This is a genomic window from Micromonospora sp. NPDC023814 (assembly GCF_040639595.1).
In the GTDB taxonomy this organism is placed as follows: Bacteria; Actinomycetota; Actinomycetes; order Mycobacteriales; family Micromonosporaceae; genus Micromonospora.
The window spans coordinates 1-41687 of sequence record NZ_JBFAAF010000065.1 but is presented as its reverse complement, the minus strand read 5'-3'; the positions used below and the strand labels follow the sequence as shown (position 1 = coordinate 41687).

42 protein-coding genes, 1 tRNA gene and 1 pseudogene are annotated in these 41687 nt (G+C 74.5%); 17 read left to right on the top strand and 27 right to left on the bottom strand.

Going from position 1 to position 41687, the window contains the following annotated elements:
- Positions 1 to 146 precede the first annotated feature (146 nt).
- The gene (locus AB0G14_RS27380; RefSeq protein WP_357702163.1) at positions 147 to 410 is read right to left on the bottom strand and encodes a hypothetical protein; all 264 of its coding nucleotides are present in this window, start codon (positions 408 to 410) and stop codon (positions 147 to 149) included.
- On the opposite strand from AB0G14_RS27380, the gene AB0G14_RS27375 reads away from it, so the two are divergent.
- Positions 399 to 599, top strand: a complete 201-nt coding sequence (locus tag AB0G14_RS27375; RefSeq protein ID WP_357702161.1) for a hypothetical protein — start codon at positions 399 to 401, stop codon at positions 597 to 599. The genes AB0G14_RS27380 and AB0G14_RS27375 overlap by 12 nt on opposite strands.
- A 73-nt stretch (positions 600 to 672) precedes the next feature.
- On the opposite strand, the gene AB0G14_RS27370 is transcribed toward AB0G14_RS27375, so the two are convergent.
- A tRNA-Thr gene (locus tag AB0G14_RS27370) sits at positions 673 to 749 on the bottom strand.
- A gap of 333 nt (positions 750 to 1082) precedes the next feature.
- Here AB0G14_RS27370 and ugpC point away from each other — a divergent pair.
- Entirely contained in the window at positions 1083 to 2174 is a 1092-nt protein-coding gene (gene ugpC / locus AB0G14_RS27365) for a sn-glycerol-3-phosphate ABC transporter ATP-binding protein UgpC (protein WP_357702159.1), read from the top strand.
- 75 nt (positions 2175 to 2249) lie between these two features.
- On the opposite strand, the gene rlmB is transcribed toward ugpC, so the two are convergent.
- Together rlmB and cysS are read right to left on the bottom strand one after the other, a co-directional pair.
- A complete protein-coding gene (gene rlmB / locus AB0G14_RS27360; protein ID WP_357702157.1) occupies positions 2250 to 3383 on the bottom strand; it encodes a 23S rRNA (guanosine(2251)-2'-O)-methyltransferase RlmB in 1134 nt (377 codons plus the stop codon).
- The gene (gene cysS, locus AB0G14_RS27355; RefSeq protein WP_357702155.1) at positions 3383 to 4798 is read right to left on the bottom strand and encodes a cysteine--tRNA ligase; all 1416 of its coding nucleotides are present in this window, start codon (positions 4796 to 4798) and stop codon (positions 3383 to 3385) included. The genes rlmB and cysS overlap by 1 nt, the downstream gene beginning before the upstream one ends.
- 63 nt (positions 4799 to 4861) lie before the next feature.
- Between cysS and AB0G14_RS27350 the strand changes: the two genes are divergently transcribed.
- Positions 4862 to 5527, top strand: a complete 666-nt coding sequence (locus AB0G14_RS27350; protein WP_357702153.1) for a helix-turn-helix domain-containing protein — start codon at positions 4862 to 4864, stop codon at positions 5525 to 5527.
- 120 nt (positions 5528 to 5647) lie between these two features.
- On the top strand, positions 5648 to 6562 hold the full coding sequence (locus AB0G14_RS27345) for a hypothetical protein (protein WP_357702151.1): 915 nt from the start codon (positions 5648 to 5650) through the stop codon (positions 6560 to 6562).
- Positions 6563 to 6597: 35 nt separating this feature from the next.
- Here AB0G14_RS27345 and AB0G14_RS27340 read toward each other — a convergent pair whose 3' ends face one another.
- Positions 6598 to 7563 (bottom strand): EamA family transporter, encoded by a 966-nt coding sequence (locus tag AB0G14_RS27340; RefSeq protein WP_357702149.1) that lies wholly within the window; start codon positions 7561 to 7563, stop codon positions 6598 to 6600.
- 76 nt (positions 7564 to 7639) lie between these two features.
- Between AB0G14_RS27340 and AB0G14_RS27335 the strand changes: the two genes are divergently transcribed.
- Positions 7640 to 8185, top strand: coding sequence for a CGNR zinc finger domain-containing protein (locus AB0G14_RS27335; protein ID WP_357702147.1), 546 nt, complete (start codon positions 7640 to 7642; stop codon positions 8183 to 8185).
- Positions 8186 to 8244: 59 nt separating this feature from the next.
- On the opposite strand, the gene AB0G14_RS27330 is transcribed toward AB0G14_RS27335, so the two are convergent.
- Positions 8245 to 9654 carry a class II fumarate hydratase gene (locus AB0G14_RS27330; protein ID WP_357702145.1) on the bottom strand — a complete coding sequence of 470 codons (1410 nt, stop codon included), beginning with the start codon at positions 9652 to 9654 and terminating at the stop codon, positions 8245 to 8247.
- Positions 9655 to 9873: 219 nt separating this feature from the next.
- On the opposite strand from AB0G14_RS27330, the gene AB0G14_RS27325 reads away from it, so the two are divergent.
- Complete coding sequence (locus tag AB0G14_RS27325) at positions 9874 to 11715, top strand: hypothetical protein (RefSeq protein ID WP_357702143.1); 1842 nt, start codon at positions 9874 to 9876, stop codon at positions 11713 to 11715.
- A 62-nt stretch (positions 11716 to 11777) separates the two neighbouring features.
- On the opposite strand, the gene AB0G14_RS27320 is transcribed toward AB0G14_RS27325, so the two are convergent.
- The 3 genes from AB0G14_RS27320 to AB0G14_RS27310 all read right to left on the bottom strand — a co-directional run bounded on the left by AB0G14_RS27320 (position 11778) and on the right by AB0G14_RS27310 (position 15563).
- On the bottom strand, positions 11778 to 13445 hold the full coding sequence (locus AB0G14_RS27320; protein WP_357702141.1) for a fumarate hydratase: 1668 nt from the start codon (positions 13443 to 13445) through the stop codon (positions 11778 to 11780).
- A 67-nt stretch (positions 13446 to 13512) separates the two neighbouring features.
- Positions 13513 to 14946: a PQQ-binding-like beta-propeller repeat protein gene (locus tag AB0G14_RS27315; RefSeq protein WP_357702139.1), complete on the bottom strand. Its 1434-nt coding sequence runs from the start codon at positions 14944 to 14946 to the stop codon at positions 13513 to 13515.
- 128 nt (positions 14947 to 15074) lie between these two features.
- Positions 15075 to 15563, bottom strand: a complete 489-nt coding sequence (locus AB0G14_RS27310) for an Lrp/AsnC family transcriptional regulator (protein ID WP_357702137.1) — start codon at positions 15561 to 15563, stop codon at positions 15075 to 15077.
- A 158-nt stretch (positions 15564 to 15721) separates the two neighbouring features.
- Here AB0G14_RS27310 and hppD point away from each other — a divergent pair, with 158 nt between their 5' ends.
- Genes hppD through hisC form a run of 4 tightly spaced genes read left to right on the top strand, consistent with a single transcriptional unit; the run spans position 15722 to position 19716 of the window.
- Entirely contained in the window at positions 15722 to 16927 is a 1206-nt protein-coding gene (gene hppD, locus AB0G14_RS27305; protein ID WP_357702135.1) for a 4-hydroxyphenylpyruvate dioxygenase, read from the top strand.
- An 11-nt stretch (positions 16928 to 16938) separates the two neighbouring features.
- Positions 16939 to 17673, top strand: a complete 735-nt coding sequence (locus AB0G14_RS27300) for an RDD family protein (protein ID WP_357702133.1) — start codon at positions 16939 to 16941, stop codon at positions 17671 to 17673.
- 22 nt (positions 17674 to 17695) lie between these two features.
- A complete protein-coding gene (locus AB0G14_RS27295) occupies positions 17696 to 18616 on the top strand; it encodes an RDD family protein (RefSeq protein WP_357702131.1) in 921 nt (306 codons plus the stop codon).
- On the top strand, positions 18613 to 19716 hold the full coding sequence (hisC, locus tag AB0G14_RS27290; protein ID WP_357702129.1) for a histidinol-phosphate transaminase: 1104 nt from the start codon (positions 18613 to 18615) through the stop codon (positions 19714 to 19716). Before AB0G14_RS27295 ends, hisC begins: the two co-directional genes overlap by 4 nt.
- A gap of 151 nt (positions 19717 to 19867) precedes the next feature.
- Here hisC and AB0G14_RS27285 read toward each other — a convergent pair whose 3' ends face one another.
- The 6 genes from AB0G14_RS27285 to AB0G14_RS27260 form a co-directional block, all read right to left on the bottom strand.
- Entirely contained in the window at positions 19868 to 20035 is a 168-nt protein-coding gene (locus tag AB0G14_RS27285) for a hypothetical protein (protein ID WP_357702127.1), read from the bottom strand.
- Between the two features lie 58 nt (positions 20036 to 20093).
- A complete protein-coding gene (locus AB0G14_RS27280) occupies positions 20094 to 21344 on the bottom strand; it encodes a PQQ-binding-like beta-propeller repeat protein (RefSeq protein WP_357702125.1) in 1251 nt (416 codons plus the stop codon).
- A gap of 193 nt (positions 21345 to 21537) precedes the next feature.
- The gene (locus AB0G14_RS27275; protein ID WP_357702123.1) at positions 21538 to 22011 is read right to left on the bottom strand and encodes an SRPBCC family protein; all 474 of its coding nucleotides are present in this window, start codon (positions 22009 to 22011) and stop codon (positions 21538 to 21540) included.
- Positions 22012 to 22113: 102 nt separating this feature from the next.
- Entirely contained in the window at positions 22114 to 22323 is a 210-nt protein-coding gene (locus AB0G14_RS27270; RefSeq protein WP_091101629.1) for a DUF397 domain-containing protein, read from the bottom strand.
- Positions 22324 to 22560: 237 nt separating this feature from the next.
- On the bottom strand, positions 22561 to 23760 hold the full coding sequence (gene fahA, locus AB0G14_RS27265) for a fumarylacetoacetase (RefSeq protein WP_357702120.1): 1200 nt from the start codon (positions 23758 to 23760) through the stop codon (positions 22561 to 22563).
- Between the two features lie 76 nt (positions 23761 to 23836).
- Entirely contained in the window at positions 23837 to 24718 is an 882-nt protein-coding gene (locus tag AB0G14_RS27260) for a hypothetical protein (RefSeq protein WP_357702118.1), read from the bottom strand.
- Between the two features lie 95 nt (positions 24719 to 24813).
- Here AB0G14_RS27260 and AB0G14_RS27255 point away from each other — a divergent pair, with 95 nt between their 5' ends.
- Entirely contained in the window at positions 24814 to 26010 is a 1197-nt protein-coding gene (locus AB0G14_RS27255) for a cupin domain-containing protein (RefSeq protein WP_357702116.1), read from the top strand.
- 59 nt (positions 26011 to 26069) lie between these two features.
- Here AB0G14_RS27255 and AB0G14_RS27250 read toward each other — a convergent pair whose 3' ends face one another.
- The 4 genes from AB0G14_RS27250 to AB0G14_RS27235 are packed head-to-tail and all read right to left on the bottom strand — an operon-like array spanning position 26070 to position 28842.
- Positions 26070 to 27095 (bottom strand): tetratricopeptide repeat protein, encoded by a 1026-nt coding sequence (locus tag AB0G14_RS27250; protein WP_357702114.1) that lies wholly within the window; start codon positions 27093 to 27095, stop codon positions 26070 to 26072.
- A gap of 10 nt (positions 27096 to 27105) precedes the next feature.
- Positions 27106 to 27588, bottom strand: coding sequence for a 2-C-methyl-D-erythritol 2,4-cyclodiphosphate synthase (ispF, locus tag AB0G14_RS27245; protein WP_357702112.1), 483 nt, complete (start codon positions 27586 to 27588; stop codon positions 27106 to 27108).
- Between the two features lie 16 nt (positions 27589 to 27604).
- Positions 27605 to 28300 (bottom strand): 2-C-methyl-D-erythritol 4-phosphate cytidylyltransferase, encoded by a 696-nt coding sequence (gene ispD, locus AB0G14_RS27240; protein WP_357702110.1) that lies wholly within the window; start codon positions 28298 to 28300, stop codon positions 27605 to 27607.
- A 56-nt stretch (positions 28301 to 28356) separates the two neighbouring features.
- Positions 28357 to 28842 (bottom strand): CarD family transcriptional regulator, encoded by a 486-nt coding sequence (locus AB0G14_RS27235; RefSeq protein WP_007073334.1) that lies wholly within the window; start codon positions 28840 to 28842, stop codon positions 28357 to 28359.
- 326 nt (positions 28843 to 29168) lie between these two features.
- Here AB0G14_RS27235 and AB0G14_RS27230 point away from each other — a divergent pair, with 326 nt between their 5' ends.
- The gene (locus tag AB0G14_RS27230) at positions 29169 to 29864 is read left to right on the top strand and encodes a hypothetical protein (RefSeq protein ID WP_357702108.1); all 696 of its coding nucleotides are present in this window, start codon (positions 29169 to 29171) and stop codon (positions 29862 to 29864) included.
- A 63-nt stretch (positions 29865 to 29927) separates the two neighbouring features.
- Here the strand turns inward: AB0G14_RS27230 and AB0G14_RS27225 are convergent, their stop codons facing one another.
- The 4 genes from AB0G14_RS27225 to AB0G14_RS27210 form a co-directional block, all read right to left on the bottom strand.
- A complete protein-coding gene (locus tag AB0G14_RS27225) occupies positions 29928 to 30653 on the bottom strand; it encodes a hypothetical protein (protein ID WP_357702106.1) in 726 nt (241 codons plus the stop codon).
- Between the two features lie 38 nt (positions 30654 to 30691).
- Positions 30692 to 31741 (bottom strand): type III polyketide synthase, encoded by a 1050-nt coding sequence (locus tag AB0G14_RS27220; protein WP_357702104.1) that lies wholly within the window; start codon positions 31739 to 31741, stop codon positions 30692 to 30694.
- Between the two features lie 102 nt (positions 31742 to 31843).
- Complete coding sequence (locus tag AB0G14_RS27215) at positions 31844 to 33010, bottom strand: acyl-CoA dehydrogenase family protein (RefSeq protein ID WP_357702102.1); 1167 nt, start codon at positions 33008 to 33010, stop codon at positions 31844 to 31846.
- A 43-nt stretch (positions 33011 to 33053) separates the two neighbouring features.
- A complete protein-coding gene (locus tag AB0G14_RS27210; RefSeq protein WP_357702100.1) occupies positions 33054 to 33884 on the bottom strand; it encodes a methyltransferase domain-containing protein in 831 nt (276 codons plus the stop codon).
- A gap of 45 nt (positions 33885 to 33929) precedes the next feature.
- Between AB0G14_RS27210 and AB0G14_RS27205 the strand changes: the two genes are divergently transcribed.
- From AB0G14_RS27205 to disA, 4 genes are all read left to right on the top strand, one after another.
- Positions 33930 to 34769 carry a UbiA family prenyltransferase gene (locus tag AB0G14_RS27205; RefSeq protein ID WP_357702098.1) on the top strand — a complete coding sequence of 280 codons (840 nt, stop codon included), beginning with the start codon at positions 33930 to 33932 and terminating at the stop codon, positions 34767 to 34769.
- A gap of 139 nt (positions 34770 to 34908) precedes the next feature.
- Positions 34909 to 35664 (top strand): hypothetical protein, encoded by a 756-nt coding sequence (locus tag AB0G14_RS27200; protein ID WP_357702096.1) that lies wholly within the window; start codon positions 34909 to 34911, stop codon positions 35662 to 35664.
- Between the two features lie 90 nt (positions 35665 to 35754).
- Positions 35755 to 37203: a DNA repair protein RadA gene (gene radA, locus AB0G14_RS27195; RefSeq protein ID WP_357702095.1), complete on the top strand. Its 1449-nt coding sequence runs from the start codon at positions 35755 to 35757 to the stop codon at positions 37201 to 37203.
- 143 nt (positions 37204 to 37346) lie between these two features.
- Positions 37347 to 38528, top strand: a complete 1182-nt coding sequence (disA, locus tag AB0G14_RS27190) for a DNA integrity scanning diadenylate cyclase DisA (protein WP_357702092.1) — start codon at positions 37347 to 37349, stop codon at positions 38526 to 38528.
- A 19-nt stretch (positions 38529 to 38547) separates the two neighbouring features.
- On the opposite strand, the gene AB0G14_RS27185 is transcribed toward disA, so the two are convergent.
- The 3 genes from AB0G14_RS27185 to AB0G14_RS27175 form a co-directional block, all read right to left on the bottom strand.
- Complete coding sequence (locus tag AB0G14_RS27185) at positions 38548 to 39273, bottom strand: hypothetical protein (protein WP_357702090.1); 726 nt, start codon at positions 39271 to 39273, stop codon at positions 38548 to 38550.
- Positions 39274 to 39410: 137 nt separating this feature from the next.
- On the bottom strand, positions 39411 to 39995 hold the full coding sequence (locus AB0G14_RS27180) for a peptide deformylase (RefSeq protein ID WP_357702088.1): 585 nt from the start codon (positions 39993 to 39995) through the stop codon (positions 39411 to 39413).
- Positions 39992 to 40504: an ACT domain-containing protein gene (locus AB0G14_RS27175; RefSeq protein ID WP_357702086.1), complete on the bottom strand. Its 513-nt coding sequence runs from the start codon at positions 40502 to 40504 to the stop codon at positions 39992 to 39994. Before AB0G14_RS27175 ends, AB0G14_RS27180 begins: the two co-directional genes overlap by 4 nt.
- Positions 40505 to 40634: 130 nt before the next feature.
- Between AB0G14_RS27175 and AB0G14_RS27170 the strand changes: the two genes are divergently transcribed.
- A complete protein-coding gene (locus tag AB0G14_RS27170; protein WP_357702083.1) occupies positions 40635 to 41546 on the top strand; it encodes an A/G-specific adenine glycosylase in 912 nt (303 codons plus the stop codon).
- Positions 41547 to 41600: 54 nt separating this feature from the next.
- On the opposite strand, the pseudogene AB0G14_RS27165 reads toward AB0G14_RS27170, so the two are convergent.
- A pseudogene (locus AB0G14_RS27165) lies at positions 41601 to 41687 on the bottom strand (phytochelatin synthase); the annotation flags it as partial.

Below are 41687 nucleotides of genomic sequence, written 5' to 3'. Positions count from 1 at the left end.
CCGATCTACCAGGAGCTCGCCACGTATCGATCCATCACACGCCGCGCTTCATCGCCTTGTGACCATCCGCCCTGCCGAGTTCCCGGACGCTCACTGAGGCTTGGTGCCGCGGTGACTCGCGCCCTTCAGCTCGACGCCCATCGCTGTCACAGGCCGAAGTTCGTGGCATCGGCCAGGTAGGCCTCGACGTCCGCCTCTGCTGGACTCGTGAGAACGTGACGTACCCACGCGTGACGTTCATGGCCAGTGACGGCAAGCTCCCAGACGCAGCCCACGGCGGGAGTCGTGATTGCCACCAGATGCTCGGGCCGATCCAGCGGCGATCGAAAATAGCGCTGGTACAGGTCGTACCCATGCACCCACCAGTTCACGAGCACGAAGCAGGCCGGGCGCGCGTCGTGGACCACCACGAATCCAACACCATGGGTCCCGTCCGCGTTCGCGACGGGCAAGGTTGCTGCCGCAACCTTGCGGGCAGCATCGACAAGCTGATGGGGCCAACCTCAGCCGCTCAGAAGATCACCCTCAGGGTCTACGCCCAGGCCAACCTCGACGCGACGCGTCAGGCGCTCGGCAGGCTCGACGGGCGGCTGTCGTGACCCCGGCTGCTGTCAGCGTTGCTGTCAACCGGTTGGCTCGCGACAGTGCCCGGCGAGGTATGCCTGATGGAATTGGAGCCCCCGGCCGGGATCGAACCGGCGACATCTCGCTTACAAGGCGAGTGCTCTGGCCAGCTGAGCTACAGGGGCGCGTGGTGTCGACGTCAGCATAGCGACTGACGTCCGGATTTCCCGCTCGGCAGGCCCTGCGAGCACCGGAAACGTCCACGCGTCGGCCCAGCACTCGAAAGAACGGGGGCGATTGATGTCCGACCGTGCCCGAGTGCCCGGAATGCGTATGCCATCCGTCCCATCGGATGCTCTCCGCCTTGGCAGCTCGGGGAAAGCCGTTTACCGTGCAGTGACACGGATGACACCTCGATCATCGGCGCGTCGCCCGTGGGCCGGTGCACACACGTGCCGGCCGCTCCTTCCACTCGGATCGTCCGGCACGTTCCTGCCGGTGAAAGGAAGCACCTGACCATGGCTACGGTCACCTACGCCAAGGCGTCCCGGATCTACCCGGGCACCGAGCGCCCCGCCGTCAACCAGCTCGACCTGGAGATCGGCGACGGCGAGTTCCTCGTCCTGGTCGGCCCCTCCGGTTGCGGCAAGTCCACCAGCCTGCGCATGCTCGCCGGCCTGGAGGACGTCGACCAGGGCTCGATCCACATCGACGACCGGGACGTCACCCACCTGCCGCCGAAGGCCCGCGACATCGCGATGGTCTTCCAGAACTACGCCCTCTACCCGCACATGACGGTGTACGAGAACATGGCGTTCGCGCTGAAGCTGCGCAAGACCTCCAAGGCCGAGATCGACCGGCGGGTCAAGGAGGCGGCGGGGCTGCTCCAGCTCGAGGATTTCCTGGGCCGCAAGCCGAAGGCCCTCTCCGGCGGTCAGCGCCAGCGGGTGGCCATGGGCCGGGCGATCGTCCGCGAGCCGCAGGTCTTCCTCATGGACGAGCCGCTGTCGAACCTCGACGCGAAGCTGCGTGTGCAGACCCGTACCCAGATCGCGTCGCTGCAGGCCAAGCTGGGTGTCACCACCGTCTACGTCACCCACGACCAGATCGAGGCCATGACCATGGGCCACCGGGTGGCGGTCATGCTCGACGGCGAACTCCAGCAGGTGGACACCCCGCGGGCGCTGTACGACACCCCGGCCAACGTCTTCGTCGCCGGCTTCATGGGCTCCCCCGCCATGAACATCAAGACCGTGCCGCTGAGCGAGCGGGGCGCCTCGTTCGCCGACCTGACCATCCCGCTCACCCGTGAGCAGGTCGAGGCGGCCCGCGCCGACGGCGGCGAGGGCAAGGTGACCGTCGGCTTCCGGCCGGAGGACTGCGACCTGGTCAGCCCGACCGAGGGCGGCATGCCGGTCGTCGTCGAGCTGGTCGAGGACCTCGGCTCGGACGCCAACGTCTACGGCCACGCCGCGCTGGAGGGCAACAACGAGCGCTTCGTGGTCCGTACCGACCGGCGCACCATGCCGAACATGGGGGACACCGTGTTCGTCAAGCCGCGCGAGGGCCGCAGCCACGTGTTCAACGCGGCCACCGGCAACCGCATCTGACGTACGGCGCTGAGCTGACGTAGGCGAAAGGGGCGGCCCGCCATCGGCGGACCGCCCCTTTCCGTGTCTGCGGGCTCAGCCCTCGGCGGCCCGGCGGCGGGCCACCTCGGCGAGGGTGACCGCGGCGGCGACGCTGGCGTTGAGCGACTCGACGTCGGACACCATCGGGATGCTCACCGTGAGGTCGCAGGTCTCGCCGACCAGCCGGGACAGCCCCCGGCCCTCGGAGCCGACCACGACCACCAGTGGGCCGACCGCGGCCTCCAGGTCGTAGAGGTCGGTCTCGCCGTCGGCGTCCAGGCCGACCACCACGAAGCCGGCGTCCTGGCAGGCCTTCAGCGACCGGGTCAGGTTGGTCACCTGGGCGACGGGCACCCGCGCGGCCGCGCCGGCGCTGGTCCGCCAGGCGGTCGCGGTGATCCCGGCCGCCCGCCGCTCCGGTACGAAGACACCCTGCGCGCCGAAGGCGGCGGCGGACCGGATCACCGCGCCGAGGTTGCGCGGATCGGTCACGCCGTCCAGCGCCACCAGCAGCGGGGCGGCCTGCTCCAGCGCCGCCGCGACGAGGTCCTCGAAGGGCTCGTACGCGAACGGCGGCACCTGGAGCCCGATGCCCTGGTGCAGCACCCCGCCGGTCATCCGGTCCAGCTCGGCGCGGCTGATCTCCAGGATGGCGATGCCCCGGTCGGCGGCCGTCCGGACGATCTCGTTGACCCGGTCGTCCATGTCGATGCCCTGCGCGGTGTAGAGCGCCGTCGCCGGCACCTGGGCGCGCAGCGACTCCAGCACCGGGTTCCGCCCGACCAGCAGCTCCGGGGTGTCCTTGGACGGGGTGGACTTGCGGCCCGGGGCCACCCGGGGGCCACCGCGGCCGGCGGGGCGACCGCCCCGGCCGGCGGTGCCGCGCCCGCCGCCGCCCGGCGTGCCACGACCGCCACCCTTGCCCCAGGTGGTGTCCTTGCTGCCGGGCTGGCCGACCTTGGGGGCGCGCCCCTCCTCGGCCGCCGCCCGGCGCTCCTTGTCCTGCTTCCAGGCGGTGCGCTGGGGCAGCTTCTCGGTGCCCGAGTAGGCCTTGTGCCAGGGCCGCTCGTCGGCGGGCAGGGTCCTGCCCCGCCCGGCGAGGGCGTCCTTGTTCTTGCCGCCAGAGCCCTTCGGGGCTCCCGCCTTCGGCGTCAGTCGCCGGCCACGGCGCTGCGAGTTGCCGGCCATCAGTCCTGCTCTCCAATAGTCCAACGGGGGCCCTGGGGGGTGTCCTCGACCACCACGCCGGCCTGCTTGAGCTGGTCGCGTACCGCATCGGCGGCGGCCCAGTCCTTGCGACCGCGGGCCTGCGCGCGCTGCTCCAGGGCCAGCGCGATCAGGGAGTCCACCACGCCGCGCAGGTCGTCCGCGCGACCGCCACCGGTCCACGCCGGGTCGAGGGGGTCGACCCCGAGGATATCCAGCATGGCGCGGGCAGCGGCCAGCGCCGTGCGGACGGTCACATCGTCGCCGCCGGTCAGCGCGGTGTTGCCGTCGCGGACCACCTCGTGCAGGACGGCGAGCGCGGCGGAGGTGTTCAGGTCGTCGTCCATCGCCGCCGCGAAGGCACCCGGCAGCTCGCCGAGCTGGCCGGCGCCGACGCGCTCGGCGGCCCGTTGCACGAAGCCCTCGATCCGGCGGTACGCGACGGCCGCCTCGCGCAGCGCGTCCTCGGAGTAGTCGATGCGGGAGCGGTAGTGCGCGGCGGCGTAGTAGTAGCGCAGCTCCACCGGGCGCACCCCGAGCGAGTCGACGTACGCCAGGTCGAGGGCGTTGCCGAGCGACTTGCCCATCTTGGCGCCGGCGATGCTGAGCAGCCCGTGGTGCACCCAGTAGCGGGCGAACGGCAGCCCGGCCGCCTGCGACTGGGCGATCTCGTTCTCGTGGTGCGGGAAGGTGAGGTCCAGCCCGCCGCCGTGGATGTCGAACTCGGCGCCGAGGTAGCGCCAGCACATCGCCGAGCACTCGATGTGCCAGCCCGGCCGGCCCCGCCCCCACGGCGACGGCCAGTAGGCGTCCGCCGGCTCGTCGGGCTTGGCGCCCTTCCAGAGCGCGAAGTCGCGCGGGTCCCGCTTGCCCCGTTCGGGCGCGTCCCCTGCCGACTGCATGTCGGCGGGTGACTGGTTCGACAGCGACCCGTAGGCCGGCCAGGAGCAGACGTCGAAGTAGACGTCGCCGGAGCCGTCGGTGGCCGGGTAGGCGTGCCCGTCGGCGATCAGCTTGGCGATCAGCTCGTGCATCTCCGGGATGTGCCCGGTGGCCCGCGGCTCGTAGGTCGGGGGCAGCACGTTGAGCGCCCGGTAGGACTCGGTGAGGATCAGCTCGTTGGCGTACGCGATCGACCAGAACGGACGCCCCCGCTCCCCCGCCTTGACCAGGATCTTGTCGTCGATGTCGGTCAGGTTGCGGATGAAGGTGACCTCGTAGCCGGCGGCGAGCAGCCAGCGGCGCAGCACGTCGTAGTTGACACCGGAGCGAAGGTGGCCGATGTGCGGCGGGGCCTGGAGGGTGAGACCACACAGGTAGACCCCCACCTTGCCGGCTTCCCGCGGGACGAAGTCCCGCACCGATCGGGTGGCGGTGTCATACAGGCGTAGCGTCACCGTACAAGGGTAGCCGTCCACGCTTTCCCGGGTTGTCCGGAGCCGGGTCGTACGCTGCTGGGCGTGGACACGACGGCGCGGGGCGGGGAGACGGCGCGGGGCGGGGAGACGGCGCAGACGCTGGACCGGGGGCTGCGGCTGCTGCACCTGGTCGCCGACGCGCCGGGCGGGCTGACCGTCACCGAGGCGGCGAACCGGCTGGGCATCGGCCGGGCGGCGGTCTACCGGCTGGTGGGCGCGCTGACCGCGCACGGGATGCTGCGCCGCGACGGCGAGGGCCGGCTGCGTCTCGGCGTCGGGGTGCTGCACCTGGCCCGGCGGGCCCAGCCGCTGCTGGCCGAGGGGGCACTGCCCGCGCTGCGCCGCCTCGCGGAGCAGGCCGGCGCGACCGCCCACCTGACCGTGGTCGAGGGCGGGGAGGGGGTCGCGCTCGCCGTGGTGGAGCCGACCTGGACGGCGTTCCACGTCGCGTACCGGACGGGGGCGCGGCACCCGCTGGAGCGCGGGGCGGCCGGGCGGGCCATCCTCGCCGGCCGGGCGGGCGCCGCCGGCCCGGTGAGCACCGCCGGGGAGCTCCAGTCCGGGGCGTACGGGGTGGCCGCCCCGGTGCTCGGCGTGCCGGGGCTGGAGGCGAGCGTCGGGGTGGTGGCGCTGGCACCGCTGGACGCGGAGGTGGTCGGCGCCCAGGTCCTCGCCGCCGCCACCGCCATCGCCACCGCCCTGTCCTGACCGGCCCTTACCACATCCGCCGGCCACGCGGGCGCTTGTCCACAGGGGACGTTGCGGGGCGCGGCGGCGGCCGTCCACAGGGGTGCCCGAGCGGGGCGGACGGCGCGCAGGCTGACACGTATGCCACCCGCACCCCATCGGCCCAGGGCCCTGGCCTGGCAGGTCTTCCGCGGCTCGGACGCGGTCCGCCAGGGGCTGCTCACCGAGCACCAGTTGCGCAGTTCGGCCTGGCTGCGCCTGCGGCACGACGTCTACGCCGACGCCCGCCTGCCCCGGGACCACGCCCTGGCCTGCCGGGCCGCCATGCTGCGGCTCCCGCCGGACGCGGTCGTCGCCGGCCCCTCGGCAGCCTGCCTGCACGGCGTCGGGCACGCGGCGTCCTTCACCGACGACGTGCACGTGCTCGTCCCGAGGACGACGCGGCTCGGCCCGCAGCGCGGCCTGCGCGTGCACTCCGTGGGCCCGGCCGCGTCGCCGCCGCCCGCACCGGAGGTGGCCCTCAGGACCGCCGGCCCACCCCGGAGGACGGATCCCACCGCGGCGGCGTGGGAGACGGCGGTCTGGTTGGAGCCGTTCCGCGCGGTCGGCATCGTCGACGCGCTGCTCGCCGAGGGGCTCACCAGCCGCGCCGCGCTCGCCGACCTCGCCCGCCACCACGCCGACCGGCCCGGCGGTCGGCGGGCGCGCTGGGTGTTCGGCCTGGCGGATCCGGGCGCCCGGTCGCCGGCCGAGTCGGAGCTGCGGGTGCGGCTGGTGCTCGCCGGGCTGCCGCGCCCCGTCGCCCGGCACCCGGTCCGGCTCGCGTCCGGGCTCGGCTGGCACCTCGACCTGGCGTGGCCGGCGCTCCGCGTCGCGGTCGCGTTCGACGAGTCGCGGCAGGCCGGGGCCGATCGTGGGCACCTGGACCGGCTCGCCCGGCTCGTCGGCGCGGGCTGGCTCGTGGTGCACCTGACGGGTCGGCGGCTGCGCCACGACTTCCCGGGCGTCCTGCGCGAGGTGCGCGCCGCGCTCGCCGCCCGGGGCTGGCGGCCCTGACCGGGCGGGTCATCCCGGAGATCGCGAGCCCGCACTCACGAGAGGGCGGCCTCCGTGGGGCGCGGCTCCGGGCGCTCCTCGGGCCGGGGCGCACGCAGCTCGTCGACGCGCACCAGCGCGACGCCAGCGACGATCAGGGCGCCGCCGAAGAGCTGCACGACGGTCGGCAGCTCGCCCAGCACCAGCCAGGCGATGAGGACGGCGAACATCACCTCGGTCAGCCCGACGAACGACGACAGGCGAGCCCCGAGGATGCGGGTCCCGGCGATCCCGGCGAGGTACGCGACCACGGCGGCGACCAGCGACAGGCCGACGATCGGGAGCAGCCAGCTGGTGCGCTGCCCCGCGAAGGTGACCTCGCCGAAGGTGGCCCGCAGCGGCAGCACCCCGACCGCCCCGAGCAGCACCAGGACGCCCGCGCCGACGGCCATGCCGCCGCTGGCCAGGGCCACCGAGGGCAGGCCCGCGTCGACCCGCCCCGCGAGCACGAAGTAGCCGGCGAGGCCGACCGCCGCGCCCAGGCCCCACAGCACACCCACCGGGTCGAGCCCGGTGGCGCCGGCCAGGTCGAGGACGAAGAACAGGCCGGCGAGGGCCGCGACCGCGCCGGCCACGGTCAGCCGGCGCGGGCGCTGCCCGTGGACCAGCCACATCCAGCCGACGACCAGGATGATGCCGAGGTACTCCAGAAGCAGCGCGACGCCGACCGGCAGGTAGCGGACCGCGTTGAAGAAGCAGGCCTGCGCGGCCGCGACCCCGAGCACCCCGAACACGCCGATCGCGGCGAGGTTGCGCCGCAGCACGTCCCACTTGCCGCGCAGGGACAGCGCCGCCGGGACCGCCACCACCAGCGCGGCGATGCCGACCCGGGCGACCACGGCGGCCTCGGCGGACCAGCCCGCGTCGATCAGGGAGCGGGCGAACGTGCCCGAGGTGGCGAAGGTGACGGCGGAGAGCAGGGCGAGGCCGAGACCGAGCCCGGCGGCGGGTGGTTGGCGCATCGGTCCGCTCCTAGCTGTCATGAGTCAAATATCGCTATGCTCATGACGCTAGGCCGGCACCCCGACAGGAGTCAAGTTGCCATTCGCCCATGACACGGACTGCTCCCTGACCGCCGCCGCCGCACTCGTCAACACCGACCGCCCCGACGGCGAGGGGCTGCCCGACATCGCCGCCCTGGACGCCTTCTACGTCGCGCACGGCTACACCGGGCGGCACGAGCACACCGAGGCCGAACTGCGGTCGGTACGCGACCTGCGCCCCCGGCTGCGCCGCATCTGGCACGCCGACACCGACGAGGTCGTCGCCATCCTCAACGGGCTGCTCCGCGAGAACCACGCGTTGCCGCAGCTCATCACGCACGACGACGAGCCGTACCACTTCCACGCCGTGCCGCGCGACGCGCCGCTGGCGACCCGGATCGCCGTGGAGGCGGCGATGGCGATGGCGGACCTGGTGCGCTACGGCGAGCTGAGCCGGCTGCGGATCTGCGACCACCCCGACTGCGCGAACGTGCTCGTCGACCTGTCGAAGAACCGGTCCCGCCGGTTCTGCGACGCGGGCTGCGGCAACCGCGCCGCCGTCGCCGCCTACCGGGCCCGCAAGGGCCGACCCCGGCCCTGACGCCTACTGACGCGGTCCCCGGGACCGACCGGGGCGGAACCGACCGGTGACGGCGGGGCTCAGGGGTGGGTCATCCGGAGCAGGTCGAGCGCCTCGTCGAGCTGGGTCTCGCTCAGCTTGCCCGAGTCGACGTGCCCCCGGGAGATGACCACCTCGCGGATGGAGACCTGCTTGGCCAGCGCCTCCTTGGCGATCGAGGCGGCCTCGTCGTACCCGAGGTGGCGGTTGAGCGGGGTGACGATCGAGGGCGAGCCCGCCGCGTACGCCAGACAGACCTCGGCGTCCGCGACCAGGCCGACCACCAGGCGATCGGCGAAGAGCCGGCTCGACGCGGCGAGCAACCGGACCGACTCCAGCAGGTTGCGGCCCATCACCGGGAGCATGACGTTCAGCTCGAAGTCGCCCTGCGAACCGGCGAAACCGACGGCGGCGTCGTTGCCGATCACCTGGGCGCAGACCTGCCGCATCGCCTCGGCGACCACCGGGTTGACCTTGCCCGGCATGATCGACGAGCCGGGCTGGAGATCGGGGATGCGCAGCTCGCGCAGGCCGGCCCGGGGACCCGAGCCCATCCAGCGGATGTCGTTGGCGATCTTGTAGAGGCCGACGGCGAGCGTGCGCAACTGCCCCGAGGTCTCCACCAGGGCGTCCCGGGCGCCCTGCGCCTCGAAGTGGTTGCGCGCCTCGGTCAGCGGCAGCCCGGTCGCGCCGCGCAGCCGCTCGATGACCTTCGCGGCGAAGCCGAGCGGGGTGTTGATGCCGGTGCCCACCGCCGTCCCGCCGAGCGGCAGCTCGGCCAGCCGGGGCAGCGCCCCCTCCAGCCGCTCGATGCCGTAGCGCACCTGGGCGGCGTACCCGCCGAACTCCTGGCCGAGGGTCACCGGGGTGGCGTCCATCAGGTGGGTACGCCCGGCCTTGACCACGGTCTCGAACTCCGCCGCCTTGCCCTCCAGCGCCTCCGCGAGGTGGGCCAGCGCGGGCAGCAGGTCCCGCGCGACGGCCTCGGTGGCGGCCAGGTGGATCGACGACGGGAACACGTCGTTGCTGGACTGCGAGGCGTTCACGTCGTCGTTCGGGTGCACGTCCCGGCCCAGCTCCCGGCTGGCCAGGGTGGCGATGACCTCGTTGGTGTTCATGTTCGACGACGTGCCGGAGCCGGTCTGGAACACGTCGATCGGGAACTGGTCGTCGTAGCCGCCGTCGGCCACGTGCGCGGCGGCGGCGGCGATCGCCGCGGCCACGTTCGCGTCGATCACGCCCAGCTCGCCGTTGACCTCGGCCGCCGCCCCCTTGATCTGGGCCAACGCCCGGATCTGGGCCGGTTCGATGCCCCGGCCCGAGATCGGGAAGTTCTGCACCGCGCGCTGCGTCTGCGCCCGCCACAGCGCCTCGGCGGGCACCTCCACCTCGCCCATCGAGTCGCGTTCGATCCGGTAGCCCGTCGCCTCTGGAGTCGTCACGCGTACCATCCTGCCGCGTCGGCGAGAGACTCGCAGATGATCGCCCGGTCCAGCTCGGCGAGTGGTGGCAGGCCCCAGCGCCGCCGACGGCGCGGCCGGGCGGCACAGTGCCAGCCCGCAGGTCCCTCGGTCGGCCGGGCCGGCCGTCTGCGCCGAAAAGTCGGGCGCGGGGCACCTACTCACGAACTTAAACTCATGGAACTTTTCATCTCTCATGGAGGGTTCGTCTTGCCCATCAACGGGGGCTCCACCGGCGTGCCCGTCACCCGCCGCCGGCGCGTTCCGCGCCGACTCCTGGCCACCGGCCTCGCCGCCCTGCTCACCGCCGCCAGCGCCCTGGTCGTGACCGCCGCGCCGGCAACCGCCGGGGGGAGCCGGTTCATCCTGCCGACCAGCGGCGGTTGGACCGACGCCCGTCAGCCGTCGACCGCTTTTCCGGAGACCGACGGCACCCTGCCGGTCGGCACCTGGGAGTCCGGCGACGACAAACACACCTCGCGGGCCTACTTCACCTACAATCTCGCTCCGTTCCAGGGCAAGCACATCATCCGTGCCCTCGGTGTCACCGAGGAGACGGCGGTCAACGACTGCTCGAAGCCGCGCGAAATCGAGCTGTGGCGGACCGACGTACCGACCAGCGCACCAACCTGGGAGACGGCACCCGCAGTTCGAGAGAAGATCGCTGACATCGCGCCGACCGCTCCTTGCCAGGGACAGCTGGAAGTGCCGCTCACCGAGGCGGTACGGCAGGCGGTCGAGGCCGGACAGACCTCGATCACCTTCATGACGCGGATCGCCGGAGACCACGAGGACAAGCTGCCCTACGGCCGCTGGATCAGGGAGCTCGGCATCTCCATCGAGGCGAACACGCCGCCGGACGTACCGACCAACCTGGGAATCAACGGGCTCCCCTGCGCCGACGAGCTGCACATCGGCACGACCACGCCGTACCTGGCGGCGGTGGTCACCGACCCGGACGCGGTACCGCCGAACGCCGAGCCGGTGACCGCCACCTTCGCCTGGTGGCCGGTGACTGACCCGACCAGGCGGACCGAGTGGACATCCCCGGCCAAGGCCGCCGGGTCGCCCTTCCGGTACGACGTTACGGCCGGTCAGCTGGTCAACGGGACGTACGCCTTCGCCGTCCGCGCCACGGACGGGGCCGGCGACACCTCCGCCTGGTCGGCGGAGTGCCGGTTCACCGTCGACACCACGAGCCCCGCGCAGCCGACGGTCAGCTCCACGGACTACCCGGCCGACGACGGGTGGTACGGCGGTCCGGGCATCCCCGGTCAGTTCACCTTCTCGGCCGGCGGCGACACCGACGCCGTGGGATTCCGGTACAGCCTCATGTCCGGGCCGGCGACCCACGTGGCCGCCGACGCGCCGGGCGGCTCGGCGACCGTCACGATCACGCCGGACCGCGACGGGCCGACGACGCTGACCGTCGAGGCGGTGGACCGCGCGGGCAACCGCTCCCCCGCCGCGAGCTACGTGTTCCGGGTGCGCACCACCAGCCCGACGATCACCGACGGCAACCCGACGGCCGGGTACGGCCAGCCGCGCACCCTGACCTTCGCGCCCCGGATGGAGGACGTCGTCGAGTACGCCTACCGGCTCAACGACGGGCCGGAGCAGACCGTCGCCGCAGCCGCCGACGGCACGGCCACGGTCACGATCACGCCGACGAAGCCGGGCTACAACGACGTGTACGTCCGCAGCCGGACGGCCGGCGACCTGCCGTCGGGCGAGGGCACCTACCGCTTCTACCTGGCGACCAAGCCGACGGTCAGCTCCGTCGAGTACCCGATCAACAAGTTCCAGGGAGCGGTCGCCGGCACGCCGGGGACGTTCGTCTTCCAGGCCGGCATGCCCGGGGTGACGGAGTTCGTCTACTCCTTCGACGGGCTCCCCGCCCAGACGGTCGCGGCGGGCGCCGACGGCTCGGCATCGGTGGGCTACACCCCGACGACCGCCGGGATCCACCGGGTCACCGTCCACACCCGGACCGGCGACGGGGTCGTGTCGGAGACCTTCAGCGGCACGTTCTACGCCAGCCGGGCGAGCTGACGTACGGAAACGACGAGGGGGTGCCGGGCGACTGCCCGGCACCCCCTCTCGTGTACGCCGGGTCAGCGGCGGCCGACGGTCAGCACCGGCTTGGTGACCTCGGCGAAGAAGTCGTTGCCCTTGTCGTCGACCACGATGAAGGCCGGGAAGTCCTCCACCTCGATCTTCCAGACCGCCTCCATGCCCAGCTCCGGGTATTCCAGGACCTCGACGTGCTTGATGCAGTCCTGGGCGAGCCGGGCGGCGGGTCCGCCGATCGAGCCGAGGTAGAAGCCGCCGTGCTGCTGGCAGGAGCGGGTGACCTGGGCGGACCGGTTGCCCTTGGCGAGCATCACCTGCGAGCCGCCGGCGGCCTGGAACTTCTCCACGTACGCGTCCATCCGCCCCGCGGTGGTCGGGCCGAACGAGCCGGACGCGTAGCCCTCCGGGGTCTTGGCCGGGCCGGCGTAGTAGACGGCGTGGTCGCGCAGGTACTGCGGCATGGGCTCGCCGGCGTCCAGCCGCTCGGCGATCTTGGCGTGCGCGATGTCGCGGGCCACCACGAGCGGGCCGGTCAGCGACAGCCGGGTCTTCACCGGGTACTTGGACAGCTCGGCCCGGATCTCGTCCATCGGCCGGTTCAGGTCGACCCGGACGACCTCGGCGGCGTCGAGCTGCGCGTCGGTGACGTCGGGCAGGTACCGCGCCGGGTCGGTTTCGAGGCGCTCCAGCCACACGCCCGACGGGGTGATCTTGGCGACCGCCTGCCGGTCCGCGGAGCAGGAGACGGCGATCGCCACCGGGCAGGAGGCGCCGTGCCGGGGGAGCCGGACCACCCGCACGTCGTGGCAGAAGTACCGGCCGCCGAACTGCGCGCCGATGCCGAAGTTGCGGGTCAACTCCAGCACCTCCGCCTCCAGCTCCAGGTCCCGGAAGCCGTGCGCGGTCATCGAGCCGGAGGTGGGCAGCGCGTCGAGGTACTTGGCGCTGGCGTACTTGGCGGTCTTCAGCGCGTACTCGGCGGAGGTGCCGCCGATGACGATGGCCAGGTGGTAGGGCGGGCAGGCCGAGGTGCCGATCAGCCGCAGCTTCTCCTCCAGGAACTGCATCATCCGCGTCGGGTTCAGCAGCGCCTTGGTCTCCTGGTAGAGGTACGACTTGTTGGCCGAGCCGCCGCCCTTGGCCATGAAGAGGAACTTGTACGCGTCGGGGTGGCCGTCCGGGTCCTCGGCGTAGAGCTCCACCTGCGCCGGCAGGTTGCTGCCGGTGTTGCGCTCCTCCCACATGGTGAGCGGGGCGAGCTGCGAGTAGCGCAGGTTGAGCCGGGTGTACGCCTGGTAGACGCCGCGCGAGACGGCCTCGGCGTCGCTGCCGTCGGTGAGCACGTGCCGGCCGCGCTTGCCCATCACGATCGCGGTGCCGGTGTCCTGACACATGGGCAGGACACCGCCGGCCGCGATGTTGGCGTTGCGCAGCAGGTCGAGCGCGACGAACCGGTCGTTCGGCGAGGCGGCCGGGTCGTCGATGATCGACCGCAGCTGGGCCAGGTGCGCGGGGCGCAGGAAGTGCGCGATGTCGTGCATCGCCTCCGCGGTGAGGGCGGTGAGCGCCGTCGGCTCCACGGTGAGGAACCGGCGGCCTCCCGGGCCGTTGACGACGTCGACGCCCTCGTCGGTGACCAGGCGGTATTCCGTCTGGTCCGGACCGGTCGGCAGCAAGGGAGCGTACGAGAACGCGGCGGCACTGCTCATGAGCGGAAAGCCTAGGGCAGAAGGGCCGATCAGTTGCACCCGCCGGGTCGGTCCTGGGACGCCGCTCTCACCCGGGGCAGAGTTCCCGCTTCGGGCCGCAGCTGTCCGCCGGCCCGGGAACCCCCGCCGTGCCGCCCGGGACGCCGCCGGGACCGGGGACGCCGCCGTCGCCGGGCCCCGCCGGGGCGACGGCCGCGCCGCCGAAGCGGACGTACCCGATCTCCCGTCCCTCGCCGATGACCATGCCGTTCGGGCCGACCGCGAGGGCGTTCGCCGCGGTCCGCAGGCTCGCCAACTCCCGCCCGGTACGCGGGTCGAGCGCCACCAGCCGCGACGGCTTCTCGTCGGCGAGCACCGCCGCGTACGGAGTGAGCGCGGCGCCCGCCTTCGCACCGGCCGGACGGGTCCACCGGACCCGCCCGGTGCCCAGCTCGTGGCTGACCACCGCCCGCTTGTCGGCCGGGCGGACCAGGGCGTGGCGGTCGTCGACGGCGAGCAGCCGCTCCCCGGCGGCGGCCACCAGCAGCAGCCGCCCGTCGTACCCGTCGAGGACCGCCTCGCGGGCGTCCGGGGCGACGCCGATCAGCACGTTCCGCGCCCCCTGCGGGTCCTCCCGCTGCACGCAGCCGGCGTTGTCGGCGGTGCGCAGGTTGAGCCCGGCCCGCTGCCAGGTCTCCCGGCCCGTCGCCGGGTCGCGGCCGGAGATGGCGAAGTAGCAGGTGCCGTCCTGGGATCGGGCGGTGATCCGCAGGAGCCGGCCGCCGACCACCGACAGCCGCTCGTCCCGGCCGGGCTCGACGTTCTGGAGCACCCGCCCGGTGGCGGTGTCGAGCACGTGCACCCGGCCGTCGATGGGGAAACCGAGCAGCGGCGGCACCGCCTCCGGCCCCGCCACCTCCTCGTCGATCCGGACGGCGTCGAGCCGGCGGGTGCCGAGCAGCCCCGGGTTGTCGCCGAGCAGCCCGCTGCGCACCCCGGGCACGAAGGCCGTCCACACCGGGGCGGTGCCGCGCGGCTCCCAGGCGCTGATCGTGCAGTCGGTGGCGTCGACGCAGCGGGCGTCGAGCAGCAGGTTGCGGTACGTCCAGACGGCCACCGCGTCGCCGTCGCGCCGCCGCGTGGCGCCGGTGGTCGGGTCGAGCACCTCGTACCCCTTGACCAGGAGCTTGCCCACGACGACGACCGCGCCCCGGTCGCCGCCGGCCACCGCGGACCAGTCGGCCTTGCGCTCCCACAGCTGGTCGCCGGTGGCGAGGCTGCGCGCCTCCACCCGGGTGCGCTGCTCGACCACCACGGTGTCGCCCGCGATGGTCACACTGCGCGGGGTGCCGCCGACCCGCTTCTGCCAGACCACGTCCGGCTCGGAGATCGGCTCGCTGCGGTCGACCCAGTCCCACACGCCGGGGAACGGGTTCCACACCCCGGTCGCGGCGAGCACGACGACCACGATCAGCGCGAGCAGCAGCCCGCCACGCCATCCGAGGCCGCCCGCCTTCGCCACACGCACACCGTAGCGACGACCGCCGCGCTCCCGCCGTCCCGCGCCGCCGTGTCGCCGCCCTTTCTCCGCGCGGGTGCGGTAAGGAAGGGCCCCCTGTTATCGCTTTCTGTATAGGAAGGGCCCCTTCCTTACCTCTCGGCGGCGGAGCGGACCAGGGGGAGGGTGCGGTACGGGATCTGCTCGGCCAGCGCGATGATCGTCGAGGCGCGGCGGATGCCCTCGTACGAGACGATCTGGTCGATCACCCGCTGGAGGTCGGTGTTCGAGCGGGCCACGATCCGGCAGAGCAGGTCGCTGGAGCCGGTGATGGTGTGCGCCTCCAGCACCTCCGGGATCGCGGCCAGGTGCGCGGCCACCCGGTCGTGCCCGTGCCGCTGGCTGATCTCCAGCGTCACGAAGCTGGTCACCCCGAACCCGATCGCCGCCGGGGAGATCTCCGGACCGAACCCGCCGACGACCCCCCGCTCGACCAGCTTGTCGAGCCGGGCCTGCACGGTGCCCCGGGCGACCCCGAGGCGCCGGGAGCACTCCAGGACCCCGATCCGCGGCTCCTCGGCGAGCAGTTCGATCAACCGCGCGTCGAGGGCGTCGAGCTGTACAGCCTGACCAGCGTTCATGGCTGGACACCCTACTGAATGCGCAACCTGACCAGCTCCCACGCCGACAGTTGCCCAGTGCGCCGGGTCACCGCGATCCTCGCCACAGAACCTGCAGAACCACCCGCACCGACCACGGCGGCGGCCACGAGGCCGACCGGTACTTGAGGGAGACCGCGATGACCCAGGCGATCGACCGACCCCACGGGACCGACGACGTCGACATCGACGTGCTCGTCGGCGCCGTCGACCACGACATCAGCCGCGACCCGTTCCCCGTCAAGGGCCTCGACCACGTGCACTTCCTGGTGGGCAACGCCAAGCAGGCGGCGCACTACTACTCCACCGCGTTCGGGATGACCTGCGTGGCGTACCGGGGGCCGGAGCAGGGCTACCGTGACCACGCCCAGTACGTGCTGACCAGCGGCTCGGCCCGGTTCGTGCTGACCGGCGCGGTCCGCCCGGACGCGCCCGGCGCCGAGCACGTGACCAAGCACAGCGACGGCGTCTCCGACATCGCGCTGGAGGTCCCGGACGTCGACGCCGCGTACGCGCACGCCACCGCGCAGGGCGCGACCGGCCTCGTCGAGCCGCACGACGTCAGCGACGAGCACGGCACCGTCCGGCTGGCCGCCATCGCCGCGTACGGCGACACCCGGCACACGCTGGTCGACCGGTCCCGCTACACCGGCCCGTTCCTGCCCGGCTTCGTGGCCCGCAAGCCGATCGTGGACCGGCAGCCGATGATCGACGCCGGCATCCAGCCGAAGCGCTTCTTCCAGGCCGTCGACCACGTGGTCGGCAACGTCGAGCTCGGCCGGATGGACGAGTGGGTCGAGTTCTACAAGCGCGTCATGGGTTTCTCGAACATGGCCGAGTTCGTCGGCGACGACATCGCCACCGACTACTCGGCGCTGATGAGCAAGGTCGTCGCCAGCGGCACCCGCAAGGTGAAGTTCCCACTCAACGAGCCGGCGATCGCCCGCAAGAAGTCGCAGATCGACGAGTACCTGGAGTTCTACCAGGGCCCGGGCGCCCAGCACATCGCCGTGGCCACCAACGACATCCTGGCCAGCGTCGACGCGATGCGCGCCGCCGGCGTCGAGTTCCTGGACACCCCGGACTCGTACTACGACGACCCGGAGCTGCGCGCCCGGATCGGCCAGGTGCGGGTGCCGATCGAGGAGCTGAAGGCCCGCAAGATCCTGGTGGACCGGGACGAGGACGGCTACCTGTTGCAGATCTTCACCAAGCCGGTGCAGGACCGCCCGACCGTCTTCTTCGAGCTGATCGAGCGGCACGGCTCGCTCGGCTTCGGCAAGGGCAACTTCAAGGCGCTCTTCGAGGCCATCGAGCGCGAGCAGGAGAAGCGCGGCAACCTGTAACACTGTCGAGCGTGACGCAGCCTCCGTCGTACCCGACGCCGCCGGCCGGTGGGCCCACGCCCGCCGCCGGCGGCTTCGCGCCGCCCTCCGGTCCGACCAACCAGGGGTACGCGGTGCCGCCGCAGTACGCCCCACCCGGACACGTCCCGCCGGGCGGGGCCCCGCCACCCGGCTGGTCCCCGCCGCCGGGCTGGACCCCGCACCCCGCGCCGCCGCCGCTCGGCCCCGGCGGCCAGCCGCTCGCCAGCTTCGCCGACCGGCTGCTCGCCGCGCTGATCGACATCGGGCTGAGCACGCTGGTGGCGATGGTCCTCTTCCTGCCGGCGTTCCTGCTGCTCTGGTGGAACATGATGACCGAGCTGACCCGGACCAACCCGGACGGCACCCTCGTCGAGCCGGACCCCGGGTCCTTCATGACCGACTTCATGCTGCCGATACTCCTCCTCGAACTGGGCCTGTTCGTGCTGATGCTCGGGCTCTACTGGCTCTACCACGTGGAGTACATGAAGCGCACGGGGCAGACCTTCGGCAAGCGGGTGATGAAGCTGCGGGTCGTGCCGCTCGACCCGGCCGCCACGCTGGACCGGCGGATGGCCGGCAAGCGGTACGCCGTGCAGCACGTCGCCGCGATGTTCCTCCCCGGCCTCAGCTACCTCGACGGGCTCTGGCAACTGTGGGACAAGCCCTGGCAGCAGTGCCTCCACGACAAGTTCGCCGGCACCGTCGTCGTTAAGGTGTCTGCGTGAGCGAGCGCAGCGAGGCCAGGCCGTGAGCGTCGAACCGGGCTGGTACGTCGACCCGGCCGATCCGGACACCCGACGCTGGTGGGACGGCGAGGGCTGGATCGGCGCGCCGATCCCCGTCGACGCCACCCCACCCGAGGGACCACCGCCGCCCGAGCCGCCGCCCGCGCCCGCCCCGACGCCGCCCGCGGCACCGGTCTCCGCGCCGGGCGCGCCCGCAGGCCGGCAACCCCACCCCGGGCAGCCGTACCCCGGGCAGCCTCATCCCTGGCAGCCGCCGCGGGGCCACGGTCACCCGCAGGGGCCGCCGCCGGGCTGGTCGCCGGGAAACTGGCCGGGACGGCCGCCGGAGCCCCGCCCGCACGGGCTCCCGCTGGCCGGGTTCGGCGCCCGGCTGATCGCCCGGCTGATCGACTTCGCCATCGTGTTCGCCCTGAACGCCGTGGTGAACGGTTGGTTCGTGTGGCGGCTGGTCGAGGAGGTCACCCCGTACTGGCGGGAGGTGTTCCGGCGGGCGCTGGCCGGCGACACCTCCACCGAGGGGCTGCCGCAGCCCAGCGAGCAGGCCGGCGGCCTCCAGGTCGTCATCCTGCTGATCGCCACCGCGCTCTGGCTCGCGTACGAGGTGCCGACGACGGCCGCCGGCGGGCAGACCTTCGGCAAGCGGGTGGTGGGCATCAAGGTGCTCCCGGTGGCCGCCGACGAGCCGCTCGGCTTCGGCCGGGCGCTGCGCCGGTGGAACACCCTCGGCCTGCCCACCCTGCTGTGGTACTGCTGCGGCCTCGGCCTGCTGCTCCAGCTCGTCGACGCGCTCTCCCCGCTCTTCGACCACCCGCTGCGCCAGGCCCTGCACGACAAGCGGGCGCAGACCGTGGTGGTCCAACTCCCCCGCACCCGCCGGACCGACCCTGACGACCGCACCGACCCCTCGGGAGACACCCCATGACCGACACCGGACGCCACCAGCCGGCGCTGCGGCTGACCCGCGCCGACCTGGACGCGCTGCCCAACTACGTGCCCGGCCGCAGCCCGGCCGACCTGGCCCGCGAGCTCGGGCTCCCCGAGGCGATCAAGCTGGCCAGCAACGAGGTCCCGTACGGGCCGCTGCCCGGCGTGGTGGAGGCCGTCGCCGGAGCCGTCGCCGGGGTGCACCGCTACCCGGACATGGGCGTGGTCGCGCTGCGCGAGGCGCTGGCCGAGCGGTACGGCGTGGACGCCGACCGGATCGCCACCGGCTGCGGCTCGGTGGCGCTGGCCGAGCACCTCGTCCGGGCCACCTGCCTGCCCGGGGACGAGCTGCTCTACTCGTGGCGCTCCTTCGAGGCGTACCCGATCATCGCGGCGACCAGCGGCGCGACCAGCGTGCGGGTGCCCAACGGCGCCGGGCACGGGCACGACCTGGCCGCGATGGCGGCGGCGGTGACCGACCGCACCCGGATGATCCTGGTCTGCAACCCGAACAACCCGACCGGGACGTCCGTCCGCCGGGCCGAGCTGGACCGGTTCCTCGACGCGGTCGGCGAGGACGTGCTCGTGGTCATCGACGAGGCGTACCGGGAGTTCGTCACCGACCCCGAGGTGCCGGACGGTCTCACCTACCTCGACCGGCCGAACGTGGTCGTGCTGCGGACGCTCTCCAAGGCCTGGGGCCTGGCCGGCCTGCGGATCGGCTTCCTGGTCGCCCAGCCGGCGGTGGCGGCGGCCGTGCGCAAGGTCGTCACGCCGTTCTCCACCAGCATGGCCGCGCAGGCGGGCGCGCTCGCCGCGCTCGGCCAGGCCGACGAGGTTCGGCGGCGGTGCGGCCTCGTCGTGGCGGAGCGCGACCGGGTGACCGAGGCGCTGCGCAAGCTCGTCCCGGACGTGCCGGACAGCCAGGCGAACTTCGTCTGGCTGCCGCTGGGCGACCGGGCGGTGGACTTCGGCAAGGCCTGCGAGGCCCGGGGCGTGATCGTCCGGCCGTTCCCCGGCGACGGGGTCCGGGTCACCATCGGCACCCCGGCCGAGAACGACGCCTTCCTCGCCGCCGCCGAGGCGGCGCTGGCCTGAGCCTGGTCGACCCGATCCGGCCGTCCGGCGGCCGGATCGGGTCGGGCGCCCGGCGGTGACCGGGCCGGTCCGCCATCCCCCCGCGGACCGACCCGGACGTCTCAGGCGGCCGGCAGCGAGTCGCGCACCTCGACCTGGCCCAACTCGCGGGTCAGGACACCACCGGGACGCCGGTGCCGAGGTAAATCGCGGCGGGCACGGCGATGTCCACCCCGACGGTGAGGGGGAGCCGGACCACCCGGGCCGACGGCGCGGCGTCGGCCGGTGACGCCGTGACCAGGATCAGGATCGCGCCCAACAGGGCGGCCAGGAGACGCACAAGTGGGACTATAGGTAACTTATGTCCGTTTTGTCGAGTAGCCGGGCGGGTGGCGTCTTCACGTCGCGGCGAGGATCACCGGTTCCGAGGTGAGGTAGTAGCGCTGGTCGTCCCCCGTCGGGTCGACCGGCTCGCGGAGCCGCTCCACGGCCACGAAGCCGCTCGCCGCGTACACCGCGCCGGGCGCCCAGCCGATCCCGTCCGAGCCCGCGTTCAACGCGAACCAGGACCGCTGCGCCCCCGTCACCGGGTCCAGCGTCACCAGGTCGTTCGTCTCGGTCAGCAGGTGCACCCGGCCGGGCTGGACGGCGATCAGCCGCGCCGCCGGCAGGTCGGGACGGCGCCACAGCTCCGCGCCGGTACGGGCCGAACGGGCGACCGGCACCCCGTCGACCACCGCCACCGCCGTCCCGTCGACGAGTTCGGCGTCCGGCCGGTCCAGGGCGGGGGCGGGGACCGGCTCCCCGTCGCCGACCAGCCACCCCCGGCCCGCGTCCTCCCCCGGCGCGGCGGTCCGCAGGGCGGCGCACCCGACCCGGCCGGTCCCGCAGCCCACCGGCGACGCCACCAGCTCGTCGCCGGCCCCGGGCGGCCGCCAACGGACGCCGACCACGCCGGTCGCGGCGTCGCGGAACTCCACCACGGCCGGACCCGCGCACGCGTCCACGGTGATCAGCTGCCCCGACGCCGTCGTGCCGACCGCCTCCCGGCAGCCGGGGTCCGCGTCGGCCCGCCAGAGCTCACGGCCGTCGGCCAGGTCGATGCCGCGGGCGCCCGCGCCCGTCGCCACCACCACCTGCCGGCCGTCCGCGGCACGGGCGACGAAGACACCTTGGGGATCCCAGACCGTGGCCGCGCCGGTGCGCCGAACCGTCCGCTCCCCGACCGGCGCCGGCCCCGCCGCCTCCCAGGCCACCCGGCCGGTACGCGCGTCCAACGCCACGAGCCGCCCGTCCGACCAACGGCTGACCACCGTCGTCCCGCTCGCGACCACCCCGTCCAGCTCCGCCGGCCAACGCCGGTACGACCAGTACGGGGTGGTCCGGTGCCGGCCGCCGACCGGCCGGTCGGCGTATATCTGGCGGTGGGCGGCGTAGACCCGCAGCCGGCCGTCCACGATCAGCGGGGCGACCGGGAGCCGGCCGACCACGCCGACGGCCGCGGCGGCGGCCGGCGGGTACGCGCCCCGGGCGGGCGTGCTGACCTCGGCGGGGGCGAGCACCCGGTGGACCGTCGCCGCGACGGCGGCGGTGGCGAGCAGCGCCGCGACCGCCACCACGATCCGTCGCCGGCCCTTCGGGAACCCCATGCGCACCTCCGCCCGGCACCCTACCCAGCGGGGCCGGTCAGGGCCCTGTCAGGTCGCCGCGCCCGCCCGGCCCAGCGGTGCCGGCGCAGGGGGTCGGGGCGGGCGACGCCGGCGCGGCGGGGCATTTCGGGCGGACGGCCTGCTGGAGGTGGCGGCGACGGTAACCCGGGTGGGCGCTCGCAGCCCCGCGCCCTCAGGCCGCCTCGGCGGTGCCGGTGGCCGCCGCCGCGGCCAGGTCGGCGAGGTCCTGCCGCAGGGCGTGCTCGACCGCCCGGGCGGCCAGCCCGCCGAGCAGCAGCGCGACCACCCGGCCGTACGGGGCGGTCGGCACCGCCTCCTGCTCGACGGTGACGGCGGTGCAGCCGCGGCGACGCCGCTCGACCGGGCGCAGCGTCCAGGTGATCCGGTAGTCCACCCCGGCGCCCCGCGAACCGAGCACCAACCGCCGGGGCGGCTCGGCCTCGATGACGACGAACTCCTCGACCAGCGCCGTGCCGTCGGGCTGGGAACGGGTCTCCCGCCAGGCGGTGCCCGGGCCGAACGCGCCGGGGGTGAGCACCTCCACCGGGCCGGTGGAGCGCCGGGTGCGGGTGGTCAGGTCGGTCAGCAGCCGCCAGAGGTCGGCGTCGTGCGCCTCCACGAACTCCGTGACCGCCACCGTCGACATGCCACCTCCCGTGGCGTCGACGGTACGCCGGGTGAGCGCGGAGCGGGGCCCCCGGGAGCGTAATTCCACCGCCGGAGGCCCCGATCCCGGTCCGGGGCCCGGTCAGCGGCCGAACTGGCCGGCCCGGATCGCGCCCACGAAGGCCGCCCACCCCGGCGGGCTGACCGCCAGCGTGGGGCCGGCCTGGTCCTTGGAGTCGCGTACGCCCACCACACCGAGGACGTCGACCAGGTTGTCCGCCACCTCCACGCAGAGGCCCTGGTCGTTCGAGCGGCTGCTGGTACGCCAGACCGCGCCCGGGAGATCGTTCATCGTCGTCACCTTTTCCTGTCGTCGGGACGCCCGCCGGCGGCCGGGACCGGAACCGGAAAGGGGGGCGTCCGGCCCGGCCCGGCGGCGGCATGGCGACGGAATCCGCGACGCTCAACGGGGAAACGACGGACCCCGGTCGCACCATCTGTGCGACCGGGGTCCGTCGTGCGCGGAGGTGGGCGGGGACGGACTGGCGGAGGTGACGCCGGCCGTTCGCGCGGCCCGTCGGCGGGCGGGTCAGCGCGCGGCGACGACCGTCCCGGTCACCTCACCCAGGGCGATGGTGGTGCCGTCCGGGCCGGGCGCGGTGGCCGTGATGCTCACCGTGTCGCCGTCCTCCAGGAACGTGCGGGTCTCGCCCCCGGCGAACTTCACCGGCTCGGCCCCACCCCACGTCAGTTCCAGGAACGAGCCGACCTGCCCCCGCTCCGGCCCGGAGACGGTGCCCGAGGCGTAGAGGTCGCCGGTGCGCAGCGAGGCGCCGTTGACGGTCAGGTGGGCCAACTGCTGCGCCGGCGTCCAGTACATGGTGGCGAACGGCGGCTCGCTGACGCGCTCGCCGTTCCACTCCACCGCGAGGCGCAGGTCCAGCCCGAGGTGCGGCACGTCGCGCAGGTAGTCGGCGACCGGCGGGTCCTGGTCGGGCGCGGGGACGAAGGCGTCGCCGAGCGCGTCCAGCGGGGTCACCCAGGCGGACACCGAGGTGGCGAAGGACTTACCCAGGAAAGGACCGAGCGGCTGGTACTCCCAGGCCTGGATGTCCCGGGCCGACCAGTCGTTGACCAGCACCACGCCGAACACGTGGTCGGCGAAGTCCTCGGCGGGGACCCGCGTGCCCAGCCGGCTGGGCACGCCGACCACGAAGCCGACCTCGGCCTCGATGTCGAGGCGTACGGACGGGCCGGTGACCGGGCCCTGCGGGGTGGCCCGCTGCCCGCTGGGCCGCACGACCGGGGTGCCGGAGACGACCACCGTGCCGGCCCGGCCGTGGTAGCCGATCGGCAGGTGCTTCCAGTTCGGCAGCAGGGGCGGTTGACCGGGGCGGAAGATCTGCCCCACGTTGCCCGCGTGGTGCTCGGAGGAGTAGAAGTCGACGTAGTCGGCCACGTCGAACGGCAGCACCATCCGCACCTCGTCCAGCGGCACCAGCAGCGGCTCCACCGCCGGCCGGTGGGCGGCGTCGGTGAGCAGCTCGGTCACCCGCTGCCGGACGGCCGTCCACTGTGGGCGACCGAGGGCCATGAAGTCGTTGAGGGTGGGCCGGCCCAGCGTGCCGGCCGCCAGCACCAGGCCGGCCGCCTCCGCGCCGGCCAGGTCGAGCACGAAGTCGGCGATCCGTACGCCGACGCGAGGCTCGCGCTCCCCCTGGCGGAACACCCCGTACGGCAGGTTGGCCACCCCGTACGGCGATCCGTCGGCACCCGTCACCCAGCTCATGCCGGCCCTCCGCTGCGCTCCGGGCCGCCCTGAGGCGTCACCGGCCTGCAATGATGATTCGCTCGCTGACGCTCGCTCATGCGTCGAAGCCCCCGTTCACCAGCCCCAGCCGGATCAGATCGGTCAGTGGTTCCAGGATGCTGCACGAGCCGTAGCCGGCCCACAGCGGGCGCGGCGCGGCCAGGTCTCCCTCGACGCACCGCAACAGCGGGCGCGGGTCGGTCGCGGTGAGCAGCTCGGCGATCCGCTCCACCCCGGCGCCGTCGGCGGCGGCCAGCGTCGCGGCCAGCACGTTGGCGAAGCCGTGGTGGGTGAAGCCGGTCTCCGGGTCGAGGTGCCGGACCGCCTGGTGCAGCCCGGCGGTGAGCTTGAACGGCAGGTGTCGGTCCCGGCAGGCGCGGATCACCGCCGCCAGCTCGGCCGGGGTCGGGAAGAGTTCGGCGGCAAGCCCACCGGTGCGGAACTTCGCCGCGACCGGCAACCCGCCGGCGCGAGCCGCGGCCAGCACGTCCAGCGCTCCCGTCAGCCCGAAGGTCAGCGGCACCTCGGCGTAGACGGTGACCTCGTCCGTGCCGGCGGCCTCGGGCCGGTTCGCCCGGCGGGCCAGCTCGACCAGTTGGGTCAGGCCCGGCAGCGGGTCCTCGCCGCGCCTGGCGACCGCCGCCTCCACCTGACGGACGAGAAGGCGCGGGTCGACCCCGGTCCGCGCCGCGTCGAGCCGGGCGAGCGGCACGTCGCCGATCACGCCGACCTCGATCCGCTCCCCCGGGTCGAGCAGGTCGGCCAGCTCGGGCAGCCGCGTGGCGGGGACCAGGAGCGGGCCGACCAGGTCGGCGTACCAGGAGGCGCGGTGCCGCCGGTGCGCGGCGACGGCGTCGGGCAGCGGCGCGCTGCCGGGCGGGAAGACGGCGGCGTCGTCGACGAGGCCGTCGAGAAGCGCGGGCACCTGCGTTGACACGAGACAAGAATGTACGGGACGCTACGAGGAACGGACAACAGCGTCCGATTATCGGACGCCGTTGGATCGGTGAACGGGACGAACCGGGAGGCGAGATGCCGTACTACCGCAGCGTCGGCGAGGTGCCACGCAAGCGCCACACCCAGTTCCGTCAGCCCGACGGCAGCCTCTACGCCGAGGAGCTGATGGGCCAGGAGGGCTTCTCCTCCGACTCGTCCCTGCTCTACCACCGGCACGCGCCGACCGCGATCGTGGCGGCCGAGGAGTTCGCCCCGCCGGCGTTCACCCGGGTGCCCAACCTGCCGCTCAAGCCCCGCCACCTGCGCACCCACAAGCTCGACGGGGCCGGCGCGGACCCGGTGCTCGGCCGGCAGTACCTGCTCGCCAACGACGACGTGCGGATCGCGTACGTGCTGGCGGACCGGCCGTCGCCGCTGTTCCGGGACGCGACCGGCGACCACTGCCTGTACGTCGAGTCGGGCACCCTGCGGGTCGAGTCGACGTTCGGCGTGCTCGACGCGGTGGCCGGCGACTACGTGGTCATCCCCACCTCGACCATCCACCGGCTGGTGCCCACCGGCGACGAGCCGGTCCGGCTGCTCGCCGTCGAGGCGGCCGGCCACATCGGCCCGCCCAAGCGCTACCTCTCCGTCCGGGGCCAGTTCCTGGAGCACTCGCCGTACTGCGAGCGGGACGTGCGCGGGCCGGACGCGCCGCTGCTGGTGGACGAGACCGACGTGGAGGTGCTGGTCCGGCACCGCTCCCGGGCGGCACGCCCGGACGGCAGCGGCACGGCCTGGACACGTCATGTCTACGCCCACCACCCGTTCGACGTGGTCGGCTGGGACGGCCACATGTACCCGTGGGCCTTCTCCATCCACGACTTCGAGCCGATCACCGGCCGGATCCACCAGCCGCCGCCCGTGCACCAGACGTTCCAGGGCCCGAACTTCGTGATCTGCTCGTTCGTGCCGCGCAAGGTGGACTACCACCCGGACGCCATCCCGGTGCCGTACAACCACCACAACGTCGACTCCGACGAAATGCTCTTCTACACCGGCGGCAACTACGAGGCCCGGCGCGGCTCCGGCATCGAGCAGGGCTCGATCTCGCTGCACCCGTCCGGCTTCACCCACGGCCCCCAGCCGGGCGCCGCCGAGCGTTCGATCGGCGCCGACTTCTTCGACGAGCTGGCCGTCATGGTCGACACCTTCCGCCCGCTCGACCTCTGCGACGCCGCCCGGTCCTGCGAGGACGACGGCTACGCCTGGACCTGGGCGCGCCGTCCGTAGCGCCCCTCGGAGGGTGGGGGTTCGCCGGGGCCCGGGCTCCAGCCGAACCCCGACAGGCGTCAGACCGCGGTACGCGACAGAACGGCAAGCTCGGCGGCGGTGGCCGTGGCGATGGCGAGGACCAGCGGCCACGGGGTGCCGACCAGGGCGTAGAGCAGGATCAGCGCGGGCGCGGCGGCCGCCGCGTAGACGGCCAGGGCCAGCGTGCGGTCGGAGCGCAGCAGGCCGGGCAGGATGGTCCGGGTCAGGCCGGGCAGCCTGGCGGCGAAGCGCCAGACCACGAGGGCCCCGCCGAGCGCCGCGAACGCCGCCGCGAACCGGGACAGCCCGGCGCTGCCCGGCGCCATGCACGCGATCAGCACGGCGGTGACCATGGTCCAGCCCGCGCCGTAGACCACGAGCTGGCGCAAGCCGGTCGAGATGGTGCGGCCGGAGTCGACCCGGCCGGGGCTCATCGCGGCGGCCTCGGCGAGGTGTTCCAGCGCCTCGCTCCAGCGCCGCTGCTCCAGCCGGAGCACCCCGATGTCGTGCCGGGCCTCCGCGAGCTGCGGGTCCAGCCGCAGCGCCTCGCGATAGGCCCGCTCGGCCAGGTCGAACAGCTGCATGTTGGCCGCCACCAGCCCGAGCACCAGATGTGCCTGCGGGTTCTCGGGGGCCAGCTCCACCCCGCGCCAGGCCGCGTTCAGCGCCGGCTGCCCGTTGCGCGAGCCGGCCAGGATCGCCGCGGCGCTGCTCTGGGCGTACGCGTCGTCGGGGCCCAGCGCCAGGATCCGGTCGGCGGTACGGGCCGACTCGGCGTACTCCTCAAGGTCGGCCAGCGCGAGGGCACGGGCGACCAGCGCCGGGACGCTGTCCGGGGCGGCGGCGACCGCGGCGTCGGCGGCGGTGCGCGCCTCCGCCGGCCGGCCGGCCGCGAGGTGGACCCGGGACAGCATGGTCAGGGCCTCGGCGTTCGCCGGGTCCAGGGCGACCGCGTAGGAGACCTCGGCGGCGGCCTCGTCGTAGCGGCCCAGCTCGGCGAGGAGCTGGGCCCGCTGGAGGTAGCCGTCGGCGGCGGACCGGTCGGAGGTGGCGTCGCTGGACATCGCGGCGAGCCTAGGCGGCCGGGGCGTCGTACACCAGGGCCACCGCGATGCCGGTGAGGCCCTCGCCGCGCCCGGGGAAGCCGAGGCCGTCGGTGGTGGCCGCGGAGACGGTGACCGGCGCGCCGACCGCCTCGGAGAGCACCCGCTGGGCCTCCTCGCGGCGCGGACCGATCTTGGGCCGGTTGCCGACCACCTGCACCGACACGTTGCCGATCGCGAAGCCGGCGGCCCGCACCCGGCGGGCGCTCTCGGCCAGCAGCGCGACGCCCGACGCACCGGCCCACTCGGGCTGACCCACCCCGAAGTTGGCGCCCAGGTCCCCGAGGCCGGCCGCGGAGAGCAGCGCGTTGCAGGCGGCGTGCGCGGCCACGTCCGCGTCCGAGTGCCCGGCCAGGCCATCCTGGTCGGGCCAGAGCAGACCGGCCACCCAGCACGGCCGGCCCGCCTCGAAGGCGTGCACGTCGGTGCCGATGGCCACCCGGGGAACGATCATGCGACGAGGGTACGCGTCAGCCGCCGGCGGCCAGCAGGTGCTCGGCCAGCGCCAGGTCGAACGGGCGGGTGACCTTCAGCGCGTACTCCGAGCCGGGGACGCAGAGCACCGGGATGCCCTGCTTCTCAACCAGGCCGGCGTCGTCGGTGAGCGGGTCGCCGGCGGCGGCGTGCGCGGCGGCCAGCACCGCCCGGCGGAAGCCCTGCGGGGTCTGCACCGCCCGCAGGGCGGAACGGTCGACGGTGCCGAGGACGACCTCGCCGGCGCCGACCTCCTTGATCGTGTCGACCACGGGGAGCACCGGGATCACCGCGTCGTGCCCGGCGCGGACGGCCGCCGCGACGGACTCCACCAGGTCGGGCGGGGTCAGCGCCCGGGCGGCGTCGTGCACGAGGACGATCTCCGGGCCGGCCGGCACGGCGGCGAGGGCGGCGGCCACGGAGGCCTGCCGCTCGGCGCCGCCGGGCACCACGGTCACCGGGGCGACCGGGCCGAGCAGGTCCCGGACGGCCGCCACCTCGGCGGCCGGAGCGGCCACGACGATGGTGTGCACCGAGCGCGCGGCGGCGAGCCGGCGGACGGCGTGCACCAGCAGCGGTTCCCCCGCCAGCAGGCGCAGGGCTTTGGGCCGGCCGGGCCCGAGGCGTACGCCGGCACCGGCCGCAGGCACGAGGACCGCGACGTCACCGCGCGGATTGAGCTGCGCGGTCACGTCGCGGTCCTCGGTGGTTTCTTCGCTACGAATCGGGTACGACGATGCTGTGGGGACTAGGCCTCGGTGAGCACCTTGTCGAGCAGCGTCTCCGCCTCGTCCTTGGTGCTCTTCTCGGCCAGCGCGACCTCGCCGACGAGAATGTCGCGGGCCTTGGCGAGCATGCGCTTCTCGCCCGCGGAAAGGCCCCGCTCCCGCTCCCGGCGCCACAGGTCGCGGACGACCTCGGCGACCTTCAGCGGGTTGCCCGAGGCCAGCTTCTCCAGATTCGCCTTGTAACGCCGCGACCAGTTGGTCGGCTCCTCGGTATGCGGTGCACGGAGCACGTCGAAGACCTTGCCGAGGCCCTCTTCGCCGACCACCTCGCGCACACCCACGATCTCGGCGTTCTCGGCGGGCACCCGGACCGTCAGGTCACCCTGCGCGACCCTCAGGACGAGGTATTGCTTAGGCTCGCCCTTGATGACCCGAGTCTCGATTGCCTCGATGAGTGCGGCCCCGTGGTGGGGGTAAACAACGGTCTCGCCGACACTGAAAACCATAGGTTCGAAACCCCTTTCGCTGTGTCTAGGGTAACACGCTCAGGCACCGATGTCTCACCGCTGTCCTGACCGTTGGCGCAGCTCAGGGGCCCTGTGAGAGGTATTTCTTCGGCTTGACAGACCATCAAACCGATGATTCGAACACGCTCCGTAACCTGTGGATGACGGGCCGGTACGAGTGACGCGAACGTCGAGATCAAGGGCTATGCGCTCCTCCCATGGTAGCCCGCCGGCCGCATACGCGCCCAGGTGTAGCGGTACGAGGGCCCGTGCGGGACGCTGGAGGTCGAGCCGCTGTCCGCTCACCGAGACGTCCTGGGGGTCCGATGGGCAAGCCCGACGCAGACGGCCCGGAACTGCCCGACCTGCCGCCGGAGTGGGGCCGGGTGGTCGTGCCGGACGACGCCTCCGCCCTCGCGGCCGAGGCCGAACAGGTCCGCCGCGAGCTGCGCGCGCGGGCCCACCGGGGCGGCCCCCGCCGGGTCGCCCGGTCCCCGCTCGCCCTGCCCCTGCTGGTCCTGCTGGTGGCGGTGCTGGCCACGGTCGCCGGCCTGATGACGGTCACCTGGCCCCGTTCCGGCCGGACCGCCCCGGGGCCCACCCCCGCGCCGTACGCCCCGCCGACCGGGATGACCGGACGGCCGCTGCCGGCGCTGGACCTGGTCGACGCGGGGCAGTCACCGGTGCCGCTGCGCGGGCTGCTGCCCGCGATGATCATCCTGGTCGACGGGTGCACCTGCCCGGAGGACGTGGCCACCGCCGCCGCCCTGGCGCCCGCCGGGGTCACGGTCGTCACCGTCGCCGAGGACCGGCCCGTACGCGTCTCGCCGCCGCCCGCCGGGGCGACCGTACGACCACTGGCCGACCCGGCGGGCGGGCTGCGCGCGTTCCTGCACCTGCCGCCCCGCCCCGGCGTCGCCGCCGCGCTGCTGGTCGACCGGGCCGGGATACTGGTCACGGTGGTGCCCGAGGTGCGCTCCGCCGAGGACTACCGCGCCGACCTGGCCGGCCTCGCCGCCTGACCCGGCGCCCGGCGTCTCCCCGGCGCCCCGGCGGCCGGCGGCCCCGCGCGGGGCACCGGCGCGTCAGGGCAGGCCGACCAGCTGCGCCTCCACGCGGAGCGGTTCGGCGTCGGCGGTCGACAGGGAGACCCGGAACGGCCCGCCCACGGCGGTCAGCTCGATCGACACCACCGACCCGTCGCACCCGACCGTCGGGAAGGGGACGGCGGCCCTGATCCGCTCGAGCACGACCAGCAGCTCACCCGGCCCCGTGCAGCGGTACTCGAGCAGGAAGCGGGTGGCGGCCTCACCGGCGGCCTGCTTGACCACCCGGCCGTTCTCCCGGCCGAGCGTCGCCCGCTCCCGCCAGATCGTGTTCGGAAGACGGCCGAGCCGACGCGGCTCGGGATCGACCCGGACGCCGGCCCGCCCCCCGGAGTCGACCCGGAACGCGGCACCGGTGCGCGGGTCGACCCGGAAGGTGGCTCCGCCGTCGCGGTCGCCGGGCAGGGACCAGACGGAGACGACCTCCTGACCGTCGAGGGCCACCCTGGAGGAGACGATGGCGTCACTGCTGCCGGGCACGTACCCGGACCGGCTCTGCGCGGACGGGGGCGGCGCGCCGGCCACCGGGCCGGTGGCCGGCGCGCCGGCCTGCCACCACCAGCCCCCGGCGACCAGGGCCGTCAGGGCCGACCCGGCCAGCACCGCCGCGCGCAGCCGGTCGCCGGCCGCCGCGGGTTGCCGGACCGTCTCGGCGCGTGGGCCGTCCACCTCTGTCCACGGCCGGTCTGCCGCCTCCGCGTCCATTACCAGAGGGTAATCTCGGCGCGCCCGCGGCGTCGCTGTCAGTCCTGCCGTTCGAGAAGCGCGGCGTAGAGGGTCAGGCCCGGCCCGAACGCCAACATCACCACCCGCCGCGGCGGCGACGCGGCCCGGCGCAGCCGGTCGAGGATCAGCAGCACCGTCGGCGACGAGCAGTTGCCGTGCTCGGCCAGCGTCGCCCGGGACGCCGCCAGCCCCTCCGGCGGCAGGGCCAGCTCCCGCTCGACGACGTTGAGGATGCGCGGGCCGCCCGGGTGCACGGCCCAGCCGTCCACCCCGGACAGCGTCGCGCCGTGCCGGGCCAGCAGGTCGTCGACCAGGCCCCGGACGTGCCGGGAGAGCACCTGCGGCACCTTCGGCGACAGCCCCATCCGGAAGCCGGTGTCGGTGACGTCCCAGGTCATGTGGTCGGCGGTGGAGGTGTCCGTGACGGAGCTGATCTCGCGCAGCGCGTACCCCCGGCCGCCGGGGACGACCACGGTGGCGACCGCGGCGTCCGAGAAGAGCGCGTGGGAGACGATCTGCTGGGTGTCCACCCGGGCGCTGGACGGCTGGATGTGCAGGCTGGTCAGCTCCGCGCAGAGCAGCAGCGCCGGCCGGCCGCGGGCGGTCACGAAGTCGCTCGCCGCGCCCAGCCCGGGCAGGGCCGCGTAGCAGCCCATGTGGCCGACGAACATGCGCTGCGTGTCCGGGGCCATGCCCAGGTCCCGGGCGAGCAGGATGTCGAGCCCCGGGGTGGCGTACCCGGTGCACGAGCAGACCACGAAGAGCCCGACGTCCCCCGCGGCCAGACCGGCGGCCGTCAACGCCCGGCCCACCGCCTCCTTGCCCAACGGCAGCGCCTCGACCTGGTAGCGGCGCATCCGCCGCTCCGTCGGCCAGTCGGAGACGTCCTCCAGCAGCGGGTTGACCGCGGCCTGGCGGCGGGTGACCCCCGAGTGGGCGAAGATCCGCTGCGCCAGCGCGCGCGTGCTGCCGGAGAAGTGCTTCGAGAAGAAGCCCTCCCACAACTCGTCCTGCCCCGCCGACGGCGGGTGTGCCGTCCCCAGCCCCGCGATCACCGGTACGGCCACGATGCCCACCTCTCGTCCGGCCCTGCGCGCCGGGCGGCCCGCCCCGCCGCCGTCCCCCTGCCGGGGGCCGCTCCGTCCGCCGCCCCGACGGACCTCCCACGCTCACCAACGAGGGACCGATCCGTCGCGGTCCGGGTCGCCGCCCAACGCGGCGATGCCCAGCCAGTCGGCGCAGACGTCCGAGGTGGCCGGGTGCAGCGAGCCGCAGCGGGCATCCCGGTAGAGCCGCTCCAGCGGATGCCCCCGCCGGGTGGCGGAGGTGCCGGCCGCCTCCAGCATCGACGCCGCCACGTCGGCGGCGGTCGTGCCGGCGAGCAGCTTGGCCCGCCACACCCAGCGGTTGGTCTCCGCGTCCCCCGGCGCCTCGTCCACCCGCCGGGCGGCCTCCGCGACCACCAGGTGGGCGGCCGCCACGTCGGCGTCGGCCCGGCCGAGGCGGGACCGGACGGCCGGCAGGCCGGCGAGGTTGCGGGCGTTCAGGTGCTCGGCCGCCGCGTCGACCGCCGCCCGGGCCACCCCGACGTAGACGGCGGCGTAGCTGGCCACCAGCCAGTGCGGCATGAGCTGGGCGACCACCAGGGCCAGGCCCTCCACGCCGCCGAGCAGCCGGTCGGCCGGCACGGTCACGTCCAGGTGCAGGTCGTGCGAGGAGGTCGCCCGCATGCCGAGCGAGTCCCACGTGGGCTCGACGGTCAGCCCGTCCCCGGCCGGCACCAGGAACTGGGAGACCACCGACTGGTCGGCGGCGCTGCGGGCGGCCACCAGGTAGCCGTCGGCGTGCCCCGCCCCCGAGCAGAACGTCTTGCTGCCCTTGAGGTGGTATCCGCCGTCGACCGGCTCGTAGACGGTGCTGAGCTGGGACAGCCGCGCGCCGGCGCCGCGCTCGCTCATCGCCACCGCGTACCAGGAGCCCTGGGCGGCGGCGGTGAGGAGCCGGTCCCGCGCGGCCAGCGCCCCGTCCGGCACGCCGAGCGCCTCGGCCAGCTCCTCGGTCACCGCGCCGAGGGCGCCGGTGACCGAGGCGTGCATGTTGAACACCAGGGCCGTCGCCCCGTTGCCCCGGGCCAGCTCGGTGGCGACCGCCGCGTACTCCGCGAAGGTGGCGCCCGCCCCGCCCAGCTCGGTGGGGACCATCAGGCCGAACAGCCCGGCCTCGCGCAGATCCCGGAAGTCCTCGACCGGGAACGAGCCGTCGCGGTCGTGCTCGGCCGCCCGGGCGGCCAGCCTCGGTGCCAGGCGGCGAGCCGCCTCCAGCGCGTGCAGCGTCATACAGCCCCCTCCTCGGCCCTGTCCTACCCAGGGACCCGTTCCGCTATCCGCTCCGCGTGCCCCGCCCCTGGTAGAGCACGGCGGTCGACCAGGTCGGCACGATCCGGGGCGCCGCGCCCGTCGGCCGCGGACGACCGACCACAGTCCCACCCGAGTGGACGGCGGCGGGCGCGGCAGGCCGGTCGGCGACGGTCGCGCCCGGACGGTCGGCGCCGGCACGACCGGCGGCCCGGAACCGGCGGGCCAGCCAGCCGAGCAGCCCGGGCACGCCCGGCCGGATCCCCCGCAGCCGCAGCCGGACGCCGTGCCGGGCGCACTCGGCGACGAGCGCCCGGGCGTCCACGAACAACCGTGGGTCGTGGATGCCCCTCGGCACGGTCGGCAGCCGCTCGGCGATCCGGACGGCCAGCAGCCGGCTCACCGCCGTGTCGTTCAGCGTGTCCAGCACGAGCAGGCCACCAGGGCGAAGCAGCCGACACGCCTCGGCCACCGCGCGCCGCCAGTCCGGCACGTGCTCCAGGATCTCGCCCGCGGCCACCACGTCGGCGCAGCCGTCGGCCAGCGGGACGGCGGTGGCGTCGCCGTTGACGGCGATCACCCCGTGCGCGGCGGCCTGCGCCAGGGCCGACCGGGTGAGGTCGACGCCGACGTGCCGGTAGCCCTTGCCGGCCAGGTGCGGGGCGAGCAGCCCGGCGCCGCAGCCGAGGTCGACCAGGAGGGCGCCGGGGCGGGACGCCGGCGGCACGAGCGCGGCACGCGCCTCGGCCAACCAGTGCAGCATCGCGAACGCGCCGTCCGGACGCCACCACTCGCCGGCCAGGTCGTCGTACTGGCGCGGATCGTTGCGCGGCAGGGTGCGGCCCGCGTCTCGCATGGACCGAGCGTGGCACGACTGTCCGGTAACGACCAGACTTTCCTCATGTCGTCAACGGTGCTAGGGCTGGTCAGGACGAGCCACCCGGAGCCGGCCGCCGCGGTCACCACCGTGGCCGGGCTGCTCGCCTGGGGCGCCGGGCACCGGCCGGCCGGCGTCCTGGCCGTGGCGCTGACCGTGGCGGCCAGCCAGCTCGCCGTCGGCTGGGCCAACGACGCGCTCGACGCGGACCGGGACGCCACGGTGGGGCGTACCGACAAACCGGTCGCCACCGGCGCGGTGGGCCGGCGCACCACGGCCGTGGCCGCGGCGGTGGCCGCGCTCGCCACCCCGGCGCTGGCGCTGGCCACGGGCCCGGCCGCCGCGCTCTGCGTCACCGTCGCGCTGGTCTCCGCGCTGCTCTACGACTGGCCGCTGAAGTCGACCCCGGTGTCGGTGCTGCCCTACGCGGTGTCGTTCGGGTCGCTGCCCGCCTTCGTCGTGCTGGCGCTGCCCGGGGCGCCGGCCCCGCCGGTCTGGCTGGTCGCCGCCGCGGCCTTCCTGGGCGCCGGGGCGCACTTCGCCAACGTCCTGCCCGACCTGGCCGACGACGCCCGGACGGGGGTGCGCGGGCTGCCGCACCGGCTCGGCCCCGCCGGCAGCCGCGCCGCCGCCGCCGGCCTGCTGCTCGCGGCGACCGCCACCCTGGTCCTCGGGCCGCCCGGGCCGCCGTCGGGCGTCGGCGTCGCCGCGGTCGCGGCCGCGGTCGTGGTGCCGCCCCTGAGCTGGTACGGCGGGCGCGGCGCCGCCCGGGCCGGAGGTCGGCCCGTGGCCGCGTTCCGGGCCGTCATGCTGATCGCCCTCATCGACGTCGTCCTGCTGGTCACGAGCGGTCGGCTGGTCTGAGGTCCGCCCCGGGGAGTGGCATCCCCGGGTCGGCGTGCGGGGGCGGATCAGGCCCAACTACCCTGGAGCGCGGTCTGCGCGGGCATGGCCACCGTGCCCGGCGTGAGCACCGGGTGGGATCGTGACGAGGAGGACCGACGTGACGCGCTCGATCAGGGGTTCCCGGCGGGCGGCCCTGCTGCTGTCCGGGATGGCGGCGGCGACCGGGCTGCTGCTGTCCGGCTGCGGCGCCGGCCAGGTCGCCGAGACCGCCAACAAGGAGCCGTCGGTCCAGGGCGTCAACCTGAATGTCACCCTGCCGGCCGGCGAAGGTTCCTACGCGGTCCGTGGCCTGCTGGTCGAGTTCCCGGGTGTCGAGGGCTACAAGGCGGGCGCCAACGCCGTCCTCAACGCCGTGATCTACAACGACTCGAAGAAACCGGTCACCGTGACCGTGACCACCAACAGCGCCCGCGAGGTCGTGATCACCGGTAAGGGGGCCGCGGCCAGCCCGTCGGCGTCGCCGTCCGAGTCCCCGTCGCCCACCCCGTCGGAGTCGGAGTCGGCCAGCCCGGGCGCCTCGGAGAGCCCGTCGGAGTCGGTCAGCCCCGGCGCCCCGGAGAGCCCGTCGGCCCCGGCGAGCCCGGCCGCGCCCGCCGGCGAGCCGGCCCGGATCGAGATCCCGCCGCTGAGCTACGTGAAGCTCAACACCGAGGCCGACCGCGTCCTCCAGCTCATCGGCCTGAACGAGGCGCTGCGCTCCGGGCAGAACGTCATCCTGACCTTCGACTTCGGCAACGGCGACACGGTCACCGGCCCGGCGCCGGTCGCCGTGCCGCTCACCCCGGCCGCGCCCCCGTCGCAGATCGTCGAGCGCCTGGGCGGCTACGACGAGAACGAGGGCGGCGGCCACTGACCCTCCGCCCGCTGTTTCCGACGACACCGTCGGCGTGGTGACCGCCACGCCGGCGGTGTCTTCGTCGTACGCGGGGACTAACGTCCCCATGTGACCACCTCCCGATCGACGTCCCCGCGCGCCGCCAGCGGGCGCGGCCGGGCGTCCAGCCGCGAGCCCCGACCGGCCTACGAGTGCGACGCCTGCGGGCACCAGCCGCCCAAGTGGGTCGGGCGCTGCCCCGAGTGCGGCGAGTGGGGCTCGGTGGTCGAGTGCACCGTCACCGGCCCGACCGTCTCCGGCAAGGTGGTCAGCTCGCGGATGCCGGCCGAGCCGGCCCGGCCGATCGCCACCATCAGCGCCGCCCCGGCGCGGGCCCGGCCCACCGGGGTCAGCGAGCTCGACCGGGTGCTCGGCGGCGGCCTGGTCCCCGGCGCGGTGGTGCTGCTCGCCGGCGAGCCGGGCGTCGGCAAGTCCACCCTGCTGCTCGACGTGGCCCAGCAGTGGGCCGCCGGGGCCGGCAGCCCGTCGCTGGTGGTCAGCGGCGAGGAGTCGGTCAGCCAGGTCCGGCTGCGCGCCGAACGGATGGGCACCCTGCACGACCAGCTCTACCTCGCCGCCGAGAGCGACCTCGCCGCGGTGCTCGGCCACCTCGACGCGGTCAAGCCGGGCCTGCTGGTGCTCGACTCGGTGCAGACCATCTCCACCACCGGCGCCGAGGGCGTGTCGGGCGGGGTGACCCAGGTGCGGGCGGTCACCGCCGCGCTGGTCGCGGTCGCCAAGGAGCGCGGCATCGCCACCGTGCTGGTCGGCCACGTCACCAAGGACGGCCAGGTCGCCGGCCCCCGGGTGCTGGAGCACCTGGTCGACGTGGTGCTGCACTTCGAGGGCGACAAGCACTCCTCCCTGCGCATGGTGCGCGGCGTGAAGAACCGCTTCGGCGCCGCCGACGAGGTGGGCTGCTTCGAGATGCACGAGGGCGGCATCAGCAGCCTGGCCGACCCGTCCGGGCTGTTCCTGACCCGCTACGCGGAGCCGGTCCCGGGCACCTGTGTCACGGTGGCGATGGAGGGCCGCCGGGCGCTGGTCACCGAGGTGCAGGCCCTGATCGGCGCGACGGTGGCCGGGTCGCCCCGGCGCACCGTCTCCGGGCTCGACTCGGCCCGGCTCGCGATGGTGCTGGCCGTGCTCCAGCGCCGCACCGAGCGGCTGACCCTGCACGACCGGGAGGTCTTCGCGGCCACCGTCGGCGGCATCCGGGTGGTGGAGCCGGCGGCCGACCTGGCGGTCGCCCTGGCCGTCGCCTCGGGCGGGCTCAACCTCGCCATCGCGCCCCACCTGGTGGCGATCGGCGAGGTCGGGCTCACCGGCGAGGTGCGCCGGGTCGGCGCGGTGCCGCGCCGGCTGGCCGAGGCGGCGCGGCTCGGGTTCCGGCTCGCGCTGGTGCCCACCGGGTGCGGGCCCGAGAGCACCGGCGTGACCCCCGGGGGCATGCGGGTGATCGAGGTCGCCGACGTGCGCTCGGCGCTCCAGGCCGTCGCCCGCGCGTCGGCGGAGTGAGCGGCGATGGCCGGGCGACGGGACCCTCGGGGCGATACCGGACAGCCGGGCCGCCGGCTCCCGGTCCGGGCGACGTGGGGCATCGCGACACATCACAGTAACCACGACAGCACCCACCGCAGGGCAGTCCGTAGACTGTGCCCGTGCCGATCGACCGCGATACCACCAAGCCTGCCGGCGCGACGCCCCACGCCCGCACCGGCGCCGTGGGCTCGCCCGCCCGCCCGATCAGCGTGAGCGTGACCGGCGGCGCCGGGGGTGCCGGCGACCCGCTGCGGGCCAACCTGGCACTGATGGCCCCCGGCACGGCGCTGCGCGACGGTCTCGAGCGGATCCTGCGCGGCCGCACGGGCGCGCTGATCGTCCTCGGCTACGACAAGGTCGTCGAGGGGCTCTGCACCGGCGGGTTCCCGCTCGACGTCGAGTTCTCCGCCACCCGGGTCCGCGAGCTGTGCAAGATGGACGGGGCGGTCGTGCTCTCCAGCGACGGCACCCGCATCGTCCGGGCGGCCGTGCACCTGATGCCCGACCCGAGCATCCCCACCGAGGAGTCCGGCACCCGGCACCGCACCGCCGAGCGGGTCGCCCGGCAGACCGGCTACCCGGTGATCTCGGTGAGCCAGTCCATGCGGATCATCAGCCTCTACGTGAACGGCCAGCGGCACGTGCTGGACGACTCTGCGGCGATCCTGTCCCGCGCCAACCAGGCGCTCGCCACGCTGGAGCGCTACAAGCTCCGGCTGGACGAGGTCTCCGGCACCCTCTCCGCGCTGGAGATCGAGGACCTGGTCACCGTACGGGACGCGGTCGCGGTGGTGCAGCGGCTGGAGATGGTCCGCCGGATCGCCGACGAGATCGCGGGCTACGTGGTGGAGCTGGGCACCGACGGCCGCCTGCTGGCCCTCCAGCTCGACGAGCTGATGGCCGGCGTCGACGCCGACCGCACCCTGGTCATCCGTGACTACCTCCCGGCCGGCCGGAAGTCCCGCACCCTCGACGAGGCGCTGGTCGAGCTGGACCTGCTCGGCGCGACCGAGCTGATCGATCTGGTCTCCGTCGCCAAGGCGATCGGCTACCCGGCCGCCTCCGACGCGCTGGACGCGGCGGTCAGCCCGCGCGGCTTCCGGCTGCTCGCCAAGGTGCCCCGGCTGCCGGCGGCCGTGGTCGACCGCCTCGTCGTGCACTTCGGCAGCCTCCAGCGCCTGCTCGGCGCCACGGTGGAGGATCTCCAGGCCGTGGAGGGGGTCGGCGACGCCCGCGCCCGCGGCGTCCGGGAGGGGCTGTCCCGGCTCGCCGAGGCGTCCATCCTGGAGCGCTACGTCTGATCCGGGCCCGCTCGGCCGATCAGCCGTCGGTGACGGTGAGCTTCACCGGCTCGCTGAGCTTGGTGCCCACCCGGGCGAAGACCTGGTACGTCCCGGCCGGCGGGTTCGGGCCCGCCGCCACCCCGTTGGCGCACTTGCTGCTGTCGCGGCCGTTCCAGCCCACCTGGTAGGAGCGCTCGAAGCCCGGCGTGAAGGACTGCACGTCGGAGCCCTTGCCGGTGCCGCAGGTGTCGGACGACCAGATCTTCTCGGCCCCCGACTTGATGAACAGCTCCTGCTCGTCGGCGCCGACGTCGCGGCTGCACGTCCGCTCGGACCGGTTCTTCACCTTCAGCTGGAGATCCACCACGGCCCCGCGGACCACCGACGCGGGCAGGGCCACCGGCGTCACGGTGATCTCGGCGTCCGTGCAGGCACCGTCGCCGGCGGCCGGCACGACCGGCGCCGCCGGCGGCGTGTCGGTGGTGGTCGGGCCGCCCGACGGGTCGGCGGCGCCCGGGTCGCCCGACGCGCCCGGCGAGGGCCCGCCGGTCTGCGGGCTGAGCACCGCGCCGGTGGGTCCCGGTGTCGCACCGGGCGACGTCGCACCCGCTGCGGGCTGCCCGTCGCCGCTGTTGTCGGCCTTCCGGTCCGAGCCGGTGCACGAATAGAGCAGGACAATCAGGAAGAGAAGCCCCGCTCCGAGCACGACGGCGCGACGCCGCCAGTAAACGGCGGGTGGCAGGGGGCCGACCGTCAGACGCATGATGCCCCCACCGTAGCGGCGCGGGGCTCGGCAGCCCGGCGCGACGCGCCGAGGTGTCCGCAGCTCACCGTTCCCACCCTCCACATGCGACGATCATGTCTGCCGACGGTGTCCCGCCGGCGACACAGGGTCGCGGGTCAGAGATACACCTTGCGCTGGTAGATGGCGTGGGCGCCGGCAACCCGGTCCAGGAAGAGCAGCCCCGCGCAGTGGTCGATCTCGTGTTGCAGGGCCCGCGCCTCGAACCCGTCGGTCACCAGCCGTACGGACTTGCCGCTGCCGGGCAGCACACCCTCCACCACCAGCCGGCTGGCCCGCTTGACGTCGCCGGTGAGGTCGGGCACCGACATGCACCCCTCCCGGGCCACCTTCCACCGGCTCGCCTCGACGACCCGGGCGTTACACAGCACGAAGGTGCCGTGCACGGTGACCGCCTTCGGATGGCCGGTCACGTCGACCGCGAAGACCTGCGCGCCCACGCCGATCTGCGGGGCGGCCAGCCCGACGCAGCCCGGCGACACCCGCATGGTGGCGACCAGGTCGGCCGCCAGGCGTACGGTCTCCTCGGCCGTCGGGTCGACCTCGCCGCCATGCCGGCTGAGCACCTGGTCGGGGGCGGACACCACCGGCCGCACCTCCCCCGGCGCGTCCAGGGACTCCGGGGTCCAGTCGCCGAGGCCGGCGTACGCCTCGCTCTCCGGGGCGCGCTCGTCGCCGGTCACAGCAGATCCGGGTCGGCCGGGCGGAGGGTCACCCCGACACCCAGGTCGGCGGCGGTCGACGCGAGCCGGCCGGCCACCTCGTCGGCCGTGTCGGGCGGCAGGTCCACCTCGGCGACCACCACGTAGAGCGACCCGGTCAGCCGGGTGCTCAGGTCGGTGACGTTGCCGCCGGCGTCGGCGAGCACGCGGGTCATCGCCGCGACGATGCCCATCCGGTCCGCGCCGTGCACCGCCATCACGTACGGCTCTCCGGCCGGAGCCGTCTCACCGTCGGGAGTGACCTCGCGTACGGTCGCCAGCAGCTGGCCGTCGGCGGAGAGCGGCGCGAGCGCGGCCTCGACGTCGGCGGCGGCCGGGCCCACGCAGACCAGGGTCATCGCGAAGTGCCCCCGCAGCCGGGTCATCGTGCTGTCGGTGAGGTTCGCACCGAGCCGGGCGAGCACCTCGGCGACGTCGGCCACGATGCCCGGCCGGTCCCGGCCGATGACGGTGATCGCGAGCTCGTTCATCCGGGCATTCTCCCCGATCCGCCGGGCGCCGCCGCAGCGCCCCGCCCAGGGCGCTCAGCCAGCGGGACGGTCGCGAGCCCGCCGCCCGCGCCGCGTCGGGGGCGCGCCGCGTGACATCATCGGCGGCGCGATGTCTGAGCCCACTTTCGCCACCCTGGTCAGCCGGTGGTACGAGGAGAACGCCCGCGACCTGCCGTGGCGGAAGCCCGACGTCACCCCGTGGGCGATCCTGGTCAGCGAGGTCATGCTGCAGCAGACGCCCGTCGTGCGGGTGCTGCCCGCCTGGGCGGCGTGGCTGGACCGCTGGCCCGACCCGGCCGCGCTCGCGGCGGACAGCCCGGCGGAGGCGATCCGGATGTGGGGACGGCTCGGCTACCCCCGCCGGGCGGTACGGCTGCGGGACTGCGCCGTCGCGATCGTCGAGCGGCACGGCGGTCAGGTTCCGGACCGGCTGGACCAGTTGCTGGCCCTGCCGGGCGTCGGGACGTACACGGCCCGGGCGGTGGCCGCGTTCGCGTACGGCCAGCGGCACCCGGTGGTCGACACCAACGTACGGCGGGTGGTCTGCCGGGCGATCGCCGGCGAGCCGGACGCCGGCCCGGCCACCCGCCCGGCCGACCTGGTGGCCACCGAGGAACTGCTTCCCGTCGAGCCGGCCGCCGCCGCGCTGGCCAGCGCGGCCTTCATGGAGCTGGGCGCGGTGATCTGCACCGCCCGCTCGCCCCGCTGCGGAAGTTGCCCCGTCGAGGCGGTCTGCGCCTGGCGGGCGTCCGGCCAGGAGGCCCCCGCCGGCCCGAGCCGACGCCCCCAGCGGTACGCCGGCACGGACCGCCAGGTGCGCGGACTGCTGCTCGGCGTACTCCGGGAGGCGACCGGCCCGGTGCCGCACCAGCGTCTCGACCAGGTGTGGGCCGACGACGTGCAGCGGGCCCGGGCGCTCACCGGGCTGGTGCGGGACGGCCTCGTGGAGCCGGTGGGCGAGTCGTCGTTCCGCCTCGTCGGCGACGGCCCACCGGTCCCCGTCGCGCGCCTCGGGGCATGACGAAAGGGCCGGCCCCGTTCGGGGGCCGGCCCTTGTCGGTGGTGGTTGTCTGGATCAGGCGGCGTAGCCGCGGGTGGCGATCCAGTCGGCGAGGGCCTCGGTGGTGATCCAGTAGGAGGCCTGGGCCGGGTCGGCGGAGTC

Coding starts and splice junctions, on each gene's coding strand:
- ugpC (WP_357702159.1), top strand. CDS start 1,083: ATGGCTACGGTCACCTACGCCAAGGCGTCCCGGATCTACCCGGGCACC.
- rlmB (WP_357702157.1), bottom strand. CDS start 3,383: ATGGCCGGCAACTCGCAGCGCCGTGGCCGGCGACTGACGCCGAAGGCG.
- AB0G14_RS27345 (WP_357702151.1), top strand. CDS start 5,648: ATGCCACCCGCACCCCATCGGCCCAGGGCCCTGGCCTGGCAGGTCTTC.
- AB0G14_RS27340 (WP_357702149.1), bottom strand. CDS start 7,563: ATGCGCCAACCACCCGCCGCCGGGCTCGGTCTCGGCCTCGCCCTGCTC.
- AB0G14_RS27330 (WP_357702145.1), bottom strand. CDS start 9,654: ATGGTACGCGTGACGACTCCAGAGGCGACGGGCTACCGGATCGAACGC.
- AB0G14_RS27320 (WP_357702141.1), bottom strand. CDS start 13,445: ATGAGCAGTGCCGCCGCGTTCTCGTACGCTCCCTTGCTGCCGACCGGT.
- AB0G14_RS27310 (WP_357702137.1), bottom strand. CDS start 15,563: ATGAACGCTGGTCAGGCTGTACAGCTCGACGCCCTCGACGCGCGGTTG.
- hppD (WP_357702135.1), top strand. CDS start 15,722: ATGACCCAGGCGATCGACCGACCCCACGGGACCGACGACGTCGACATC.
- hisC (WP_357702129.1), top strand. CDS start 18,613: ATGACCGACACCGGACGCCACCAGCCGGCGCTGCGGCTGACCCGCGCC.
- AB0G14_RS27280 (WP_357702125.1), bottom strand. CDS start 21,344: ATGGGGTTCCCGAAGGGCCGGCGACGGATCGTGGTGGCGGTCGCGGCG.
- AB0G14_RS27275 (WP_357702123.1), bottom strand. CDS start 22,011: ATGTCGACGGTGGCGGTCACGGAGTTCGTGGAGGCGCACGACGCCGAC.
- AB0G14_RS27270 (WP_091101629.1), bottom strand. CDS start 22,323: ATGAACGATCTCCCGGGCGCGGTCTGGCGTACCAGCAGCCGCTCGAAC.
- fahA (WP_357702120.1), bottom strand. CDS start 23,760: ATGAGCTGGGTGACGGGTGCCGACGGATCGCCGTACGGGGTGGCCAAC.
- AB0G14_RS27255 (WP_357702116.1), top strand. CDS start 24,814: ATGCCGTACTACCGCAGCGTCGGCGAGGTGCCACGCAAGCGCCACACC.
- AB0G14_RS27250 (WP_357702114.1), bottom strand. CDS start 27,095: ATGTCCAGCGACGCCACCTCCGACCGGTCCGCCGCCGACGGCTACCTC.
- ispF (WP_357702112.1), bottom strand. CDS start 27,588: ATGATCGTTCCCCGGGTGGCCATCGGCACCGACGTGCACGCCTTCGAG.
- AB0G14_RS27235 (WP_007073334.1), bottom strand. CDS start 28,842: ATGGTTTTCAGTGTCGGCGAGACCGTTGTTTACCCCCACCACGGGGCC.
- AB0G14_RS27230 (WP_357702108.1), top strand. CDS start 29,169: ATGGGCAAGCCCGACGCAGACGGCCCGGAACTGCCCGACCTGCCGCCG.
- AB0G14_RS27225 (WP_357702106.1), bottom strand. CDS start 30,653: ATGGACGCGGAGGCGGCAGACCGGCCGTGGACAGAGGTGGACGGCCCA.
- AB0G14_RS27215 (WP_357702102.1), bottom strand. CDS start 33,010: ATGACGCTGCACGCGCTGGAGGCGGCTCGCCGCCTGGCACCGAGGCTG.
- AB0G14_RS27210 (WP_357702100.1), bottom strand. CDS start 33,884: ATGCGAGACGCGGGCCGCACCCTGCCGCGCAACGATCCGCGCCAGTAC.
- AB0G14_RS27205 (WP_357702098.1), top strand. CDS start 33,930: ATGTCGTCAACGGTGCTAGGGCTGGTCAGGACGAGCCACCCGGAGCCG.
- AB0G14_RS27185 (WP_357702090.1), bottom strand. CDS start 39,273: ATGCGTCTGACGGTCGGCCCCCTGCCACCCGCCGTTTACTGGCGGCGT.
- AB0G14_RS27175 (WP_357702086.1), bottom strand. CDS start 40,504: ATGAACGAGCTCGCGATCACCGTCATCGGCCGGGACCGGCCGGGCATC.
- AB0G14_RS27170 (WP_357702083.1), top strand. CDS start 40,635: ATGTCTGAGCCCACTTTCGCCACCCTGGTCAGCCGGTGGTACGAGGAG.